The sequence below is a fragment of the Spongiimicrobium salis genome (assembly GCF_043678055.1).
Lineage (GTDB): Bacteria > Bacteroidota > Bacteroidia > Flavobacteriales > Flavobacteriaceae > Spongiimicrobium > Spongiimicrobium salis.
Genome location: NZ_JBHEQA010000002.1, coordinates 919546 through 975692 on the forward strand (window position 1 = coordinate 919546; position 56147 = coordinate 975692).

Annotated in this window: 44 protein-coding genes (1 of these 44 running past the window's edge); 26 read left to right on the forward strand and 18 right to left on the reverse strand. The window is 39.1% G+C overall.

What is annotated here, in order from left to right; all coding sequences use genetic code 11:
- Positions 1 to 3385, reverse strand: the 5' portion of a protein-coding gene (locus ACEXOE_RS13335) for a hypothetical protein (RefSeq protein ID WP_394749304.1). It extends 437 nt beyond the left edge of the window; only the first 3385 of its 3822 coding nucleotides appear in the window; it begins with the start codon at positions 3383 to 3385; the stop codon falls past the left edge of the window.
- Between the two features lie 198 nt (positions 3386 to 3583).
- Positions 3584 to 4522 carry a hypothetical protein gene (locus ACEXOE_RS13340; RefSeq protein ID WP_394749305.1) on the reverse strand — a complete coding sequence of 313 codons (939 nt, stop codon included), beginning with the start codon at positions 4520 to 4522 and terminating at the stop codon, positions 3584 to 3586.
- Between the two features lie 474 nt (positions 4523 to 4996).
- On the opposite strand from ACEXOE_RS13340, the gene ACEXOE_RS13345 reads away from it, so the two are divergent.
- Positions 4997 to 10018, forward strand: coding sequence for an Ig-like domain-containing protein (locus ACEXOE_RS13345; RefSeq protein ID WP_394749306.1), 5022 nt, complete (start codon positions 4997 to 4999; stop codon positions 10016 to 10018).
- A gap of 138 nt (positions 10019 to 10156) precedes the next feature.
- Here the strand turns inward: ACEXOE_RS13345 and ACEXOE_RS13350 are convergent, their stop codons facing one another.
- Both ACEXOE_RS13350 and ACEXOE_RS13355 read right to left on the reverse strand, forming a co-directional pair.
- The gene (locus ACEXOE_RS13350; protein ID WP_394749307.1) at positions 10157 to 11107 is read right to left on the reverse strand and encodes a phosphoribosylaminoimidazolesuccinocarboxamide synthase; all 951 of its coding nucleotides are present in this window, start codon (positions 11105 to 11107) and stop codon (positions 10157 to 10159) included.
- 10 nt (positions 11108 to 11117) lie between these two features.
- A complete protein-coding gene (locus ACEXOE_RS13355) occupies positions 11118 to 12071 on the reverse strand; it encodes a PhoH family protein (protein ID WP_394749308.1) in 954 nt (317 codons plus the stop codon).
- Positions 12072 to 12280: 209 nt separating this feature from the next.
- Between ACEXOE_RS13355 and ACEXOE_RS13360 the strand changes: the two genes are divergently transcribed.
- From ACEXOE_RS13360 to ACEXOE_RS13385, 6 genes are all read left to right on the forward strand, one after another.
- The gene (locus tag ACEXOE_RS13360; RefSeq protein WP_394749309.1) at positions 12281 to 13111 is read left to right on the forward strand and encodes an SAM hydrolase/SAM-dependent halogenase family protein; all 831 of its coding nucleotides are present in this window, start codon (positions 12281 to 12283) and stop codon (positions 13109 to 13111) included.
- Complete coding sequence (locus ACEXOE_RS13365) at positions 13112 to 13408, forward strand: putative quinol monooxygenase (protein WP_394749310.1); 297 nt, start codon at positions 13112 to 13114, stop codon at positions 13406 to 13408.
- A gap of 7 nt (positions 13409 to 13415) precedes the next feature.
- Positions 13416 to 14147 carry a gliding motility-associated ABC transporter permease subunit GldF gene (gldF, locus tag ACEXOE_RS13370; protein WP_394749311.1) on the forward strand — a complete coding sequence of 244 codons (732 nt, stop codon included), beginning with the start codon at positions 13416 to 13418 and terminating at the stop codon, positions 14145 to 14147.
- Positions 14147 to 15811, forward strand: a complete 1665-nt coding sequence (gldG, locus tag ACEXOE_RS13375) for a gliding motility-associated ABC transporter substrate-binding protein GldG (protein ID WP_394749312.1) — start codon at positions 14147 to 14149, stop codon at positions 15809 to 15811. The genes gldF and gldG overlap by 1 nt, the downstream gene beginning before the upstream one ends.
- Before the next feature lie 146 nt (positions 15812 to 15957).
- Complete coding sequence (dnaN, locus tag ACEXOE_RS13380) at positions 15958 to 17076, forward strand: DNA polymerase III subunit beta (RefSeq protein WP_394749313.1); 1119 nt, start codon at positions 15958 to 15960, stop codon at positions 17074 to 17076.
- A 234-nt stretch (positions 17077 to 17310) separates the two neighbouring features.
- Positions 17311 to 17958: a hypothetical protein gene (locus tag ACEXOE_RS13385; RefSeq protein WP_394749314.1), complete on the forward strand. Its 648-nt coding sequence runs from the start codon at positions 17311 to 17313 to the stop codon at positions 17956 to 17958.
- Positions 17959 to 18112: 154 nt separating this feature from the next.
- Here ACEXOE_RS13385 and ACEXOE_RS13390 read toward each other — a convergent pair whose 3' ends face one another.
- Positions 18113 to 18472, reverse strand: coding sequence for a DUF4870 domain-containing protein (locus ACEXOE_RS13390; RefSeq protein WP_394749315.1), 360 nt, complete (start codon positions 18470 to 18472; stop codon positions 18113 to 18115).
- Positions 18473 to 18554: 82 nt separating this feature from the next.
- Positions 18555 to 18950, reverse strand: a complete 396-nt coding sequence (locus tag ACEXOE_RS13395; protein ID WP_394749316.1) for a hypothetical protein — start codon at positions 18948 to 18950, stop codon at positions 18555 to 18557.
- A 114-nt stretch (positions 18951 to 19064) separates the two neighbouring features.
- Between ACEXOE_RS13395 and mnmE the strand changes: the two genes are divergently transcribed.
- The 14 genes from mnmE (at position 19065) to ACEXOE_RS13465 (ending at position 36158) form a co-directional block, all read left to right on the forward strand.
- Positions 19065 to 20459: a tRNA uridine-5-carboxymethylaminomethyl(34) synthesis GTPase MnmE gene (gene mnmE, locus ACEXOE_RS13400; protein WP_394749318.1), complete on the forward strand. Its 1395-nt coding sequence runs from the start codon at positions 19065 to 19067 to the stop codon at positions 20457 to 20459.
- A 233-nt stretch (positions 20460 to 20692) separates the two neighbouring features.
- On the forward strand, positions 20693 to 21232 hold the full coding sequence (locus ACEXOE_RS13405; protein ID WP_394749319.1) for a helix-turn-helix transcriptional regulator: 540 nt from the start codon (positions 20693 to 20695) through the stop codon (positions 21230 to 21232).
- A gap of 24 nt (positions 21233 to 21256) precedes the next feature.
- The gene (locus ACEXOE_RS13410; RefSeq protein ID WP_394749320.1) at positions 21257 to 22399 is read left to right on the forward strand and encodes a tyrosine-type recombinase/integrase; all 1143 of its coding nucleotides are present in this window, start codon (positions 21257 to 21259) and stop codon (positions 22397 to 22399) included.
- A gap of 3 nt (positions 22400 to 22402) precedes the next feature.
- On the forward strand, positions 22403 to 23221 hold the full coding sequence (locus tag ACEXOE_RS13415; RefSeq protein ID WP_394749321.1) for a hypothetical protein: 819 nt from the start codon (positions 22403 to 22405) through the stop codon (positions 23219 to 23221).
- A gap of 100 nt (positions 23222 to 23321) precedes the next feature.
- Positions 23322 to 23660: a helix-turn-helix domain-containing protein gene (locus ACEXOE_RS13420; RefSeq protein ID WP_394749322.1), complete on the forward strand. Its 339-nt coding sequence runs from the start codon at positions 23322 to 23324 to the stop codon at positions 23658 to 23660.
- 136 nt (positions 23661 to 23796) lie between these two features.
- On the forward strand, positions 23797 to 24339 hold the full coding sequence (locus ACEXOE_RS13425) for a hypothetical protein (RefSeq protein ID WP_394749323.1): 543 nt from the start codon (positions 23797 to 23799) through the stop codon (positions 24337 to 24339).
- A 2-nt stretch (positions 24340 to 24341) separates the two neighbouring features.
- A complete protein-coding gene (locus ACEXOE_RS13430) occupies positions 24342 to 25274 on the forward strand; it encodes a hypothetical protein (RefSeq protein WP_394749324.1) in 933 nt (310 codons plus the stop codon).
- A gap of 82 nt (positions 25275 to 25356) precedes the next feature.
- A complete protein-coding gene (locus tag ACEXOE_RS13435) occupies positions 25357 to 26931 on the forward strand; it encodes a type I restriction-modification system subunit M (protein ID WP_394749325.1) in 1575 nt (524 codons plus the stop codon).
- Between the two features lies 1 nt (position 26932).
- Entirely contained in the window at positions 26933 to 28141 is a 1209-nt protein-coding gene (locus ACEXOE_RS13440; protein WP_394749326.1) for a restriction endonuclease subunit S, read from the forward strand.
- A 1-nt stretch (position 28142) separates the two neighbouring features.
- Positions 28143 to 29459, forward strand: a complete 1317-nt coding sequence (locus ACEXOE_RS13445) for a phospholipase D-like domain-containing protein (RefSeq protein ID WP_394749327.1) — start codon at positions 28143 to 28145, stop codon at positions 29457 to 29459.
- Complete coding sequence (locus ACEXOE_RS13450; protein WP_394749328.1) at positions 29459 to 29974, forward strand: hypothetical protein; 516 nt, start codon at positions 29459 to 29461, stop codon at positions 29972 to 29974. The genes ACEXOE_RS13445 and ACEXOE_RS13450 overlap by 1 nt, the downstream gene beginning before the upstream one ends.
- The gene (locus ACEXOE_RS13455; RefSeq protein ID WP_394749329.1) at positions 29975 to 32878 is read left to right on the forward strand and encodes a type I restriction endonuclease subunit R; all 2904 of its coding nucleotides are present in this window, start codon (positions 29975 to 29977) and stop codon (positions 32876 to 32878) included.
- An 11-nt stretch (positions 32879 to 32889) separates the two neighbouring features.
- A complete protein-coding gene (locus ACEXOE_RS13460; RefSeq protein ID WP_394749330.1) occupies positions 32890 to 35199 on the forward strand; it encodes an OLD family protein in 2310 nt (769 codons plus the stop codon).
- Positions 35196 to 36158 (forward strand): hypothetical protein, encoded by a 963-nt coding sequence (locus ACEXOE_RS13465; protein ID WP_394749331.1) that lies wholly within the window; start codon positions 35196 to 35198, stop codon positions 36156 to 36158. The genes ACEXOE_RS13460 and ACEXOE_RS13465 overlap by 4 nt, the downstream gene beginning before the upstream one ends.
- Here ACEXOE_RS13465 and ACEXOE_RS13470 read toward each other — a convergent pair.
- A complete protein-coding gene (locus ACEXOE_RS13470; RefSeq protein ID WP_394749332.1) occupies positions 36147 to 36380 on the reverse strand; it encodes a helix-turn-helix domain-containing protein in 234 nt (77 codons plus the stop codon). The two genes, ACEXOE_RS13465 and ACEXOE_RS13470, sit on opposite strands and share 12 nt — an antisense overlap.
- 96 nt (positions 36381 to 36476) lie before the next feature.
- On the opposite strand from ACEXOE_RS13470, the gene ACEXOE_RS13475 reads away from it, so the two are divergent.
- On the forward strand, positions 36477 to 36809 hold the full coding sequence (locus tag ACEXOE_RS13475; protein ID WP_394749333.1) for a hypothetical protein: 333 nt from the start codon (positions 36477 to 36479) through the stop codon (positions 36807 to 36809).
- 21 nt (positions 36810 to 36830) lie between these two features.
- Complete coding sequence (locus ACEXOE_RS13480) at positions 36831 to 37133, forward strand: hypothetical protein (protein WP_394749334.1); 303 nt, start codon at positions 36831 to 36833, stop codon at positions 37131 to 37133.
- Positions 37134 to 37288: 155 nt separating this feature from the next.
- On the opposite strand, the gene ACEXOE_RS13485 is transcribed toward ACEXOE_RS13480, so the two are convergent.
- The 6 genes from ACEXOE_RS13485 to folE form a co-directional block, all read right to left on the reverse strand.
- On the reverse strand, positions 37289 to 37813 hold the full coding sequence (locus ACEXOE_RS13485; RefSeq protein ID WP_394749335.1) for a hypothetical protein: 525 nt from the start codon (positions 37811 to 37813) through the stop codon (positions 37289 to 37291).
- A gap of 406 nt (positions 37814 to 38219) precedes the next feature.
- Positions 38220 to 40640 (reverse strand): ABC transporter permease, encoded by a 2421-nt coding sequence (locus ACEXOE_RS13490; protein WP_394749336.1) that lies wholly within the window; start codon positions 40638 to 40640, stop codon positions 38220 to 38222.
- A gap of 418 nt (positions 40641 to 41058) precedes the next feature.
- Entirely contained in the window at positions 41059 to 42690 is a 1632-nt protein-coding gene (locus tag ACEXOE_RS13495) for a PhoX family protein (protein ID WP_394749337.1), read from the reverse strand.
- 33 nt (positions 42691 to 42723) lie between these two features.
- Positions 42724 to 43221: a hypothetical protein gene (locus ACEXOE_RS13500; RefSeq protein ID WP_394749338.1), complete on the reverse strand. Its 498-nt coding sequence runs from the start codon at positions 43219 to 43221 to the stop codon at positions 42724 to 42726.
- Positions 43221 to 43697, reverse strand: a complete 477-nt coding sequence (locus ACEXOE_RS13505) for a hypothetical protein (RefSeq protein ID WP_394749339.1) — start codon at positions 43695 to 43697, stop codon at positions 43221 to 43223. Before ACEXOE_RS13505 ends, ACEXOE_RS13500 begins: the two co-directional genes overlap by 1 nt.
- Positions 43698 to 43699: 2 nt before the next feature.
- Complete coding sequence (gene folE / locus ACEXOE_RS13510; RefSeq protein WP_394749340.1) at positions 43700 to 44362, reverse strand: GTP cyclohydrolase I FolE; 663 nt, start codon at positions 44360 to 44362, stop codon at positions 43700 to 43702.
- A 138-nt stretch (positions 44363 to 44500) separates the two neighbouring features.
- Between folE and ACEXOE_RS13515 the strand changes: the two genes are divergently transcribed.
- From ACEXOE_RS13515 to ACEXOE_RS13525, 3 genes are all read left to right on the forward strand, one after another.
- Positions 44501 to 44881: a Fur family transcriptional regulator gene (locus ACEXOE_RS13515; protein ID WP_394749341.1), complete on the forward strand. Its 381-nt coding sequence runs from the start codon at positions 44501 to 44503 to the stop codon at positions 44879 to 44881.
- Between the two features lie 277 nt (positions 44882 to 45158).
- A complete protein-coding gene (locus tag ACEXOE_RS13520) occupies positions 45159 to 45551 on the forward strand; it encodes a hypothetical protein (protein ID WP_394749342.1) in 393 nt (130 codons plus the stop codon).
- A gap of 3 nt (positions 45552 to 45554) precedes the next feature.
- The gene (locus ACEXOE_RS13525; protein ID WP_394749343.1) at positions 45555 to 48164 is read left to right on the forward strand and encodes a DUF4132 domain-containing protein; all 2610 of its coding nucleotides are present in this window, start codon (positions 45555 to 45557) and stop codon (positions 48162 to 48164) included.
- 61 nt (positions 48165 to 48225) lie between these two features.
- On the opposite strand, the gene ACEXOE_RS13530 is transcribed toward ACEXOE_RS13525, so the two are convergent.
- The 5 genes from ACEXOE_RS13530 to ACEXOE_RS13550 all read right to left on the reverse strand — a co-directional run bounded on the left by ACEXOE_RS13530 (position 48226) and on the right by ACEXOE_RS13550 (position 55344).
- Positions 48226 to 49269, reverse strand: coding sequence for a succinylglutamate desuccinylase/aspartoacylase family protein (locus tag ACEXOE_RS13530; RefSeq protein WP_394749344.1), 1044 nt, complete (start codon positions 49267 to 49269; stop codon positions 48226 to 48228).
- Between the two features lie 95 nt (positions 49270 to 49364).
- A complete protein-coding gene (locus ACEXOE_RS13535; protein ID WP_394749345.1) occupies positions 49365 to 50708 on the reverse strand; it encodes a DUF3526 domain-containing protein in 1344 nt (447 codons plus the stop codon).
- Positions 50705 to 52156 carry an ABC transporter permease gene (locus ACEXOE_RS13540; protein ID WP_394749346.1) on the reverse strand — a complete coding sequence of 484 codons (1452 nt, stop codon included), beginning with the start codon at positions 52154 to 52156 and terminating at the stop codon, positions 50705 to 50707. Before ACEXOE_RS13540 ends, ACEXOE_RS13535 begins: the two co-directional genes overlap by 4 nt.
- Positions 52157 to 52159: 3 nt before the next feature.
- Positions 52160 to 54646, reverse strand: a complete 2487-nt coding sequence (locus tag ACEXOE_RS13545) for a TonB-dependent siderophore receptor (RefSeq protein ID WP_394749347.1) — start codon at positions 54644 to 54646, stop codon at positions 52160 to 52162.
- A 2-nt stretch (positions 54647 to 54648) separates the two neighbouring features.
- Positions 54649 to 55344, reverse strand: a complete 696-nt coding sequence (locus ACEXOE_RS13550; RefSeq protein WP_394749348.1) for an ABC transporter ATP-binding protein — start codon at positions 55342 to 55344, stop codon at positions 54649 to 54651.
- Between the last annotated feature and the right edge of the window lie 803 nt (positions 55345 to 56147).

The following is a 56147-nucleotide window of genomic DNA, read 5'->3' on the forward strand; positions in this document are numbered from 1 at the left end:
GCATCCCTAAAGTGGTATAGTGAAAGGAAAATGACCCTGGTAGTGCTCCGGTACCTTGATCTAAAGTTGTTCCATCACCCGCCTCAAGACGCCAATGGGTTATGGGAGGAATTCCAGATGGTAGGCGACGAGTAATTGTGATACTTTCCGTGTTGTAAAATTTATATTTGATTCCCTTTAAAACAATATGGGAACAATTGGTGCAGGGTACGCCCTCATTCAATACATTATAAGCATTTTCAGAAATAAGTGCAGCGCTGTTATCCCTAACTGCTGTCAATCGCTCCATTAGGTCATAACTGAAACTGTGGGTATAATCCCTTCTAGAACTATTCCAAACCATCCCCACACCTGGTTCATATGCATAGGTCTCTATTTGACTTTGTTCATATTCCGAATGATTCTTTATACGTTGTATCTCCGTATTGACCTCTGAAAATTGAGTTTCAGGATTTTGAAGTATATGGGTGTCAATAATCTCATTAATAGGAGTTGCTCCATCCTGTGTGGCCGGAGCATTATGGATTTGGGCAATAGGATAATCCCCTTCATAGCCATAGACATACTTTGTGGAATAGCTATTGTCAACCGTCATTTCAGTTAAATTACCAAAAGAATCATAAGCATCATAGCGCATGCGTTCTTCAATATCTTCCAGAGGGGCGTCCCCTTTCTGATAATGTACAAAGGCGGGCAAGAGGAGTGATGGCGAACTACTGAAGAAATTAAAAGACTGAAATTCATGGCCTACAAATCGGTTATCCCGATATCGTCGCACATATACAGGAGCTTCTATTCTGTTTCTCAATCGTAAATCATTCATTCTAAGATATCTAGAAACATTATACTCGGTATCATACGGATAATAGAATTCTACTTTGTCTGTGTTAGTTCCAACTCCATGAGATAAGCTCTGGGAGGTGGAGCGCAGTCGGTTTCTGAGATTATAGGTGTTTCGTGTGGTGGATGTAAAGCTATCCCCATTTAAAAATTCTGTAGTCTTTGTTTCGGTCAATTGGGGGACAAACTTTCTAATGGGATAGGGGTATATTCCAACAGGCGGGTTGAATTGGGTTGGAATCGCCAGTAAAAAATCCGTGATGCTACCGTACATGATTTTATAACCGTTGCCTACAGGGTTTTGGAAGAGTTCATAGGAGTTTTCTATTTTTCTTACGAGCAGATTCTGCTTATCCAATAGCATCTCTTTTAAGACGCGTCCATTGGCATTTGCATAGTGATAAGGGGGAATTTCAAATTGAAAGCCATTAAATACATCCGTGAGGTCAGGACTTGGGGTATTGATATATTCCGTAATCCGTTTTCCGTTGGTGGCATTGTCCAAATTGCTCTCGATTATCTCTTCCACACGATCATAACCTACATGAGACCCATTGGCAGAATTCAAGATTCCCAGCTTATTACTACTTGAGGTTTCTAGACGAGACCATTGGACATTTCCTCCTTCCGTAAATTCATAATAAGTATCAAAATGATAGAGCTTACTCATTAAACGCCCCTTAGATACAGGAAGAGAGGAGTTTTCTGTAGATTCATAGCGGTACGTTTTTTCAAGCAATAACGAACCCGTATGGTCAAAATTTTTAACCTTGCTGATACGCAAACCGCCTATCTTAAAAGTTTTTAAGTTAGGGTCTCGCGAAGATACTAAGGGATAACCTGCTTCCAGATTATTTTCATTGAGGTAGTAATAACTAAAGGGATCATAACGTTCTGAGGTATCATCTAGCGAAACAGAAGCAGTATTGCTCTCATAGGTATAGGTAGTATATCCTCCCGTGGGATAGGTAACTCTCTTAAGGCTTCCTTTTTTTGCTGTGCCGAACTTACTCCCTAATTTGCCCCCATTTATTGATGGATTCGGATTAACAAAATCTGGAGTGTCTATTTGACAAAAATCTCCATTCAATGCTATTCTCGGATATCGAACCGAATTTCCTGCATTATTGTAAAATCCCCAAAAATCTACATCTATAGAATTTTTCTTGGGCAATTGATTGGGGCTATCATATTCAAAGGCGTATTCCAAACCGTCTACAGACACCCCATCCAATTTTAATCGTAGATTCTTTTGTGGGAATGCATCATTGGCATGTTGTGCATTAAAATAGGAATCGTTGTCAAACACAATATGCTTCACTACTTCCCCGGTACTGGAAAAAACATCCAACCGACTGAGCTTTAACAATTCTTCATTACCCGAATAACTTCCAGTCACCAAGCTTAGCGGATGATGATCTTGGGTACTCAGTGGCACCAAATCAAATCTACTTGAAGTATTGAAAACAACACGCTTTCCCGTACTTAAGTTAATAATCTCTTTAGGAATTACCGATCCTACCCGAGAGATTACAGCACTATACGTGCCAAAAGGGTCGGGATAATTGCTTCCATCAAAAGTACCATTGTTCATTTGTTTCGCGCAGCTAACAACGGATCTGCTTTGGGAAAAAGTAGGCATGCTTACATGATAGTAGCCGTCGCGGCCTTCATCTTTCCCATAGTAAGTAAACTTCAATTCCTTAGCATTAGGGGATATGATTTTATCAGGATACCAAGCCTTTGGGATATTGGCATCGATCGTAGTATTAAAAGCATCTCCATTTTGAAAAAAAATATCCTCGGGTTCTGGTTCCCCTTCTCCCATCAACGAATCGCCCAGAGCAATTTGAGAAGTTAGTTCCATATGCGAAAAATGATATACAAAACCACTTTCATCCGTAATGACAAATGTTCTTGTATCTTCTTGAAAATCAATTTGCGCATTGCTATCATTCAAAATACGGGCTTTTATAATACCATCAGTTACTGCTTTTTGGGTCAATTGAAAAATAACGGTGGAGCTATAAAGGGTCGCAATAAATACATCGGGCTGGGTATCATATAAACTGGTTAAGGTATAAGGAGGGCCTTGACTTAATTCTTGCAAATCAAATCCGCTGTGATGGAATGGAAGGGCAGGTTCAAAACAGTAACCCGTTGATAATCCACCTTCTCCGCCATAACCTGGTCTTCCCTGGCCAATATCGCTTGCCTGATTGATAATATGGGTAATGGTAGGAATGCCACTTAAATTCCAACCCAGACCTACCCATGATGCTTCTTGAGCTACGCGTATTCCTCCAGTATCATAGGACAGTGTAAATGGAATTTGCTTCCCATCAAAATCCATAGTATACAAGGGTATGGAAACATCTGCTTTTCCCACATATTTATTGACCGGGGTTAAATCAAACCGGGTCATTTCAAATGTGGTTGGGTTATGTGCAGAGAATTCGGCTGTTCTAATATATTTTTGTGAAAAGCTCTTGTTTATTCCCAAAAACAATAGTGAATAGAATACTATTAAAAAAAAGTTTTTCATATTGGTTATAACTTTCAGTGATTATCAAAATAGGGTTCGTGGTTTTGCTCTGATGGTCTACATAATCTTGTGTTGACTATTTATCGACCTTGAACATTTTTCTTTACTACTTACTTCTTTTCTGAAGAAATACTGGCGATCCTCTTTTTAATAAGAGCTAATGCTTCAATTGTTTAAAGGGGTCGCAGGAAATCGGAATTATTTCTTTTCGAGAAGTAACAATCGTTCTTGTAAGGCTTTATTGTTACTCTCTAATTTTTCTAGCTTTTTGTTTTGCCCTATGAGATAAAGCGTAAGCTCCTCTATTTTTTGCAGTAATCTAGCGTCCATCTCTCCTAGCAAGATGCCGTTTTCTTCTACTTCTTTTGCACTCGGGATGTCCTTTAAATGCCCTTTTTGTTTGATGTGGTCTTCCACTTCTTTAAGCGTAGGTAATTCATAGGTATCCTCAAATACAAAATCGGACCACCCTGTTAGGTCAACCTTTACTTCTTTTGTATGGATATCTCCATTGACCGCAAGAGTAGCATCAGGGTTTTCTATGCCTATACCGACCCTACCTAAGCCATTTAGGGTCAGTACTGCCTGTTGATCTTCAAAGTTGGTATTATTGCCATTGTGAATTCTAAACTGAAGATTATTGGTCTCAGGATTCCCTGTGTGATTGGTATAAATGGAATGATACCTAATATTTTGATCCAATCTCCCAAAACGCAACTGTTCTGTAGCAATAGAATGAGTAGGTGCATTCCTTAGGTAAGTAAGTCCAGAAATATCCAATTTGCCCACTGGCGCTATTAGACCTATTCCTATTTTCCCACTTGCACGTAAGCTAGTATTCGAATTTTGGGCATTGGGAAAAAAAATAATATTCCCAGTCCCACTATAAAAAGAGAGATCTCTATTACCACCTGTATATAAGGAGATACTATTGGTATTACCGAAAATGGTTCCATTTACTTTGGTCAGGGCCAGACCTCCATAGGTCGTATTTCCCGTTTTAAAACCAAAACTATCCAAAGAGTTCGATGTGCTTTGGGGTATTATACTCGTAACGGGCACATCCTGTGCGAAAGAGGTTAGATAAACGGACATTACTAAAATGGTACATAGGATACTAGATTTTCTTGTTCTCATAAGGAATAGTTATTTTATAAATAATTGATCAAATGAATTTCTGGGGAGATGGTCCCACTTAGGTCAATTCAAAATTAGAAGTACTTCTTGCAAAAGATTTGATATCCCTATCGATTGTGATTTTTAAGCTTGAAATGAGGATAAACCCCATATTGGAAATAGAATGTCCCTAGGCATTTGGGACCAATTCCATGAAATCTGGGACATTTTATTTTGTCTATCCAATGAATCGCCTACCCTTTGGCCTGTAGAAGATGTAAGCATATTCTGAATTATCTCAAAAAAAATTGATAAAAATCATAGAGGCATACTCTTTTGATTTTCAAGGTGCTAACGTTAAAATCTTTAACAAAATCATCGATGAAATGCAGAAAAATCCGATTTTCTGCACTTTTCGACATCCAAATCGAATTCATCAAACGTATATCCCCATGGTCAACTGTTAAACTAAAACTAAATTACCCTACAACAACAATGAAAACCCTACAAACCTCGATTTTTGCATGCTTATTATTTTTTTCTTTTTCCACCCTTTTCTCCCAAGTCACCATTTCCGGTGAACTCCGGAAATGGCATACCGTAACCCTTCGCTTTAATGGTCCTAACAGCTCGGAAGCGAGTTCCAACAATCCCTTTCTCAATTATAGATTGAATGTCACTTTTACCAGTCCTAGTGGAAACACTTTTGTGGTTCCCGGTTTCTTTGCTGCGGATGGAAATGCTGCGGAGACCAGTGCCATTTCGGGAAATCAATGGGCTGTTCGCTTTACGCCCAACGAAACGGGAAGATGGACCTATAATACCTCCTTTCGGCAAGGGACCAACGTAGCCATCAGCTTAAGTCCAACAGCAGGTTCTGCGACCTCCTTTAATGGTACTACCGGGGACTTTACTATTGGAAATAGCAATAAAACTTTCCCTGATAGCCGAGCAAGAGGGCGACTGAATTATGTTGGAGAACGTTATCTAAAGTTTGAGGAAACCGGAAACTACTTTTTAAAAGCGGGTTCCGATTCTCCTGAAAACATGCTTGCTTACGAAGATTTCGATAATACCAGAGCCATTAAAAGTTGGGCTCCACATCGAGGGGATTGGAATTCCGGAGACCCTTCCTGGAAAGGTGGAGATGGTACCGAAATTATAGGTGCTATTAATTATTTGGCCGAAAATGGGATGAATGCCTTTTCTTTTATCACCATGAATGTCATTGGAGATGGAAATGATGTATGGCCATGGAGAGCCACTACTAGTTCTGCCTTAGACGGAAATTCTGGCTCAGATGCAGAAAATAGAACACGCTATGACGTATCTAAATTAGAGCAATGGGAAATATTGTTTGCCCATGCCGAAACTAAGGGTATGTTCCTACATTTTAAGACGCAAGAGACGGAAAACGATCAATTACTGGATCGTGGGGAATTGGGTACCCAAAGAAGATTGTATTACAGAGAACTCATTGCCCGTTTTGGACATCATTTGATGTTAAATTGGAATTTGGGAGAGGAACATGATTTGTACGACTTTCAAGAATTGGGTGATCGGGATAATTCACGCGTAAAGGCATATGCCCAATACATTCGGGATTTAGATCCCTATGATCACCATATGGTTATTCACTCCTACCCCGAAAGGGCTCATCAAAACTTTTTGTTCACGCCTTTATTAGGAAATCAAAGTGAATTAACAGGTCCTTCTCTTCAAATTCAAATCAATGATATCCATGAAGATGTAAAACGTTGGATCACGGATTCTCGAAATTCCGGAAAACAGTGGGTTGTCACCAATGATGAACAAGGAGATGCCGAACGCGGTGTAACCACAGATGCCAATTTTAATGGAGCAAGGGGAACTGTCGGTGACAACAGAAATGATACAAGAAATAAAGTACTTTGGGGAACATTAATGGCCGGAGGTGCCGGAGTGGAATATTACTTTGGGTATTCTACGGGAGAAACCGACTTAACTGCGGAAGATTTTAGAAGTCGACAGACCAAATGGAACGATGCCCGAATTGCCCTGAACTTCTTCAATACCTACCTCCCCTTTTGGGAAATGGAATCCAATGATGAGCTTACTTCAAGTTCATCGGATTATGTGTTAGCAGATATCGATCAGCTATATGCCATTTATTTGCCCAATGGTGGTTCTACCAATCTCAATTTATCTGCCGCGAATGGCACCTATCGCGTACGCTGGTTCGACCCAAGAAATGGAGGAAGTCTCAGAACCGGAAGCGTTTCCGAAATTGGAGCCGGTGGTAACCGAAATATTGGTACGCCCCCTAATAACAGTGCCCAAGATTGGGTGGTGCTGATCGAAAAAACAAGTGACACCAATGAGGTTCCCGATACTGAAGATTGTGCTACCGATTACGTAGAACAAAACAGTCTGGTGGTGATTGAAGCTGAAAATTTAGAATTTCCTTCAGGCTGGGCCGTAGCGGACAACGATAGTGGATTTACAGGGAATGGTTACATTACCTGGAATGAAGAAGATCATTTTAATACCCCGGGAGAAGGTGTAATCTCTGCCACTATCCAGATCAATGACCCTGGAACCTATCGTTTTCAGTGGAGAAGTAAAGTAGGACAAGGCACTAGCAGTACCGATTTTAACGACAGCTGGCTTCGCTTTCCCGATGCTGATGATTTTTTCGGAAGACGATCGGATGGACGCATTGTATATCCACATGGCAGTGGAAGAACACCAAATCCCGAAGGTGCTGGTAGGGACGGATGGTTTAAAGTATATTTGAGCGGTACCACCAATTGGACCTGGTCTTCTTTGACCAACGATGGTTCCGGATACCCTATCTTCGTTACTTTTGATAATCCCGGACAATATACCATTGAAATCTCGGCGCGATCCAATTCCCACTTTATTGATAGAATTACTTTGAGCAAGAACGCCGGTGCAGCTACAAACTTAGCTTTGGAAGAAACGCTTTGTACGCCGGATGATGCACCTGATGATGATCCCGAAGTACCGGTCACTAGAATTCGGGTAACACCACAGAATGGCGCCGTAGATGAGGGAGATACACTTGCGTTAAGTGTCCAAATTTTCCCTAGTAATGCCAGCAACCAAAACCTAACTTGGTCTTCGGCCGATAATGCCATTGCTACGGTCGATCAAAATGGTAACGTTCGGGGGATTCGTCAGGGTACAGTGCGTATCGCGGCAAGAAGTGAAGATGGGAACTTTGTCAGTGATGCGGTCATCACGGTATTGGATGCGCCACAAAATGATATTCCTGTTAGCGGTATTGTCTTAAGCCCTTCCTCCCTATCCCTGGACGAAGGAGAGAGTGCCAATCTCACTACCCAAATTTTCCCCTCCAATGCCACCAATCAAGATATTACTTGGTCCTCTAGCAATTCCAATATTGTCACAGTAAATCAGAACGGACAACTTGTTGCCCTACAGCAAGGAACGGCAACAATAGGTGTTATTACCGCTGACGGAGGTTTTGGAGATACCACAACGGTCACTGTAAATGGAGCAGTACAAAATTTAATTCCTATCACAAGAATTCGTGTAAATCCACAAGCAATCAGTATAGATGAAGGAGATACCGTTAATTTGAGTGCTCAGATAAGTCCTAGCAATGCCACCAATAGAAATCTATTATGGTCATCGGCCAACCCAGCTATTGCCACTGTAGATCAAAATGGACGAGTTACAGCTATTCGGGAAGGTAATGTCAGGATTGCCGCAAGAACTCAGGATGGTACCAATCTATTGAGCGATGCCCAAGTAGAAGTCCTTGATGCCCCCCAAAACACGGTAGCGGTAAGTGGAATTTCGACCAGTCCAGATACGGCTTCGATCAATGAAGGAGAAGGTATCACCCTCAGTGCTCAAATTAGTCCGAGTAATGCCACAAACCAGGGTGTTGATTGGAGCAGTAGCAACAATAATATTGCCTCCGTAGATCAAAATGGTAGGGTTACGGGAATCGCAGCAGGTAACGTCATCATTACGGGTAGAACCGTGGACGGTGGTTTTGTTGACACGACTTCCCTTGAAGTTGTAAACAACAGTATTCCCGTTACAAGAATACGGGTGGAGCCGCAATCCCTTACCATGAATGCCGGTGAAAGTACGCTACTAAGTGTATCCATCAGTCCTTCCAACGCCACAAACAGAAATCTGCTTTGGTCTTCTGCAAATAGCGCCATTGCCACCGTAGATCAAAATGGAAGAGTACAAGCACGTCGGGAAGGTGTGGTACGTATTGCGGCCGTAACACAAGATGGCACCAATCTTTTAAGTGATGCCGTAGTGCAGGTCTTGGAGGCAGATTGCGAGGCAGATTATGTAGAAGAAAATAACCTTGTGGTCATAGAAGCGGAAAATTTGAATTTCCCCGCAGGATGGTCGCGAGAAACAGCTACCTCAGGTTTTTCCGGGGATAGTTATTTGGAATGGGAAGGCGGCAACAACTTTAATACTCCTGGAAATGGGGTAATTACTGTAGCTATCAGCATAAACGACCCTGGAACCTACCGTTTCCAATGGAGAAATAAAGTGGGTGAAGGTACCCGTACCACTGATTTTAATGATAGTTGGTTACGTTTTCCCGATGCGGACGATTTCTTCGCCAGAAATTCTAGCGGTTCCATTGTATATCCAAGAGGAAGTGGAAAAAATCCTGTAGCCCAAGGTTCTGGTGCTGATGGATGGTTTAAAGTCTATTCCAGTGGCACTACCAATTGGACCTGGTCTACCTTTACCAATGATGGAAGGGGACATAACATTTTTGTCACCTTTGATCAGCCTGGAGTGTATACTATGGAAATATCAGGAAGGTCGAATCGTCATTTTATCGATAGAATTGTTTTGAGCAAAGATGCTGCGACGAGTACCGCTACGAATTTATCGCTACCCGAAACTACTTGTTCCGGAAATTTAGCGGCTCTTGGTTCCCTTCCCAACCTGAGCATTTCCAATGCAACCGCTGTGGAAGGAGAACCTATGGATTTTGTATTCCAATTAAGTCAACAAAGTAATGAGCGCATTACTTTGGATATTTCATTTTCCAATAATTCTGCCCATAACAACGATTATGTATTAGATCATACTTCTGTTACTTTTGAACCGGGAGAAACCTCTAAGACCATTGCAGTACCCACGCGGGATGATAATACTATTGAAGAAAACGAAACTTTCTCACTTGCTGTTACGGAAGTAATTCAAGGTAAGGTAGCCAATTACAAGGCAACGGCCTTAGGAACCATTATCGATGAGGATAAGGCTTTTATAGTTTATCCCAATTCTGCGAAATCCGGGGAAACCATAAGCCTAGAAGGCATAGCGGAAGGCAGTTATCAATTATCGCTCTTTTCTATGACTGGAACCTTGGTACAATATGAAAAAGTGGATATGAAACAGGCCTCCTATCAGTTTTCCTTAAAGAACTTAACCCGAGGCGTATATCTTATGAGGGTCGATGGTTTGGCTGGATCCTATACCAAAAAGATTACGATCGAATAAAAAGGATATTGCAACCCTACATATGCTCTATCCAAAACAAGCCCCGTGACTTTAGTGTCACGGGGCTGATTTTTTTAGTCTTTCTCGGATGCTGTCAAAACACAGCCATACCCAAAAACTTGTATTTTACGGGATGTTTTAGGCGAGATAATCTAGAACATGTTGTTCAATACGCGCCTCAATATTGGAGATATCCGCTTTTATAAAGGGGGTTCCCGTGATATTTTCATACAATTCTATATACCTATTGGATACGGAAGTGATGTATTCATCGGTCATTTCGGGTATCGTTTGTCCTTCTAGCCCTTGAAATCCGTTGGCTATCAGCCATTGACGCACAAATTCCTTGGAAAGTTGTTTTTGGGCTTCTCCCCGCTCTTGTCGTTCTGTATAGCCTTCGGCATAAAAGTAACGTGACGAATCTGGGGTATGAATTTCGTCAATAAGGACAATCTCCCCGTTTTTGGTTTTCCCAAATTCGTATTTTGTATCCACGAGAATCAATCCCTGTTTTGCGGCAATTTCCGTTCCTCTTTGGAACAAGGCTCTAGTATATTGCTCCAAAATGACATAATCTTCCTCCGAAACAATTCCTCTTTTCAAAATATCCTCTCTGGAAATATCTTCATCATGATCTCCTTTCTCGGCTTTAGTGGCCGGGGTAATGATCGGTTCCGGAAAGGCATCGTTTTCTTTCATCCCATCGGGCATGGGCACACCACACAACATTCTTTTTCCCGCTTTGTATTCCCTTGCCGCATGTCCGGACATATAGCCTCGGATCACCATTTCTACCATAAAGGGCTCACAGGCATGGCCAATGGCCACATTGGGGTCTGGGGTAGCGATCAACCAGTTGGGAACAATATCTGACGTGGCCTCCATCATCTTGGTGGCAATCTGATTCAATATCTGTCCTTTATAAGGAATTCCTTTGGGCATTACCACATCGAATGCGGAGAGACGGTCCGTGGCAATCATCAAGAGAAGGTCATTGTCCAAATGATATACTTCCCTTACTTTTCCCTTATATATTTTTTTTTGCCCCGGAAATTTAAAATCCGTCGCTATAATCGTATGGTCACTCATCTATTCTTCCTTAGTTTTGATGTTCTATAGTCTTATATGCATCGATCACCTTTTTCACCAATCGGTGCCTAATGACATCCTTATCATCCAAATAAATAATGCGGATACCTTCGGTGTTTTTAAGAATCAATAAGGCCTCTTTTAACCCAGAAATCACTCTTCTTGGCAAATCGATCTGCCCAGGATCTCCGGTAATCAAAAACTTTGCATTTTTCCCCATTCGTGTCAAGAACATTTTCATCTGGGCATGGGTAGTATTTTGAGCTTCATCAAGAATTACAAAGGCGTTGTCCAAGGTTCTTCCCCTCATGAATGCCATAGGCGCAATCTGTATGGTTCCATTCTCAATAAAGTGTGTTAACTTTTCTGAAGGAATCATATCCCGTAAAGCATCATACAAAGGCTGCATATAGGGATCTAATTTTTCTTTAAGATCCCCAGGTAAAAATCCAAGATTCTCTCCTGCTTCTACCGCAGGTCTGGTCAGGATAATTCGTTTTACCTGTTTCTCTTTTAGTGCTTTCACGGCCAAGGCAACCCCCGTATAGGTTTTTCCCGTTCCCGCCGGTCCAATGGCAAAGACCATATCGTTGTTCTTAGCGGCATCCACCATTTTCCGTTGATTGGCAGTCTGGGCTTTGATAAGCTTTCCGTTCACGCCGTGTACCAGCACATCCCCACTACTGGCAGAAGATTCATAATCTTCTTTCCCATTACTGGTCAATACCCGTTCAATGGCGTTTTCATCCAATTTGTTGAATTTCGTAAAATGTGCAGTGAGCATATCAAAACGTTTATCGAACTCCTCTAAAAGTTCCTCATCGCCATATACTTTTACCTTACTGCCCCGGGCAACAATTTTTAATTTGGGAAAATATTTTTTTAAAATATCAATATTGGAATTCTGATGTCCAAAAAATTCTCTTGGACTAATTTCCGTAAGTTCTATTATAAGTTCGTTCAATACCTTCTTGTTTTGTGGTCATCAAATTTTTCAATAGTCGCCAATAGACTACTTTTTTATTCAATAACTTGTTCTTATTCAGACAACTATATTTAGTTTTTAAACTGAGTCATCCTAAAATTTCCGTTCGCTATTTTTTTGTGTAATTTTGTTCAACAAACTTAAGTAAAAATCGGTTTGTACAAGGAAAAACATATCAACAGTGTTGCATGCCAATCATTACTTTAACCACAGATTTTGGACATAAAGATCATTTCGTAGGTGCTATAAAAGGGACTATCTATCGCGAGCTGACCGATGTTAAAATTGTTGATATTTCGCATAATATAAGTCCGTTCAATATCCATGAGTGTGCTTACATCCTTAAAAACTCCTACAAAGCCTTTCCTGAGGGTACCATTCATATCGTTGGAGTGGATTCTGAACCTACAGTAGAAAACCAACATATTGCGGTCTTGGTAGACGGACATTACTTTATCAGCGCAAACAATGGTGTAATCTGCTTGATCACCGCCGAAATACAACCGGAAAAAGTCGTGGAAATCAATATTCCCAATCCACTTCATGGTTCTTTCCCTGTATTGGATGTATTTGTACAGGTGGCTTGCCATATTGCAAGAGGAGGCACTTTGGAGGTTGTTGGGAAGCCCTTTTCCCAACTCAAAGACCTGCGTGAATTTGCTCCTAGAATTACGGATAATGGAGCTACCATCATCGGCAGTGTCATTTACATTGACAATTACGGGAATGTGGTGACCAATATTCAAAAAAGTTTATTTGAAGCGTATAGAAATGGCCGCCCTTTTGAATTGAACGCCAGGAACAAAAAAATTAATACCATACACCATAAATATGGGGATATCATAAATTTTTCCCTGGATAAAAATCAACGTAAAGGCGCCGGAGATCTCTTGGCTTTGTTCAACTCTTCGGACTATATAGAGTTGGCCATTTATAAAAGTGACCTCAATACCGTTGGAGGAGCAGCCACCTTGCTCGGGTTGGATTTTAGGGATACCATTGTTATAAATTTTAAGTAAATGTTGGTACGAATCGTCAAATTGATCATTAAAAAAGAAAATATTACTAGTTTTGAGCAAAACTTTGAAGAAAACAAGCATCGCATTCGCAATTTTAAAGGTTGTTCCCTGTTAGAGTTATATCAGGATCGGGATGATCCATCCATTTTTTTCACCTATAGCTACTGGGATTCGGAGGATAGCCTACAAGCGTATCGAAATAGTGACTTGTTCCAGGGAATATGGAAAAAAACAAAACTGTTGTTTGCAGGCAAACCGGAAGCTTGGAGCATCAATAAAAAGGTATCACTTAATTGATTCATACATGTTAGCCATTTTTAAACGGGAGATTCAATCCTTCTTTACTTCACCCATTGGATATATGGTCATTGGCCTCTTCTTGACGCTCAATGGACTCTTTCTTTGGGTATTTAAAGGTCCCTTTAATGTCTTTGATTATGGCTTTGCCGATTTGGGGAATTTTTTCTTATTGACCCCTTGGGTCTTTCTTTTCCTGATTCCGGCCATTACCATGAAAAGTTTTTCGGAAGAGCGTAAAATGGGGACTTTGGAACTCTTGTTCATTAAACCTATAAGTATTTGGCAGACCGTCCTTGGGAAATTCCTCGGAACCTTGGCATTGGCTTTGATCGCCTTAGCGCCCACTTTACTGTACGTATATACTGTTGGTCAGTTGGGTACTACGGTCAATAATTTTGATAGTGGTATTGTCATTGGTTCCTACCTGGGTCTATTTTTTCTCTTGACCAGTTATATTGCCATTGGCCTGTTCTCCTCTACCCTATCCAAAAACCAGATCGTGGCCTTTATCATCAGTATGGTGCTAAGTTTCTTATTGTATTATGGATTTCAGGGATTGTCCACTTTAATAGATTCTGGAAGTGTTGCTTTGACCATTCAAAATTTGGGCATGCAAGCCCATTTTGAAAGTATTGCCAGGGGGGTTATGGATACACGTGATCTGCTCTATTTTATGAGCATGACCCTTTTCTTTCTCTTCTTGACAGTAACCCAACTTAAGCATCATAATCAATAATGAAAAAGAAAAGTTCGGCCATAGGGATTGCCATAATCGCATTCGTCATCATCAACCTTCTTGGAAGTCTTTTGTATACGCGTTTCGACCTTACGGAAGATAAGCGCTATACCTTATCCCCATCTGCCATAACTACCGTAGATCGATTTGAAAAACCCATTATCATAGATGTATTGTTGGATGGAAACCTGCCTCCAGAATTTGCCCGGTTAAAGGTAGAAACCCAACAAATCCTGGAAGAATTTGCCTCGCAAAACAACAATATAAAGTTTAACTTTTTCTCTCCCTTGGACGAGGAACCCAATAGAGAGCAAGTTATTGGAGAGTTGCAAAGCATAGGCCTTACTCCCGCCAATGTTACCGTAGAAGAAAATGGGAAAGTCTCCCAAGAAATTGTTTTCCCCTGGGCCATGGTGAATAGCGATAGTACTACCGTAAAAGTGTCGCTCTTAAAAAATAAGTTGGGAGCTTCCTCGGAAGAATTGGTGAACAATTCCGTACAACATTTGGAGTATGCCTTTTCGGATGCTTTCTCTAAATTGGATATCCCGGAAAAAAAGAAAGTGGCCGTCCTTAAAGGAAATGGGGAACTCGAAGACATTTTTATGGCCGATTTCCTATCTACCATAAACGAATATTACGATATTGGTGCGATTACCTTAGATTCTGTAAGCAGTAATCCGCAGCAGGTTTTTGATCAACTTCGTGATTTTGATCTGGCCTTGATCGCAAAACCTACGGAAGCGTTTTCCGATGCCGAAAAATATATATTGGATCAATATATTGTACAGGGAGGGAAATCCATGTGGCTTATTGATCAAGTGAGCGCCGAATTGGATAGTCTCTATAATGAAACCGGCAGCACTTTTGCGGTTCCACGGGATTTAAATTTAACGGATTTCTTTTTTAAATATGGGGTGCGCTTTAATCCGGTTTTGGTGAATGACCTCTATTTTACCGAAATTATCCTGGCCAAAGGCGAAGGAAATGGATCGCAATACAGTCCCGTTCCTTGGTACTATCACCCCAAAGTGTTTTCTAGGAACGATCACCCCATCAATACCAATTTAGAGGCATTGCAATTTCAATTTGCCAATACCCTGGACACCTTGCGCAATGCCAACACAAAAACCATTCTCTATAGGAGCTCTCCCTTGTCCAAGGTCGATGCAGCCCCAAGACGAATCAGTTTTGATATTCTCAATGCACCACCAGATCGCACTACATACAACAATGGCAATCAACCTATGGCTGTTTTGATTGAAGGGGAATTCAATTCCGCTTTCACCAACAGAAGCAAACCGGTTTCCCTTGAGGGGAGTCTGAATCAAGGAGCTGCCAATAAAATGTTGGTGGTAGCCGATGGGGATATCATCAAAAATCAAGTGAGCAAAGGAAGGCCTTTGGAATTGGGTTATGATAAATGGACCAATAAATTCTATGGAAACAAAGAATTTATGATAAATAGCATGAATTATCTTTTAGAGGATAACGGACTTATAAACATTCGCAGCAAAAAAGTAGCGATACCTTTTCTTGATCAGGAAAAAGTAGTAGCGCAAAAAACAAAATGGCAGTTCCTAAATATTGGGCTTCCGGTAGTATTGACCTGCGTGGTTGGCCTTCTTTTTAGCCTGTATCGCAGGAAAAAGTACAGCAAATAAGTGTTAATAAGTTTGTTTCCTTAAAAAGGACATTTAAAATATCTTTGTTTTAAAGTATGTCTTACTTTTAAAACAGAACATCATGGAAAATTCACAGTTTTCCAGAGATCATATCGGAAGAGATTAGGGCACAAAATATATAACGAATGAAATTTATAGTATCGAGTACGTATTTACTGAAACAATTACAGGTTTTAGGGGGAGTGATCAACAATAGTAACACCCTTCCCATTCTGGATAACTTTTTATTTGATCTGGACAAGACCAAACTCACCGTTTCGGCATCTGATTTGGAAACGACGATGAGTTCTGTTTTAGAAGTGGATTCCGAACATGAAGGTACTATTGCTGTTCCGGCACGTTTGTTATTGGACACCTTGAAGACCTTTCCGGAACAACCTTTGACTTTTGTAGTAGAGGATAATAATACGGTAGAAATAAGCTCTAATCATGGAAAATATGCCCTGGCCTATGCAGATGGTGCTGAATTCCCAAAGGCTATTGAGCTTTCCAATCCAAGTTCTACCACCTTGCTCGGAGATATTTTGGCCACGGCGATCAGCAAAACCATATTCGCTGCTGGAAATGATGATTTAAGACCGGTAATGAGCGGTGTCTTCTTTCAGTTCTCTACCGAGAATCTTACTTTCGTAGCTACCGATGCCCATAAATTGGTAAAATACCAGCGCACCGATGTGGTCGCCTCACAAGTTGCAGAGTTCATTATGCCTAAAAAACCTTTGAACTTATTGAAAGGCATCTTGGCGGGCAGTGAGACCGATGTTACTATTGAATATAACGATAGTAATGCCAAGTTTAGCTTTGACAGTACCGAATTGATCTGTAGGTTGATTGATGGAAAATACCCCAATTATGAAGCGGTTATTCCAAAAGAAAACCCGAATCAATTGGCTATTGCCCGAAATCAGTTTTTGAGTTCCGTAAAGCGTGTTTCCATATTTTCCAATAAGACTACCCATCAAATTCGACTCAAAATCGCTGGGGCCGAATTGAATATTTCTGCAGAGGATATTGATTATAGTAACAAAGCGGAAGAGCGTTTGACCTGTGCGTATCAAGGCGACGATATGCAAATTGGGTTCAACTCCAGGTTTCTAACGGAAATGTTGAACAATTTGAACTCCGATGAAGTTTCTCTGGAAATGAGTTTGCCCAATAGAGCGGGAATCCTAACACCTGTAGATGGCTTGGATGAAGGGGAAAATGTAACTATGCTCGTCATGCCAGTGATGTTGAACAATTAGAAGGATTTCTAAATTTTTCTGACTTTCAAGACTTAGCTATAATGGTAGTACTTTTCCTTGAATATGGCTCTATTCATCGATGAAACGTGCTTTTGCTCGAAAAAATCCTGAATTCCATTTTTCCCATTTCGTTTTTATTCTGTTTAAGAAAACATTATCTTATCTTTAATTTTAGGTAAATATCTTAAACAAAAGGCATTTATTTTATCCGTTGCCAATATAGTATTCTTCCTTATGCTAAAAACGATATCATCCTTGGTCTTCAAAGATAGAACATGGTTCTTAGGGTTCTACCTTCTGGCCATTGTACTACTTATAGGCCTCGTGATTTTTAGTGTTAAGGCCGACGTCCATTTTGGGGATTTGACCAGAGACCCCTCCGCTATTACCGCATCTTCTCCCTACTACGGCGTGCTTTCCAATCTTGGGGCCATTGTCTGGAGTTTTTCCGTTGCTATTTGTTTACTGACCTATGTCATCTTGAAAACCTCGTCAACTTCGTCCAAGGTCGAACGTTTATTTGTACTTTATGGAGGGATGTTGGGATTATTATTGCTCTTGGACGATATGTTTTTATTGCACGAAGAGGTTGTTCCCAGAGTATTGGGCATTGATGAGAAAGTAGTATATGCAGCCTATATCCTTAATATTCTGGGGTATCTCATTTCTTTTAGAAAAATCATTTTAAAATCGACCAACTATGTCTTTTTAGGGCTGTTTTTAGGATTTTTAGGGTTATCTGTAGGTATCGATATGCTCCCCGAATTCTCTGAAAAATGGCATTATCTGTTTGAAGATGGTGCAAAGTTTATGGGTATTGTAAGCTGGTTGGGCTATCAATTCCTTGTAGCTAAACAATTGCTTACCCAAAAAAGAACATAAAAAAATCGTCGTTAAGGCTTCATGATTCATGACTGTTCTGTGCCTTAAAGACGATTTAATGTATATTTTACAAGCCTATGTTCTTTATACATCAGCTATAATGAGTTTCCTCTAACTACTCCTATTTTCACCTACATAATAGACCTGTGACTTATTAAAAGAATCGTATGGTCATAAAGTAACTCGGCGATTCTCCATTATTGGCTCGTATGGCATTTACAATAGGAAGGACAAAACTGATGATTCCTACAAAAATCAGGAATAAGATGCCCAGACCAAATAATAAAATCCCAGGGATACCAATGATAACATATAAGATAAGACTCAATTGAAAGTTTACAATAGACTTTCCATGTTCATCCATATCTTCTACTACATCCTTTTGGGTAAGCCATAGAATGAGTGGAACGATGAGTCCTCCAAAGCCTGTGACAAAGGTGATTAATTGACTCAAATGTGTGATAGTCAATAAAGGTCTATCGATTCTTTTTGTGGATTGATTGATGATTTCCATTTTTTGATTGATTTTAAGGATTGATGCCTATAGGTAGCTTTTTATCTTAAAATGTTACAGCAAAAATGGAAAAAAGGGCATGTTACAATTTGGAAAGCCGCCGTTGATGCCGGGCAATACTTTCGCTCAACTTGTCGATTTTTGCATTGATTTTTGTAATCTCCACTGGGGATAAGCTGCCATTTTCCTGACCTTTTTCCAATTTTCGTTTCAAGGAGGCCATTTTCCTTTTATCTTTTTGAATGGCTTTTTTTTGGCTTTTTATCGCCTTTTCCCTTTTGGCCGCCGCTTTGGCCTTTTTTGCTTTGCGTTTTTCCCGCTTTGCTTCTCTTTTTGCCTTTTTAGTTTCTTTTTTAATTTCTTTTTCGACTAATTTAACAGCTTTCTTCAGTTCTCTTTTGTCGGCAGCATCCATCTGTGCCTGTAATGGTAGCGTCCCTAGGAAGCATACCAATAGTAAGGTTAAAATGTACTTCATGTTATAATGGTTTATGTGTTTGGGGCCAAGATAAAAAACTTTAGGATTTCAGCCGATATTTTTAACGTATCCGTTCTTTAAGGCCAAAATAAAGGTTTTGCCTATTTTTGTCCCATGCTTGCACAAGAACCCATTATTGCCCTAGCTACTCCGGCCGGTGCCGGTGCCATAGCCGTCATCCGTATCTCCGGTACCGATGTGATTCCTTTGGTGGCTCCCTTTTTTGAGTCGGTCCGAAAAAAAGATTTAAAAAAGCAAAAGAGCCATACCCTGCATTTAGGGCATATTGTGGATGGTACACGTAAGCTAGACGAAGTATTGCTCTCTATTTTTAAAGGCCCCAATTCCTACACGGGTGAGGATGTGGTGGAAATATCCTGTCATGGGTCTCCCTATATTCAGCAAGAAATCATCCAATTGTTTTTACGGAATGGTTGTCGCACCGCAGATGCCGGGGAGTTTACCTTAAGGGCATTTTTGAATGGAAAACTGGATCTGAGTCAGGCAGAAGCCGTGGCCGATCTCATTGCCAGTGATAATGCGGCCAGCCATCAGATTGCCATGCAACAGATGCGGGGCGGTTTTAGTTCAGAGATCAAAAAATTGCGAGACGAATTGCTCAATTTTGCCTCGCTAATCGAATTGGAGCTCGATTTTGCAGAAGAAGATGTGGAATTTGCCGATCGAAGCCAGTTTAAAGACCTCTTGGGCCGGATCGTTGAAGTCCTCAAACGTTTGATCGATTCCTTTGCGGTAGGGAATGTCATTAAAAATGGAATTCCCGTGGCCATCGTAGGAGAACCCAATGTGGGAAAATCTACCCTGCTCAATGCCCTGCTCAATGAAGAGCGTGCCATTGTGAGCGATATTGCAGGAACCACCCGGGATACCATTGAAGACGAGATCGCTATCGGCGGGATTGGTTTCCGATTTATTGATACGGCAGGCATTCGGGAGACTAAGGATGTGATCGAAGGTCTGGGCATTCAAAAGACCTTTGAGAAAATGAAGCAGGCCCAAGTGGTGGTCTTTCTTTTGGACAGTGCCCAGGTGATGGCACAGGATACGCTGGGAGAAGTACAGCTGGAACTGGAAAAGATCAAGAATCAATTCCCGCAAAAACCGCTTTTGGTGGTCGCCAATAAAGTAGATCAGATCAATGCACAGCAACAAAAATCCTTGGAAACCACCATTCCCAATATACATTTACTCTCCGCCAAACAGCAAATCGGTGTAGATACTCTCAAAGAAGCCTTATTGAATTTGGTGAATACCGGTGCCTTGCGCAATAATGAGACCATTGTCACCAATACCCGCCACTATGATGCCCTCTTAAAAGCTTTGGAAGAGGTAGAACGGGTACAATTTGGGATGGATGAAGGTACTCCGGCCGATCTGTTGGCCATTGATATCCGCCAGGCCCTATACCACTTTGGGGAAATCACCGGAGAAATCACTTCGGATGATCTGTTGGGGAATATTTTTGCCAATTTTTGTATTGGGAAATAATAGCTGAAAAACAAACGCACTACTTTCATAATACTTTCACTAATACTTTCATATTACTTGTATTTAAAGGCTTTTAAGAGGTCTTATTGTTTTTTCAGTATTATAGTTTCTTTTTCTTAAGAATTGTATCTAAATTGTATCTCAACTTTTGAGGTACAATTTTTTTTGTTTTAGAGTGAAATTATGTCTCTTATTTACCCTTAAGTTGATTTAAATAAATCTAAGGTCACAAAATGAGTAGTAACATACGTATTAAACGCATCTGCCAGCATTGTAGTCAAGAGTTCACTGCAAAGACTACTGTAACTAAATACTGCGGTGATAACTGCGCTAAAAGAGCCTATAAAGCCCGTAAAAGAAATGAAAAACTTAACAATAGTGACACAGAAGTAAAAGCGGTCAAGACGACTAAAATTGATAATGTCCAAACTAAACAGTTTCTTACAGTAAAAGAAGTTGCTTTATTATTAGGGTGTTCTTCTAAAACTGTTTATCGCTTAATAGACCGAGGCACAATTAAAGCAGTCAATCTATCAGAGCGTATGACGCGTATAAGTCGTGCTAGTATTGAAAACGTATTTACTCACAGTGATATGATACAGACCGAAATACCTGATTTAGAAGACTGCTACACTATACAGGACATCACTAACATCTACGGTATATCCAGTAGTGCATTATACGCTATACTCAAACGCAATGATGTGCCAAAATTCAGAAAAGGAAAGTATTCGTACGTAGAAAAAAAACGTATTAACCAACTTTTTAAATAAACAATAACGAATATAATTTTATAGATGGCGACTAAAGTTACAGTACGAAGTAAATCAATTACCAAAGGCAGAGAAACACTTTATTTAGATTTTTATCCCCCAATAATTAACTCAAAGACAGGTAAGAAATCAAGGCGTGAGCATCTTGGGTTGTATGTAATTACAAAACCAAAAAATGCCCTTGAGAAACAAGACAATAAGCAAACTCGCCAATTCGCAGAGCAAATAAGGCAAAAAAGAGAAAACGAACTTAATAAGCCTGAAATTTATACAGCTTTTGAAAAAGAGCAATTACGTTTAAAGGAACTCGGTAATAAGTGCTTTGTAAATTACTGCAAGACTTTGGCAGAGAAAAGAGATGGTGCAAATTATAAGGCTTGGCTCTCTGCATTAAACTACTTAGAAGATTTTACAGGTGGAACTTTAAAATTTGTCGACCTAAATGAGCAGTTTTTAGAAAATTACAAAGAGTACCTTCTAACGGCAAAGAGTAAGCGGAGCTCAAAAACAAAGCTATCTAAAAGTTCTGCGCATTCTTACTACAACAAAATTAAGGCATCGTTAAAGTCTGCTTACAAAGAAGGTATTTTACAGACCGATTTAAATGCTAAAGTAGACCCTATTAAAGAGCCTGAAGTGCGTCGTGAGTTTTTAACCCTAGAAGAACTCAATAGCTTAATTAAGACCGATTGCAATAATCCATTAATGAAAAAGGCAGCTCTTTTTTCTGCTTTAACTGGTTTGCGTTTCTCAGATATTAAAGCTCTCACTTGGAAGAAGATAGGTCATATTGACCAACAAGGCTGGGTTGTTTACTTTAATCAAGAAAAAACGAATGGCGTAGAGTATCATCCCATTTCGCAACAAGCACGTGACTTGATAGGAGAAGCTCAAGATGAAAACGAAAAAGTATTTTTAGGGCTTAAATATTCGGCGTACCATAATAAACACTTGTATCAATGGATAGGCGCAGCAGGTATTACCAAAGACATCACATTCCACTGCTTCCGTCATACGTATGCAACCTTACAGCTATTCAATGGCACAGACCTTTACACTGTTTCTAAGCTCCTAGGGCACAAGAATATCAAAACGACTCAGGTATATGCTAAAATCACAAATCAACGCAAGTTTGAAGCTGCTGAGCGTATTAAACTAGATTTTTAATAAATGAACCAAGAAAAGAAAATAGAGCTTCTTGCTAAAGCTATTGAGGAAAGAATTTTAAATGATTTTAAGCAACATAAGCCAGAAGTTGACCACTTGTATTCTTTACAATTTTTACCACAAGAGGAAGCCCTTATTAATGTTAATGAAACCATTAAAAACCTAAATGACTTTGTTACTGTTCATTATAACTACATCTCATTATGTATATCTCCTGATGGGGTATTTTGTGAACAAGAGTTTTTTAAATTCATTCGTTATGCACTAGAGTTAGAGATATTTGACGAAAAGCTAAATGAGGAAGTGCTTATCGCTTTATCTATGGGTGATGTGGTTGACGTCTATAATAATGCGCTAATACAAAAATTTTATGGTCGTAAGTATTCAGCCTTTATAATGCTAAAGAATCTTGAGCGACACTTAAAATTTAAAAATAGTTTGGTCGGTAATAATGACTTGAGCATTAGTATCAAGAGTGTCTTGTATGAACCTGAAATCACTTTCAAAAACAACTTTGATAGTTTACCCGAAAGTAAAGTACGAGATTACTTCTTTAATAAGCTCGTAAGTAGTGGATACCTAAACGAAGCTGAGCTTAATGAATATTTATTCTGTGTATTTGAGCAAGGTATAATCACTTCTAAGTTTACCTTAAGAAAGCGCACAACTAAAGGTGATGTTATAAGTATTTTTAGCAAGTACTATGAGGACTCTTATAACCCAAGGGGGCGTAAGCGAGAATACGTGAGGTTATTAAGTGACTACTTTATCGGTTTTGATGAGCAAAAAGTGTTCAATAATTTCCGTACTAAGCTAAAGTAGAATACAGATAAGATACTCAAAATACAAACTTTACAGACTACAATAAAAACATAAAACATACCACTACCATTGCGGCATCAAACAATAAAATGATACCAAAATGGAAGCAACAATTACATTCGAGCAACTGCCGTCAGCAATAGTGTTTTTAACACAACAGGTAAAGGAGCTCAAAGAGTTATTACTACAAAAAGAACCTCAACAATATGTTGAGAACAAACCAATCTCAATTAAAGAAGCTTCGGCACTTACTGGGTTGAGCGTACAAACGCTATACGGTTATTGTCACCGCAGTGAGATACCGTATCACAAAAAGGGTAATAGGCTTTACTTCTTTAAGACAGAACTTATTGATTGGATTAAGGAAGGAAGAAGTAAAACACTTAAAGAGCTTAATAATGAAGCGGATGTCTACCTTTCACAAAAGCGTAGTGCATAAATCTTCTCGCCTCCCGACATTCAAGCTCAAGAAAACTTCAGGGAGAGTCATTAAGAGCCTAAAAACGAAACAACTTATCAACCCTAACAAAAGACGGTCTTACACCACTTAAGACCGTTTTTTTATCTCCTATTTTATGTTCATCTACATTCCTACTAGTGTTGATGTCGATACTCTTATTAAGTTGCATAAGCCATCTTTTAAAGGCTTTAAGAAAGATTTTCTACTATACGTTATTCATACCATTGTGTGTCGCTCTCAGCTTGTAAAAGACAATGTTTACTTTGACTATGTATCACTTAACTCAAGCGTATTACAAAGTATCAAACACAATTACAAAGCACACCTTCTATACCTTGAACAGCACGATATAATTAAGTCAGATAAGCAGTATATAGCAGGTAAGAAATCAATCGGATACCGATTATGTTCAGAGCATCAAAAAAGTAAAATTCAATGCTCAAGAATAACTGACTTCAAAATAAAACAAAAGCTGTCTTTCTTTCAAAAAGAAGCAGATAAGACAGTCAGAGGACTTGAGCATCTTACCAAGTGGTTCAACGACAAACTTACAGTTGATGCAAACATAGCAACATCATTCGCATCTCAAGAACTAATGATAAAGAAGAAATTTAAAGCACTTAGAGACACCAAGCGTGCTCGGAACAAAAAAATATGATTGTGACCGTAAGCAAACACCCGTACAAACAATATCAACATACTTTAGTGAACATATTGAAGATAAGTAATGGCGATTTTTATATTAATAGAGACGCTAACGTTAAGCGATTACATCACAGCATTGTTAACATCCCTAGTGTGATGCGAAACGTTATTAAATACGATGGTAAGTCTTTAGTTTCAATAGACATCAAAAACTCACAACCTTATCTAAGTTTACTGTTGCTGAATCCTGATTTTTGGAACAAAAAAAGTTCAAAATTAAAGTGCGAAGCCAAAAATTCATCAAAAATTATTGATTTAGTAAATTTTTCAATTATTACTAAATATCTATCAAATAATAAACATCATTCTACTTACACTATGCTAGTAAAAACTGTGAAACCCCTTATCAATAGTGGTTTTGAAGAATATATAGACTCTGTGACTTCAGGTCAATTTTACGAAATCCTCAATGAGCATATTGCAGCAAAAACAGGGACAAAAATATCTTCAAGAAAACAACTTAAAGCAGTTATGTTTTTAGTTTTGTTTAGTGCTTATGGATACAGAGGTTTGAACAAAAATGACACAACTTTTAAACGATTATTCGAGCATAAGTATCGACAGGTATCTAGGGTCTTTAATGCTATTAAAAAAGAAGGAAAAGAGCTATTACCGTGCCTACTTCAGTCTATAGAAAGTTACTTGATATTAGAAGTAATAACCAAACGCATAAGCAAAGAGCATCCCGAAGCGCCGCTATTTACCATACACGATAGTATAGCCACAACTATAGATTATGTTGAGGTTGTAAAAAATATAATGCTTGAAGAGCTCACAAAAGCAGTAGGTTACGCGCCTCAACTTCACATTGAAGAATGGCAGTTAGAAAATATGCATAAACACTTAAACGAATTAAGGGACAAAGCAAATTCCTTGCGTAGTGCCTAGTATGATATATAAACAGAAATAAGGGACAAATTCTCTTGTCGCAATCTTCATTTTTTTTAACTTGACGAGTTTAAAGAATTTTATGACTGCTGACCACAAAAGAAAACTTAACCAACAACTCTGGAACATAGCTGATACCCTTCGTGGTAAGATGGATGCTGACGAGTTCAGAGACTATATACTAGGCTTTATTTTTTACAAATATCTCAGTGAGCGTATGGAGATGCACGCTGATAAGATTTTAAAAGAAGACGGAGTACGCTTTCGCGAAATAGAAACCGATACCGAACACGGTAAAGCCATCCTTGAAGCTGTTGAAGAAGATGCTATCCAAGAGCTAGGCTATTTTTTACACCCTAACGATTTGTTTAGCGAGATTGCCCGTCGTGGCAACGCCGAAGAAAGCGATACTGAAGATAACTTTATCCTTGGTGACCTCGCCCGTATCCTTAGAGATATTGAGAATAGTACGATGGGTACAGATTCTCAAGACGATTTTGACAACCTTTTTGAAGACCTTGACCTGACCTCAACCAAACTAGGGCGCACCGAAAAAGCCAAAAATGACCTCATTGCAAGAGTGTTACAACATTTGGACGAGATAGACTTTGAACTGGAGAACAGCGATATAGACGTGTTAGGCGATGCTTATGAATACCTCATAGGGCAGTTTGCCAGTGGTGCAGGTAAAAAGGCTGGGGAATTTTATACCCCGCAAGAAGTAAGTATAGTACTTGCTAAGCTTGTTACAACAGGGAAAAGTAAGCTTAAATCTGTATATGACCCTACGTGCGGAAGTGGCTCGCTATTATTACGTGTAGCCAAAGAAGTAGACGACGTAGGCGAGTTTTACGGGCAGGAACTCAACCGTACTACCTACAATCTTGCACGTATGAATATGATACTGCATAACGTACATTATCGTGACTTTGACATTAAGCAAGAGGATACGCTGGAAGAACCGCAACACCTAGACAAACGCTTTGAAGCCATTGTGGCAAATCCTCCATTTTCTGCCAAGTGGAAAGCAGACCAGTTGAAGATAAACGACGACCGTTTTAGCCAGTACGGTAAGCTCGCACCTAAAACCAAGGCAGATTTTGCTTTTGTGCAACATATGATACACCATCTAGACGATAATGGGCAGATGGCAGTGGTGTTACCACACGGAGTTCTCTTTCGCGGAAGCGCAGAAGCACACATACGGCAGTACCTTATAGAAGAGCGTAACTATCTAGATGCGGTAATAGGCTTGCCAGCTAACATCTTTTACGGTACAAGTATCCCTACCTGTGTTCTCGTGTTTAAAAAATGTCGTGAGGCAGATGATGATATCCTATTTATAGATGCCAGCCAACATTTTGATAAGGTAAGCAGTCAGAACTACCTACGTGATGACGATATCGAAAAGATTATTACTACATATAAAGAACGTAAGGCAGTAGACAAATATAGTTTTATAGCTAGTCTAGACGATATACGCGAGAACGACTACAACCTTAATATACCGCGTTACGTAGATACTTTTGAAGAAGAAGCCCTAGTAGACTTGACAGCTGTTGCGAAAGAACTCACCGACTTAGAGCAAGTCATTACTGAAAATGACCAGACCATTGAAGGCTTTTGTAAGGAGCTGGGCATTAATACCCCGTTTTAGTATGAAGGAGGAGCGATTAGTGCCAGAGTTGAGGTTTAAAGGTTTTAAGAAAAATTGGCGAAATTCATCTTTAAATAAAGAATGCGTGGTAAATCCCAAATCACCAGAACTGCCTATTGAATTTATTTATATTGACCTAGAAAGTGTCAGTAAAGGAATTTTAGTTAGCGAAAATAAGGTAAAAAGAGAGGGTGCCCCTAGCAGAGCACAGAGGCTATTGAAGACAAATGATATTATCTTTCAGACTGTCAGACCGTATCAAAAGAATAATTATCATTTTAAATTTAATAAGTCAAATTACGTTTCTTCAACGGGATATGCACAACTAAGAACGGAGAATGAATCTGCATTCATTTACCAGATGTTACATACAGAACTTTTTGTAAATAAAGTATTGTTGAGAAGTACAGGTTCTAGTTACCCAGCGATAAATTCTAGTGACTTGGGTAAGATTAAAGTCAATTTACCCAATCTAGAAGAACAACAAAAAATAGCCACCTTCCTCACCTCTGTAGATACACGTATAGAACAGCTTACACAAAAGAAGGAATTGCTTGAGCAATATAAAAAAGGCGTGATGCAACAGCTCCTCTCGCAACAGTTACGTTTTAAAGATGATGATGGTAAGGGGTTTCCTGAGTGGGAGGAGAAATCAATAAAGGTTATTTCAAGTTTAATCAAAGATGGTACTCACTCAACTCATAAGGATTACCCAAAGTCTGGTTATTTGCTTCTCAGTGCGAAAAACTTAGTTAATGGTAAATTGTCTTATGATGAAAATGATAGGGAGATTTCAGAAAGTGACTACAATCAAATTTATAAAAACTATAAACTTAAAAGAGATGATATTTTATTATCTATAGTAGGTACAATTGGCAGAGTAGTAAGATTTGATGGTACACAAAATATTGCATTTCAACGAAGTGTAGCTTTTTTCCGCTTTGAAACTGAAAACCCATCTTATGTTGAGCAGTATATGAAAGCTGAAGGTTTCCAAAGGGAATTGCTTAAGAGGAAAACAATTGGTGCTCAACCGGGCATATATCTTGGAGACCTTTCTAAAATAACAGTTAAACTTCCTAGCCTTGTCGAACAACAAAAAATCGCCGATTTCCTGTCGAGTATTGATACCAAGATTACACAGGTAGCATCACAAATTGAGAAGTCAAAGGAATTTAAAAAAGGGCTGTTACAGCAAATGTTTGTTTAAGATGAGTAACAGGGAACAAATACTTATAAATCCTATAACCGAAGAGGTAAGAAAGAGTACAGTTAAAAGCGTTAAGCACTTACTATTTGCTGTTCCATTTATAAGTGGTTTTGCCAAGAAAATTATTGATGGCGACACTATTAATCAGGTTAAAGACAAAAGAATAATAACACGCTTTAACGATAGTAACATTAATACATTTAATATCCCTGCACTATCTTACTTGTTAGACTGTGGCTTTAAAATACTCATCAATAACAACGTTCACTTAAAATTATATATAACAGACAATGATACTTATGTTACTTCATCAAACCTTACGCAAGGTGGCTTTGTGAAAAATGATGAGTTAACGATACGAGTTGCCCAAGAGAATGAAAGCAGATGCAAATCTATCTTTAATGACTTATGGGCAAATCAAGATGAAGGCTTTGTAAATAAACAAACAATTAAGGATAGTTGGGATAAGTACAACAGCCTAAAAAAACAAGATGATTTCTCAAGGCTCAAGAAGCCAAAAACAACCACAAAGTCACTTGAAGAATTAAGCCTAAACAAACTGGATACTATTGCCTTGTTTAAAACTATAGCCACCACGAGAGAAGTATATGAATGGACTTTAGAACGAGAAATTGAAGCTAATAGAAAAAGAAACATAGTAAAGAAACAGCTAAAGGAAAATGGATTTGACCTTGAGTTGTTTTATGTTCCAAAAGAACATCATAAAAGAAATGAAACGTTATTTTATGATTTTGTGTACGGTATAGAGTCGAAGCTCGCTGGAACAGGTTTATGGGAGAAAGCATTTAAAACAAGTTTTGAGCACCCTAACTTTAAAGAAGTAGTAGGATTTGTTTATCCTGAATCTGTAGGATTGCCAGCTTGGAACTTAAAGAATGAAGAAGAATTAATGAGGTTTTGCAAGGGCTTGTTTAGTTTTAATATATCGCATTTCAGCTCAGCTCTCCCAATTCGGATAGCTTCGTATTTTCATCCTGAAATTTTCTTTCCAATATTTAACCTAGGTCATCTTAGAACAACCTTTGGGGCATTGCAAAATAAAACGAATGCAAAGGATAATTGGGAGCTTCTATTCGTGTATACGAATACATTTACTCGTCTTCTTAAAGACATTAGTATAAGCCTTTATGCTAAGTCTTCTATTTTATATCAACTACACTACGCTGTTGAGTTGCATAGACTAATTGACGAAGGCGTTAGATTTGAAGATGCGGTCAAGTCTTTTGGAGAAAAGTGGAAACAAAACTATGGAAGACAAGCAGTGAAATATCTAAAACAAATAAATGCTATAGACTAATGAAACATCAATTCCTTCTTAACGAAATTTGGATACTCACCTTCGGTGGTGCGTTTCAGCGTTCAGGAGTGTATAGTGCTAATGTTTCAGAAGATATGCGTAGCGAGATAAGAAACGCTCTTAGAAGCTTTGTAGATGAGGTGCTCGTACCTAAATATGTAAATACTGTGCCAAGCGATATAGAGCACGTAGATAACATAAAATCGCTTTGTGAAACCTCTACTGCATACAAGAAGTATCTAAGTAATGGTGCTATTAACTTTGGCGTTAGTCAGAAGCTTTTAAATCTGCATCTAAAATACCGCTGGTGTATAGGCGATATTAAAGAACCGCCTCACTTTCCTGTAGACAGAATCATTCAAAAGAAACTGCGCTACCCTATTGTACCGTGGACACAGATGAAAGATGAAACCGATTATATGAAGATTATTGCTTTCGCGAAAGCGGAACTAAAAAACCATAATTGTAAATCCCTTGCCACACTTGAACTAAAACTATTTGACCGCAGAAATTAAATGACCACGCAAACTGAACAAATACTTGAGAATAACCTTGTAGCACAACTAGAATCGTTGGGCTATGATAGAGCCATTATTAAAGACGAATCAGACCTGTATAGTAACCTCAAAGGGCAACTTGAAAAACACAACAAAGTTGCTTTAAGTGATAAAGAGTTTGAGCAGGTATTAAATCACCTCAACCGAGGTAACGTCTTTGAGCGAGCTAAAATACTCAGGGATAAGTTTCAGTACACTAAAGATGATGGTAGCGCGGGATACCTTGAATTTCTCGACCAAGTGCACTGGTGTAAGAATCAGTTTCAGGTCACACAGCAAGTAAGCATAGAAGGAAGCTATAAGAACAGGTATGATGTTACTATTTTAATAAACGGTTTACCGTTGGTACAAATAGAACTCAAGCGTCGTGGGCTTGAGTTAAAAGAAGCCTTCAATCAAATAAATCGTTATCAGCGTCATTCATTTTGGGCTGCTTCAGGCTTATTTCAATATGTACAGCTATTTGTGATAAGCAACGGTGTGAATACTAAGTATTATGCGAACAACCGCAAGCAGGAGTTTAAACAAACCTTCTTCTGGGCAGACAAGTTCAATAAGAAAATCACACAGCTTTCTGAGTTTACAGATACCTTTCTAGAGAAGTGTCACCTCAGCAAGATGATTACAAAGTATATAGTACTTGCGGAGACACATAAGGTATTGATGGTGTTACGCCCTTATCAGTACTATGCTACGGAAGCAATTATCAATCAAGTAAAAAATAGCGTGCATAATGGGTACATATGGCACACTACAGGCTCAGGAAAAACGCTTACTTCATTTAAAGCTAGCCAAGTACTCAAAGACCTCCCAAAGGTTGATAAAGTTGTTTTTGTAGTAGACAGAAAAGACCTAGATTATCAGACAACAAAGGAGTTCAATAGCTTCTCAAAAGGCAGTATAGACGGTACAGATAATACTAGCATACTCGTACAGCAGTTTACGAATACCTACAAAGACGACAAAGGTGAAATCAAGAATACAAAGCTCATCGTCACGACTATTCAAAAGCTTAATAACGCTATAAGTAAGAGTCGTTACAAGACAAAAATGGAAAGTGTAAAAGACAGCAATATCGTTTTTATTTTTGATGAGTGTCACCGCAGTCAGTTTGGTCGCACGCACAAAGAGATAACTGAGTTCTTTTCAAATAGTCAGATGTTTGGTTTTACTGGAACGCCTATACTTGTTGAAAATGCAGCAAGCAATTCTGAGTTCGGGAAACGTACAACCAAAGACCTTTTCGGAGAATGCCTACACAAGTACGTGATTACTGATGCTATACGTGATGAAAACGTATTAAAGTTCTCTATTGAATATATCAACACCATAAAGCAAAAAGACGGAGTAGAAGATATTGACGTAGAGGCCATAGATGAAAAGGAAGTAATGGACTCGCCTAAGCGTATAGAAGCTGTGGTAGACTATATCATCAAGCACCATCCTCGTAAAACACATCAAAAGAAATTTAGTGCTATGTTTTGTGTAAGTAGCGTAGATGCTTTGACTACCTATTACGACATCTTTAAAAAGAAGCGTGAAGCTGGCGAACACAATCTGCGCCTAGCAACTATATTTTCATATGTAGCAAACGAAAATGATTCAGATGCTAATGGTTATATCGAGGCTGACCTTCCTGTAGCTGCCGAACCTCAAGCTAGCTATGGTAACTCTCACACTAGAGATAAGCTAGAAAGCTACATAGGTGATTATAATACCCAGTACAAAACAAAGTTTACAACTAAAGATTCGCAGTCGTTTTATAATTATTACAAAGACATTGCAAAGCGTATCAAAGACCGAGAGCGTGAAGACTTTAAAGATGTAAACCGTGTAGATGTGTTACTGGTTGTAAATATGTTTTTAACGGGCTTTGATGCCAAGAAGGTTAATACTCTTTACGTAGACAAGAACCTGCGTTATCACGGCTTAATACAAGCCTTCTCGCGTACAAACAGAATATTAGGTGAAGAGAAGTCACAAGGGAATATTGTCGCCTTTAGAAACCTAAAAGCAAGAACAGACGAAGCTATTACTTTGTTTTCTAACAAAGATGCAAATGAAGACATCATCCTTGAGCCATATGAAGACTATGTTCAGAAGTTTAATCTCGCTTTCGCGAAATTATTAGGCATTGCGCCAACAGTTCAAAGCGTAGATAACCTACAAAGTGAAGATGACGAGTTAGACTTTGTAAAAGCCTTCCGTGAGCTTATCCGTATAAAAAACGTATTACAATCATTTACCGATTTTACCTTTGATGATATCGCCTTAGATGAGCAAACCTTTGAGGACTACAAAAGTAAATACTTAGACATCCACGATAAGGTACGCAACGACAATGCTGTTTATAAAGAAAGCATCTTAAATGATGTAGATTTTGAATTAGAGTTGATTCGCCGTGATGAGGTTAATGTGGCTTATATCTTAGAGCTTCTCGCTGGAATGAAGGACACTACTACAGAAGAGAAAACTAAGAAAGAAAAAGCGATTAATGACCTCTTAGAGGGTGAAGCACACCTACGTAGCAAACGTGAATTAATTGAGCGCTTCATACAAGAACAAATGCCACTCATAGCAGATGCAAAAGACATACCAGCCGTATTTGCTACTTACTGGACAGCAGAGCGGAAAAAAGCATTAGTAGCGATGTGCGCCTCTGAAAGTTTAGTGCCTGAAAAACTTGAAGAAGTTATAAGCGATTACCTTTTTACAGAGAAAGAACCACTGCGCGATGATGTACTAGGTGCATTAGAAAAGAAACCTTCTATACTACAACGTAAGACCGTTTATGAACGCATCCTAGGTAAGATTACCAAATTTGTAGAAACCTACATCACAGGGCTTCCTGAGGCGGCTTAAAAGAATTTATTATGACATTAGCAGCTATATATATTCACGAACACTTTTTATTTGACAAACCAGAGGTTATAAACTTTGGTGGTGAAAAAAAATATCACTTTGAATTTGATGAAAATAAAAATGCCATAACAATAACTACGGTATTAAATGACTATTATATTCCTGATTTTTTTGGTGAAAAAATAGCAAATATATCTGCGGTTGTTGGAGCAAATGGAACAGGTAAAACTACTCTAATGTCGATAATAAATAAATACAAAGATGATGCTAAAGCTTTGTTTATTTATGATGATGGAACTGAAATACCTATAGTGGAAAACAGAACAGGTAGAAGGGATGATAACGGACGTCCGACATCTGAAAATCAATTATTTGTTTATTACGAAAAGAATGAACTTACATCAATAGCGCGAGATGATATTTCAAAGTTATACTATACTTCAATACCTGACATTGAACTTGATAATTTTTCTTCGGCGCTAAATATAAACCCTCAAAGAAACCAAACACTAGATGATTATCATTTTGAAAAGATTGAAAAAAATGTAATGTTTCTTAGTAGTGAATTGAGTATAGATTTAAAAAAGAAAAATAATGAAATACCTTTATACGATAAGCTTTTTATATCTGCTAAGCCGTTATCAAAAAGAGACTTAAGGAATACCTATGGCGGCTTTGAAGTTGAAGGGGATATCGAATCTACACAAAAGTTAAACCTTGATGACTTATGGAAAACCTATACTGTAAGAGATGAAAATAAAACTCATCTAACAAACGATGGATTGGATTTTTTTAGCAACCTTGAGGTTAACATTCTGTCTTATGTGCTAATCGACGCTACTTCAATGCAAACAGAGTACAACGGAAGACCAGATACGACTTTTGAAGAGTTTATAAAAAAGAAAGATTTTGAGGACAAGCTAATTGATTTTTTAAATCACAAAATTGCCTTTATTGACAGATATATTTACCTGCGTATTAAAAATGAAATCGATGCCTTGAATTTTACGGTGTGCCTTACCTTAATAGATGACATTGATATCAATGCGGAGTTAGATGAAAAAGAAGACCGAGTAGTAAGAAGACTAGATAAAATACTTAAGACTAGTACATCTTTAGCTAAGCCAAAAGATAATGTAGGAGTACTTTTCAAACAACTCGAATCACTTGTTAATGATGAGCTTAACAGCAATGAGTTCAAGCATTTCAGGGATGGTATACAAGAAGTACTTAAAAGATTAAACACTCCTACTTCAGTCACAATAGAGTCTATTAATAGAGAGATATTAAGCTCAATTAAAGAAATTAAAAAAGGAATTGAACTAACATTTAAGGCGCTAAGAGAGAATAGAAAAGAAATAAAAACCCAAATCACAGGTAAAGCTAAACAAGCTATCAAGCTGTTTACTAAAATCAATAGCTTTTATAAAGCTATGACAATAGTAATAACAAGAGATGGTTTTAACTTAGATAAGGGAGTTTTAAGTTTAGACCTACAAACGCTTAAGTTTACTGAGTTTAAAGAACTGATGCAAGCTTATAGATTAATGATATCAGCCTTTAATGAGAACTCAGTAATCAATGCTCAGGTACTTCAATTCACCCCTTCAAAGAGGCTCTCTTTTGGCGAGAAATCTTTATTAAACCTATTCAGTAGTTTTTACGGTTTTACACTTAATAAGTATAATCATCTTCGTCGTAAAAAAAATCACATTTTATTGTTGGATGAAGCTGACTTAGGCTTTCATCCGTTATGGAAACGCCGATACGTTAGTTACCTTATTAATGTTTTACCTGATATTTTCGCCAATCTATTCGTTATGCTCGAAACACACTCAACTATGGAGGAAGCCGAAGCAGAAAATATATCACCAACAATTCAAATAATCTTTGCTACCCACGACCCTCTAGCTCTCTCTGACATCCCTAATGATAATGTAACCTATCTGAGGAAGGGTGACAATAATAAATCAAAAATACTTTCGGATATAGCAGATGATGAGCGACCGAGCAATTCTTTCGGAGCTAATATTTCTGACTTGTTATCTCATTCTTTTTTTGTGGATAATGGACTAGTAGGTGACTTTGCAAGTAAAAAAATTAATGAAACTATAGCCTGGATTAATTATAAGAATGGTCACGAATACGATGAATCTGTAAAGTTTGAAGATGAGCCTGACTATCATAAGAAACTAATCGAGTTAGTAGATGAACCTATTGTCAAGCATAAATTGCGTCAAATGTATATTGAAGCTACCAATGACAAAGAAGCTATCGAAAACGAGATAAATCGTTTAAGGAAAAAAATTAAGCAAAAATGATTAATATTAATACTAGTCATACCAAACGAGCTTTAAAAATTCATCAACAAGGATTAAAAGGTAAAATTGTTGTAAGAGCTAAAAGACGTTATAAGGATAGAAAGAATTCAATCGGACGAATTCCTTTTAAGCTTTTGATTGTTTTTTTAATAGAAAATGAAGAAAAAATAATAGGTAGTGAGTTGACTATTGTTAAAGATATACAACAACAATTGTTTGAGCAATTTGGGGACACCTCTGAGCTCCGTATGGATTTAAATAACATTATTAATTACAAGTGGTTTCGCAAGTATAAGAAGAAAATGCACGATGGTTTTAAATTAGCTAAGGCGCTATCGGTTGATGTCTGTCCATATTGTAATAGAAATTATACTACATCGCATAAAGTAGAGGGGAAAACAAAAAATGTATTCCCTGAATTTGACCATTATTACCCTCAATCCGATTATCCTTTATTAGCACTTTCATTCTATAATTTAATTCCAAGTTGCAATATTTGCAACACTCATTATAAAGGGGATGACGACCCAAGTGATGCTGAACATAATATTCTTTACCCTTACTCCAAACTTAATGCTGTTAAGCACTTTAATTTTGCTTTCACACCATTAGATTACACTAGTCTTATTGGTAAAACCACTAATTTTAATACTTCAGTTAACACTGCTAAGTACACTTCGCCTCAGCATATAAAAGACTTAGTTGAAGGTTCGCTAAATTATTTTGATATAGTTGGTACATATAACGCAAACCACAAGGGGCTTATTAAAGGGCTAATTAATAAGAGAATTAACCACTCGGACGCATACATTGAAAGTCTATTCAGGAACTATAGCATAACAAAGGAAGATGCCTATCACATATTATTTGAGTCTTACTACGAAGATGAGAAGCTTATCAAGCTACCTTTTAGCAAATTAAAGAAGGACATTTTTGATGAGATTGAATCACTTAGTTAAGAGCTGAGTAATATTTACTTCTAAGGCCTCTGCGACTTCTTGAAGTGTAAACACGCTCGTGTTAATCTCACCACGTTCAATACGACCAACCTGATTTTTTGGAATTTGAGCAATAGAAGCTAATTCGTGCTGAGAGTAGCCTTTATTTTCTCTAGCTTCACGTACTTTTTTACCTAAATCTTTTAGGTATTTATCACGTCTATTTTTCTTCTCTTTATCCACACCGAAAGATGTGAATAGCTCAAAATAAAATCGGACACATATTTGGGGTATTCGTTGAATTGTATTATTATTGGTTCACAAAACGTAAATAACTTTATGGAGATAGCATATCGAGTGAAAAATAATAAAGAATATAACGATGTTAGAATTAGTGTCGTTACTGATGGAGGAAAAACAGTGAGTGTTTCTACAGGTCTTTCAATTAAAGAGGAACACTGGGACTATAAAAGAAGCATACCTAAATCTGTAAAATCTTTTACTAACTATACTATTATCCGAATTGCTCTAGCTAAAGTTAAATCAGCTGTTTACAGTAGGTATTGTGATGAGTTGGGAATGAACATCGAAATTAATAAGGACTGGCTTCACAGAACTGTGATGACTGTATTTAAGCGCCCAGTGGATGAGTTAGAAAAGTACAGTCAATAAGTATTTATCTCACTAAATTATATGAAAAACAAACTTTTGCTTCCTATCATAGGAGGCATCATCTTTATTGCCTCAATAATAGCTTTTATTTCATTCGCTCATTCATTCATCTATGAGCTTAAAGAAGGGAACCTTGATGAGAAGGGCTTGATAGTTTTCCCACTTGTACTACTATTGTTCATCTCGTCAGCTTACTATGTTTATGCAACTAAATTTGGTCGCCAACTCAAGTCTTCAGTAGACCAAATGAAGGAAGAAAAAGAGAAGCTAAAAGAGCTTATTGAAATAGAAGAGTTAAAGAAAAAATTAGAAACCGTTAAATAGTTATCCTATTTTTTCTTTTTCATCTATGCGCTCACGTGTACGCCAATAGATATATACAAACACTGCTAACGTGTAAACAAAAGTGTTCTAATAATAACTAACTCGTCTACCAGTATTAGTAGAGTTATAAAACCTAAAAGAATAGTATAGCGTTATTACATACTGTTTTTACTTTGTAATGAAACTGCAAGTAAATCATCAGCTGTAAATATATCTTTATCAAGCTCAGGCTTGTAATCATCTATGAATACTTTCTCTAAGCCTTCAATAGTACCATTTATAGCTATGCTATTGCATTTAATTTTTCTTGAGTTATCTAGATGCAGTGAACGCCATAGAGCTTTATTTGTCCCAATATTTTCAAAATAAAATGTAGCACCTGTATTAGGTAATCGATAATCCTTGATATATAGTATAAGTTCATCCCACTCCTCAGGTTCATCGATAAGGTTATCAGTTAAGCCATTCTCTAACTCTTTAAGCAAAGCATCATAAGCATAGGTGATTGTTAGTTTACCATTGATATACTTACCAGTATCATAAGGCAATCGCTCAGTGTATGTTCTTAATTCTAGCTCAGGTTTATTTGGGGTGTCAGATTTCTTTAATAGTATCCAGTGACTTTTAGTAAGGTCTACTTTATCCGTTCTGACGAATTGTAATTTGTTAGTCGTATTCATTTAAAAAAATAGTATCTGAGCTTGTATGTCATTCTATAGTCCTAAAAAAAGATGCGACCCTTAAAAAGAAAACGAAATACTTTTTGGGGGTGGGGTCTTTTTAAGGAAGACTTTGATTCAGTTTTTTAATTTTTTACTTGTCGAGACTAAATCACTTTATAAGCTTTTTTCTTATAGAGTATAAAAATAAGCTGAATGATGATTACCTTGTGCTTGGCTAAAAAATCTTGTTCACAGGATTATGAACTTTTCACCTCTATTAGTTAGTTTTATTGTTGCATCTGTATCTCATTTGTATCACTTTATCGTAACTCACTCAAGATGAGAGGTTGTTATTTTCTGTATCGGGAAGTAGGCCGTATTTACATTATTCAAGCTATGATTATTAATTTACCCTATCTATCCCCTATTCCGTGCGTAAACTTTTTACAGGATTAATAGTTGCCGCTTGGATGGCCTGATAACTTACCGTACAAAGCGCTACCAACAATACGCCCAAAATCGCCACCCCAAAGACCCACCACGGGATTCCGATACGGTAGGCGTAGTTTTCCAACCAGGATTGCATAAAATAATAGGCCAATGGAATGGCAATGAGACCAGAAACCAATACTAACAAGGCAAAATCCTTTGAAAGCATTTGAAATAGACTCCCAATAGAGGCGCCCAATACTTTGCGGATCCCAATTTCCTTGGTACGCTGTTCGGCCATAAAAGTAGCCAAGCCAAAGAGCCCCAAACAGCTAATAAAGATAGCCAACAAGGAGAAGATTTCCGATAAGCTTCGCATCCGCTCCTCTGTTTTGAATTTGCTTCCAAAAGCCTCGTCCACAAATTGGTATTCAAAAGGAACATCAGTGGCAAACCCTTGAAAAACCCCTTCGACAGTGGAGAGGGATGCCGCTAGGTTCTTCCCTGGCGCCAGTTTAAGGGTAATCCAGTTGGTTTCATTATAATTTATGGAATAGATGGCCTGTTTTACGGCTTCAAAAGGGGATTCCGTCAACAGATTTTTCACCACCCCTAGGATTTTATGCTCTCCATCATACCATTGGATCGTTTTCCCCACCGGGTCCTGCAGCCCCATATACTGTACAGCTGCCTCATTGAGGATATAACCGGTGGAATCCGAAGCAAAATCCCTGGAAAAATCTCTTCCTTCTTTTATTTGCCAGTCCACTGTCTTTCCATAGTCGTGGGATACATAAAAAGAAACGATATTGGTGACAAAATCAGGATCTTTACCCTCCCACTCATAGCCGCCGTTGCTGTTCCAAACCGCTGTCAACGGACTGGAAGATTCCGCCATTTCCACCACTGCCCCACTTTTTTTCAGGGCCTCTTGCAAGGCATTGTATTTTCCTTCATAGTCTTCGGTGCTTTTTTCAACCATGATCAGATTACTTTTGTCATAGCCTATGGGCCTATCTTTGGAATGTTGAATTTGCCGATTGACCACCAAGGTACCGACCACTAAAATGATGGAAACCGTAAATTGGACCACCACCAAAGCTTTACGGAAAGATAGCACGGTTTTCCCGCTGCGAATGGTTACTTTCAATACTTTTGCCGGGCGGAAGGAAGAGAGATATAGTGCCGGATAACTTCCCGCCAAAAGACTGGTAAGCAGCACTAATCCCAGACCCGCGGACCAAAACAAGGGGTTGGCCAAAGGAAAGACGATCTGTTTATCCGCCAACTGATTGAACAGGGGCAAAAGCAGCCCAAGAAGCATGCAGGCCAGGGCAAAGGCACACAAGGTGACCAGCAATGATTCTAGCATGAATTGCCCCACCAATTGATTTTTATTGGATCCAACCGTTTTTCGAATGCCTACTTCTTTCGCTCGTTTCATGGCCCGGGCCGTAGCCAAATTCATAAAATTGATACAGGCCAACAGCAACACAAAAATTCCAATAATACCGAACATGCGCACATATTGAATCGCTCCTCCAGTAGGTACCCCATTCTTAAAATTAGATTTTAAATGCCAATTCTTCATCGGATGGAGAAAGATTTGGGGGTTGCTCCGTTGGGTTAGATCGGGAACATGGTCGTATAAGGTATTCTTAATCTTATCACTCACGCCCAACATATTGGACCCATCGGCTATTTGTACATATAATTGATAGGAATTATTGTCCCATAGTTTTCGGTCACGTGCCACTTTTACCCAGTCGTACATAGCTACATAAAGGTCCCAAGGAGCAATAAATTGGAGTTCTTCTAAGCCCGAAAAGGCTGAGAGGGCATCAAAAACGTTTGCATTTTGGGGCAGGTCTTCAAAAACTCCTTTAACGGTAACATAGCTATGATTGTTTAACTTCATGCTTTTTCCCATGGGATCTTCGGAACCGAAAAATGCCTTGGCCATAGCGGCTGAAATTACAATGGAAGTGGGATCATCAAGCGCATTTTGATCCCCTTTCAACATGGGAAACGAAAACATACGCAGCACATCTTTTTCCATAAAAGCCCCATAGGTATTCAAGCTTTTTTCTTCCACCGATAGTACATTATCCCCTGGGAAAGAACTCATGACCACATGTTTGAAATCGTCCGCATAGACGCTCCGCAATTCATCGGCTAAAGGATAGGGATGATTGTACCGGGTGCGAGTCTCCCCATTGTTGGTCTTGTTCATCAGCACCTGTGCAATATTTTCGTAGTTTTTGAAATTGGTATTAAAACTAAGCTCGTCATGAATCCACAGTCCTATAAGCATGGTAACCACTAGTCCAAGGGCCAGACCGCCCACATTAATAAAAGTGTATCCTTTGTTTTTGAAAAGGTGGCGCCAAGCGATTTTTAAATAATTACGTACCATGATTCTCCTTTTTTATGTGTTATGGTTGCTGATAAATAGACGAATACGTTCAGGGGTTTGAATTTCTTGTTTCCATTTTCATACCATAACATTAATGTACTGATAATCAATATAATAAATAATACAATTTTTTATTTGGTGTAAAAAAATTAGACAATTTTTGTCAAAAGTATTTACACTAAAAGGATAGTGGATTTCAGCTAAAGGATTAAATCCGTTAGTTTAGCAGGGTCAATATCGTGTTTGTATGGAGCAATTTATTGTTGACGATCGTCCGGATAGTATTGTAATAGATTCTTCTATTTGGAAAGTGAAGGCGCTCCCTAATTTCTTTGGATGTATCACGAACGTACCAACGTTCTATGCACCGCCTGCCCTAGCCTTCAATCCGACTTAAATTATTCATCTTTTCAATCAACTAGCCTTGTATGGCCACTACGGCAGGTTTAGGGATCTTATCCCCATCAAAAGGCCATTGGCTGGTGGGGTTTTCCAAATCCCTGGTTTGTTCTCCAGGGTGCTGCACACTTAAAAATAAGGTCTTTCCATCTGGGGAAAACCAAGGGCCGGTCAGTTCGGCATCCCGCGGGGCCGATACCACACGAATAACCTTTCCGGCATCTTTTCCATGCCGGGGAATAAGAAATAAGCTGTTGTTTTTAAAGGGTAGATAAGCGCCTTTATTCATGGAACGTCCAGACATATCTGAAGTAAACCACAGGTTTCCGGACAAGTCAAAGGCCAGATTATCCGGGCAAGAAAAGCCATTTTCTTCCCCTCCGGCCATATAGGTAGATGCTGTAAAGGTGAGCGCATCGAACTTGCCTTCCGTCTCCTCAATTTTTAAGATGGACCCATGCAAATCGTTTTTCCCCTTATTGTTGGTCAAGGAAACCAATATATTTCCGGTAATCGGGTCAATTTCTATATCTTCTGGACGATTCAAAGGAGTCGCCCCTAATAATTTCGCAGCTTCCCTAGCCCGCACCAATACCTCGGTCTGGTCTTTGAACGTACTTTTCAGCACTTCCTGACTTTTCCAATCCAAGGGCAGCCATTTTCCATTGACCGTATCCGCTACATAGAGGATCCCTTCTTTTAAAGAGCCTGGTTCTGAAGAAATAAATTTGTAGAGATGTTCATCACTTTTATCATCACCGGTATAGGCTACTACACGTTTGTCCTCCAATTCATATAGGGTACAACATTCATGGGCAAATCTTCCCAAAGCAATATGTTTTTGGGCGCTTCCATCTTTAGGATTCACCTCTACTACCCAACCATAATGCTCTGGTGGATATTCATAAAAACCCTCCCATCCCCACCTACTCGGTTTGTGGGTGGCGACATTATTTTCATCATAGGTGGTTTCTCCAAAAAGGGCATCATAATTTTCCTCACAAGTCAAAAAGGTCCTCCAGGGCGTAATGCCTCCCGAGCAATTACTGTGGGTCCCTATGACCGTGCTAACTCCTTGTACAGGGCTATCCCAGTTCAAAGGAATAGGGGTTTTCGCCGTGATACGCCGGTTATGCGGGTCATTTTCCACAACCTTCCATGTTCCATTTTCTTCCTTGATCCGTACAATACTCCCTCCTACATCGTACATTTCCCGATCTACTTGTTCCCGAGTCCTGTGTTCTTCGGGATTTTTGAATTGGTGCCGATTAAAACCAGAAACAAAAAGCGGATTTACATATTCATGATTTACCCATAAAAGGCCATCCTTTGGATCATTTTCATCGAAAGGAAGAAAACAAGTAAAGTCATTATTGAATCCAAAGGTATCTTGATCGCTGATCTTATCTCCCCATTTAATGATGGTTTCATAGGTCAACCCTTTCGTAAGCACCAAGTCGTCCTTATCGGTGGGCGCTAAAGCTTCAATAATCACCTGCCCCAAACGTTCCAAATCTTCGGAGCTTGCGTCCTTGGCAGTAGCAGGTGTCGTGGTATTTCCACAGCTTATTAAAAACGGGGTAGGTATCGCGGCACCTAAACTTGCTTTCCCTAAAAATGAAATAAATGTTCTTCTATCGTACTCCACCATACTATGATTTCCTGGTTTGCTGATTATAAAACTCTAATTTAAGGAATACTTTTCAACACAAGTCAAATCAGCATGGATAGGATGAAATGTGTTTTTTTGTTTGTTGTAGATTTTCCCTCTCACCTTAATGGACTCCCTGAAAAAAAGATTAAATTCCCGTTGCAATTCCTCAACTTTCTTTTTTAAGCAATAGGACATCATGGAGAATTCCGGGTTCGCGCTCTGTTTCAATAAAACGGTATATTTTATTTGTTGGGTGATTCCGCTATACAAGTTGTTCAAACTTCGAATCTCATGAAAATTTTGATTCCCAAGGGCATCCAAAACAATTCGGTTCTCATTGGACCATACTAAGAAAACCTCCTTGATGTGATGCTTTTGGATCATTTCTTTGATCTCGAGCATCACATCAGCATCAAATATCGCAGCATTACCTAGAGAACTATAGAAATAGTTTTTACTCCCGAACCTATGATCTATGATTGTCTCTAGGTGGTCTGTTGGACATAAGAGGTAGAGGGATTTCTGCATTAGACGGCTTCTTCTGTTATGGTATATGGAAAAGAAGAATGGTGAAGGTCTATTTTGAGTTCCCCTTCAATAAGCCGATAGCCAAAAGTATATTCTACTTTGACCTCATTTCCGTCCAAATCGGTAAAAAAATAATCTCCCATGGCAATCGCACGATCAGTGTCCAAGATCATTCCCGCATTTTCAAATCGCACCTTTGTCCAAGGTTGTATCGCAAAGCCCTTGTCTTCCTGACAAGCACGATCGTCACCAGCGATAAAATACGATAATGCTTGTGCTTTTGAAGGTCTAAATTGTTCTATGGCACATTTGGTAGGTTTAAATAAAACCGTCCCTGCTTCAAAGGCATATAATACATCTAAAAATCCACTGGCATACACTTCGCACTCTGTTCTATTATCTTTTAAAGCTCCAATGCTAACTACGCCTTGCCCCCATGCGGTCTGGGCATCCAATACTTGTTTTTCTGAGATCATGTCTATGCTTTTTGATGAGTAATTACACTTAAAAATTCTTTTCTGTTTTCCTTATGTTCAAACACTCCCCCATATTCTATGGTGGTGGTTGTACTATCCTTATCTTTTATTCCCCTGGAGGATACGCATAAATGCCTTGCGCAAATCATGACAATGACATCTTCGGTATCCAGAATACGCTGCAAGTCCTTTAAAATTTGCAGCGATAGTCTTTCCTGTACCTGCGGTCGATGCGCATAGTAGTCCACTAATCTGTTGATCTTTGATAGCCCAATGACTTTATCTTTGGGAATGTAAGCGATGTTGGCATGTCCTGTGATCGGTAAAAAATGATGTTCGCAAGAAGAATCTATAGTAATATTCTGTTCGACAAGCATTTTATTGTAGCCGTACTTATTTTCAAATACGGATAATTTGGGCCTATTTTTCGGGTCTAGCCCATAAAATAATTCCTTCACGTACATTTTGGCGAAGCGATAAGGCGTTCCAGATAAGCTATCATCAGAGAGATCAAGCCCCAATTCCTCCATTATTTTACTGAAGTGATGCTGGATCGCCTCAATTTTTTCATTATCTGATTTTTGGAAGGCCGTTTTTATCATTGGTGTTTCTACACTGGTAGAAATATGATTGTCTCCTATTAGTTCTATCTGTTTTTTATTCATAGGTTATCTAACATTTACTAAATTTATGCCGATGATAATGCAGTAACTGCTTTACATCCAATTTTAAATTAATGCAACTCAGTTGCAAATATAAGCACACTATTTGTTATTGCAACTTAGTTGTAATAAATTTACACTATGGGAATTATTAGAAAAACACAGTCCGCCGGAATCATCTTAGCCGAATTCGCCAAAGAAAAAGGGGCCATTTCTGTGGTGGAATTGGTAAAACGTCTTGGTACGATTATGAACAAAACCACCATTTATAGGGTATTGGACAAATTGGAAGATGATGGTGTTCTACATTCTTTCCTTTCCAATAATGGTATAAAATGGTATGCAAAATGTAATGGTTGTTCCACTTCGGGTCATATTGATGCACATCCGCATTTTGAATGTTTGGATTGTGGGAAAGTAGATTGTCTGGAAGTGCAGATAACTATCCCAAAAGTACCCAATCGTAAGGTGGTCGCTTCCAATATCTTGATTAAGGGGAGGTGTGAGCAATGTTCCGCCTAGAAGTTAAAAGTCCCCTATACTCATTTCCAAAACTTTGTGGAAAAACTTTTTACGCATTTTTAGCGTAGAAAACCCTTCTTATTCCGGTTGATTCTATTGCTAACGCGTTCTACGAAGCACAGACTCAGGAAGTTTTCACAAATTAGTTGCCTTTGTCATAGAAAATGAGGAACTTCATAACATAAAATATAGTTTATATTCAATATCCGATGCTATACTAATTTTGCCTCGAATTTTAGGGGGTATGGGATTAAAGTATCGTTTAAAATTAAACACCATGGAAATTACATTAAGGGACACCACATTTACCGGAGACATTCTTCATGAAATCACTATTGCCGTACAGCACGAAAGAACCACGGTCAAGGAATTGATTGCCGCAAGGGTAGAAACTGAAGTTAAAGCCTATAATGACAAGTTGCCCGAGTATTTTAAGGGGTTGATTCAGCCTACTCAGGCCGAAAAGACCTTAAATGGGTATAAACTTAAGGATCGGAAAAGAAAGATTGATGTGGAGAAACAAGTGTTGATTGCTTGGGAGGCGTTTCAGCAGAATGGCTACTTTGTATTGATCGATGAACAACAGGTAGAGAACTTGGAGCAAGAAGTACTGATCCGTAAAAGTACCGAAGTAAACTTTGTTAAATTAACGCCATTGGTAGGAGGATAAATTATGAGCTTTATAGACCGATTCACCGCTCTTTTTCGCGGAGAAAAAAACCAAACCGACCCAAAAGCAGCCAAAGCATTCGACAGCCTATTGAACGCTGTACTCTTAGAAGTGGACAAAGATAAAAACGGCCAAAATTGGTGGTACAATGTTTCTTTAGGGAAGCTGCTATCCTATCAAGCCATTAAAGCAAAGGACAATGCCACCAAAAGGGCTTTAGTGTTCTATTTGATCGAACAAGTAGCTGCACTTCATAAAATAAATTATAAGAAAAAAATATGGTCCAGCAATGATAGGCACAGATACAAGGAAGCGGCATATACGGAAATCCTAAGTGGATTATTACGCAGCAATCTTGAGTTTTCTATTGATGAGATCATCTTCATTTTAAATCAATTTAAGGAAGCTGATGAATATCATACGAAAAGATTTGTGGATTGGCCCATAGGATTCACCATCCAGCAAATAGAACGTTTGGTGAAGAAGCAAGGACTAGAAGATTCCCTGAAATTATTTCTGGAGAAGTTTCTAAAATGGCCCCAAATGTCGCAAAAACGCAATTACTGGGGGTCGGATTTAGAAAAGGTACGCGTTAAAATTGAAAAACTGCTGTTCGAAACCAACAATACGGAAGGTAGAACAGCGCCCTATCATCTGCCCGATGACAGGCTTGGAAAATTGATTAATGGGGCAATAGAAACCTTGCCAGAACGTCAAAAAGATGCCTGGTACGCCCTATTTCATTTATGCATCAAGGCCAATGCTTCCAGGCCTTCGCAAAAATACCTTAAAAGTACCAGTGCTGCCATTGACGCCATAGGCATAGCCAAATATAAGGCCATGGTTCATCCTTGGTTGGACTATGTCATTGGATTAAAAGAGATTGAAACTGTGGTGGAGCAAGTTTACAATAATCATACCTACACCTATAGCACGTATGAATTCATGCATGAAAAGACTTCGGTATTTTTAAAGGGCCTGGTATGGAGTCTTTGCAAGTTTCACGATAGCAAAACATTGAACCTTGTGGGGCAACTTGCCGAGCGGGCGTTTAGAAAAATTCCAGGAGTAGGACCTGCAGCTGCGGCCGTAGGCAATGCCTGTCTGTATGTACTGGGACATACTAGGGGATTGGAAGGCGTTAGTCATTTATCCCGATTAAAACTGAAGATCAAACAGAACGGTACCAAAAACCTTATCATAAAATATTTAGAGGAGGCTTCCAACAAACTAGGTGTTTCCGCTGCAGAAGTGGAAGAATTATCCATTCCCGACTTTGGATTGCAATTGGGTAGAAAGGAATATGAATTCAAGACGTATACCCTAAAGCTCGAAATCCAAGAATTGGGTAAAGTTGCTTTAAACTGGGAAAAACCAGACGGATCTTCACAAAAGACAGCACCGGCATTCCTCAAAGATTCTACTACTTTAAAGGAGAAATTAAAAAAAGTGAAAGCGGAGGTGGCCCAGATAAAAAAATATTTAACGGCCCAAAGAGATCGGATAGACCGATCTTATCTGGAAAATAGGGTATGGACCTATGAAAACTTTCAAAAGCATTACTTAGATCATGGATTGGTAAGTTTTATTTGCAGACGCCTTATTTGGCAGTTCAAAAAATCAAATACTTTTGTTTCCGCTATCTTTAGCAATGAAGGATGGAAGGATGTCCACGGAGAACTTATTCCTTGGATTTCAGGGGAAACAGAAGTTCGGCTATGGCATCCCATTTATGCCGAAATTGATGGGATTATCCATTGGCGAAATAGCTTGGAAGAACTCCAATTAAAACAGCCGTTGAAGCAGGCGTACCGCGAAGTCTATTTGTTGACCGAAGCAGAAATCAATACCAAATCCTATAGCAATAGAATGGCAGCCCATATCATTAAGCAACATCAATTTAATGCCTTAACGGCTTTAAGAGGGTGGCGGTATACGTTGTTAGGAGCATTCGATAATGGTATGGATTCTGGGAAAGCCTCTATCACCATTAAGGCACACCAATTGACGGCAGAATTTTGGATCAATGAGCTGAATGATGACGATGCATTTAACGATGCGGGAATATGGAATTATGTAGCCACCGACCAGGTCCGTTTTTTAAAGGAAGACCAAACACAGGATTTGATTGATATTCCTAAAATTGTGTTGTCCGAAATTATGCGGGATGTGGATCTGTACGTAGGGGTGTGCAGTGTGGGCAATGATCCTGAATGGAGAGATAATGGTGGATTGCCACAGTACAGGGACTATTGGACCAGCTATTCTTTTGGGGATTTGACCGAAGTAGCCAAGACGAGAAAAGAAATCCTTGAAAAACTGGTACCGCGATTAAAAATCGGTAAAGTCGCCTCATTTGATGGGAAATTCTTAAAAATCAAAGGCACAAAACGCACCTATAAAATTCATATTGGAAGTACAAACATCTTGATGGAACCTAATGATCAATATCTATGCATTGTTCCGTCACGGGGAAAAGATCGAAAGACAGAAAATATCTTCCTACCCTTTGAAGGAGACCGAGGGCTTTCCCTAGTATTGAGCAAAGCGTTTTTATTGGCAGAGGACCATAAAATTGAGGATGCTACCATATTAAGTCAGATCAATCGGTAAATAATTTGCCCGAAACGGCTACAAACGTATAAACTTCACAGCGCAAGAAGTATGGCTGGCATTATTCCAAAAAACTAATGCACATCAGGGTGTCATCAATATTTACCGGAGGTGTGGAAACCTTATACAGAATGGTTCCCGAAACAGGCGCTTTAAAGGTTGATATTTTGGTTCCAAATTCATCGGTAATATAGCCCACAACAGCTCCTCTCTCTACCTTATCCCCCGCCTTATACCTACTGTAGAAAATACCATTTCTATCTGCTCTAAGATATTTTTGATTATTCAATGGAATCAATTTTTGATTTGAAGTTTGGGTGACTTTAGGATACATGTTCATCGTATGAAGCATATTGTACACGCCATTTTTGATCAAGCGGACCGCTTCCTCCTGAACATTGCCCAATTTACCGCTCTCTATACTCAGGGCAACTTTTCCATCTTTACAGGCTTGTTTGAACACATATTTTGCAGGATCGTGGGCTTTTAGGGTATACGCATAGGAAACCACATATTCAAATCCACTGTTTTCCGAAAGCGCTTTAGCCATTTTAGTCTGTTCCGGATAGTTTTCATTGTTGTAGTAGCAGATAAAAGGAAGTAAGTCCTCGGAAGCATCCCCACCATGAATATCTAAAAAAACATCGCTCATGGGAATCACCTTGGTATGGATATAATGGGCAATTTTTTGTGTTACGGATCCATTTGATTTTCCTGGAAAGGCATTATTTAAATTTACCTTGTCCTGTGGATTCATAAATGGGGTCCGGGAATAGAAGGAGGCGGTATTAGCAATAGGAAGTATAACCAAAGTCCCTGCCAAGTCGTCCAATCGGATTTCCTTCAACAATTCCTGGGTAGCCACTATGGGAGGGTACTCAAAACCATGAACTCCAGCAACCATGGTAAAAACCGGACCTTTCTTCTTTCCCTTTAACAACACTACGGGCAAAAAAGTCCGGTTGTTTTGTGCATCCTTAAATTCAATTCGTATATCTTTCCGCAATGGCCTTGTTTCACTCTCATAAGCGCCTTGCAAATCGTCCTGAGCGGTCACCCAAGAAGGGATCAGAAGAAATATAATACCGAAGATGATCTTATTCATAGTATTGCCTTATAATTTCTCACAAAAATACATAAAATCAATGCCTCCCCGGCACATCAAAATAGTAATGCACCAGCTATAATCTGGGCGGTTCTTTATAATTTCCTCGATTTTGGCACCGCTGCCACAAGGATAAGGCCTATAGCTAAAAGCAAAGGCAATAGGGACTGCATGGGCAAGACCTCCTGATCGGGCTTGTAATATTCCGGTGTCATTTGTTCCCAATCAATAGATTCTGCCTTCTGGGATTCAAAGATGCTCGGATAGAAAAATAAACGTAGTTTTTCATGAAAAGCTTCGGTAGCATTCAAAAAGGCGATATGCTGCCCCGAACTGGTTCCTGCCAATCGATTCAAGGCCAATTGCATGTGCATATTGGGCACCCATGCCGCCATGCCCCTACTGGCTTGTTCCCGCAGGGCAATCTTGGTACTCAAAGACTCCCGTTCTTTTTGGGAATCGTCATCCCCCATCTGTTGCATGGCATAATACCAAAGCCAGTTGAATCCTTCCGTAGGATATCCATATTTTTCGAATTGCGGGTAGTGGGTGTAAAACTTTTTAATGGTCGGTAGCTTATCTGTATCCCATTTTGTATGATATCCATCGCGCTGTGCAATGGCCGAACTCAAGGCCTCCGGTACAGGGTATTTTGCGGCTAAGTAGGCATTGATGCCTGCAGGCAATACGATAAGCATCCCCAACCAAATGGATAAGAGCATCAGAGCATTAAACCCTGAGGACTTCTTGAAAACAATTACAAAAAACGAAAGCGAAAACCAAAATACGATATACAATAGCGTGAGCAAAAACATCACCAACAAATTCGTATTTAGGGGAATGTCCAGTACTAGGATGGCAATGGCAAACAACAAAATTATGACCCCCATTAATAAGGCAAAACGCACTAGGAGTTTGGCAATAACAAATTGTAATTTTGACTTGGCCTGAACGGCTACCAAACGCCAAGTACCCGTTTCCGTTTCCTCGGATATCACATTGAAGCTAAGTACGATGACCAATAAGGGAATCAAATAAATCAACACAAATGAAAAATCGAGATTGCCCGACTGTAAACTCATGGGGTTGATCAAATCCGTATCGTGTTTTTGCCCCTCAAAGGTTTTTATGGTAATCCGATTAATGGAAGGGTTTACATCGGACTGCCCTATGGATAGCCCCGCAAGCGAATTCGATGGTTTAATAAAAGCAAATTTCACATAATAGAGCAATAGGCCGATATCATCGTTATGCAGCGCTACATGACGTTCCAAATGTTCTTTTTGGTGGGCTTCCACCTCATTGATCGCCGCCTGTTGCTGGGTTAAATGCTGATTTCCTATAAGGATGGCCACGATTCCCAAAAGGCTTATTAATAGTAAAGCCAAACGCACCTCTCTGGAACGTATACATTGGTATAAAAACAATTTATTTTTCATAATGCTTTTGCTCTTTTAGCGGTGAACAACAAAAGTCCTATACTGAGGAATACCCATAAGACCAAGGAAACCAATGCAGGGATAGCCTCATTCATCACCTGTTTAAAAGGCATGGGTTCATGCTTAAAATCTGGGAATTCTTCCCAATGTTCATGACCTACGACATGTGTTTTTCCTTCAGAACCACTTTCTCTTTTGGGACTGATGTACTGCATCTGCAAGTTGTTCATTTTTTGGGATAAGGCATAACGATAGGTATCGGCCTGCTCCTGAAAATCTACATAATTGAGAAAGTCGGTTCCCGAAAAGGTCATTGAAAGTTGCTTGATAGCCATATAAGGGTTGATCAAGGCTATTAATCTTGTGCTTTTATTTTGGTTCTCATAATTCTCCAATAAGCCTGCATAATGTTTTTTATAGAGATCCGCACTAATTTTCTCCCCTTCACGCATCACAAAACCTGCATAATTAAAGGGCAAATCGGTTACTTTACTCACCTTGTGCACCGCTAAAACGGAATCTCGAAGATCGTTGTAATACGGATCATTGGGGTTATGACTATCTCCTTTCCGTATCACTTCCTTTTCAATAGCCGATTGAAACGCTAATTTTGTAGGCGTAGGATACTGATAACTTCCCAAAGCCTGAGTGGATTTGGGCAATAATACAACCATCAGAAGCCAAATCCCCAATAAACGCAGCAGGGCATCCTTTGGCGCAGTGGCACTTGCAGAAATCAAGATTACAACATTGGCCACAATACCCAAAAAACCAATATACCCCATAACAACGAACAAGAAACGTGACCAAAGATAGCTTTCGGTCACAGCTCCCCCATATAGTAGCAATGCAATGGCAACCACTACTAATACAGGTACAACAAACAAAAGTGCTATCCCAAAAAGTCCAAGGGATTTGCCCAATAGAATGTCCAACCAACTCGCATTCTGTGCAATCAGTATTTTAAGGGTACCATTCCTTCGATCGGCAGCAATGCTCGAAAATCCTACAAAAATTAGAATCAAGGGCAGCACCAATTGCAATAACAAGGCCATACTCAAGGCTCCGAAGCGCAAGGTTCCTGTAGAAAAGGAGGCCTCAGAAAAATTAACGCTGTTCTGTCTATGGGCTTCCAGAAAAACAGCATTTCCAGTAAAACTCTCCAACCCATAATCAAACAGGCTCAAAGGTGAACTTATTCGAAAGGCAAAAGTTCCAAAATGCGCCATGCGATGCGGATGTTTATCGGGGTTGGCCTCCCAACTTTGTCTGGCTTTCAATTGATGTTGCTGATGGATGTCATGCTGAGACACATAGTTTTGAATACCGCTAACAGCCGCATAGACCGTTAGCAGTATGAATAAAATACCAATCCCATAAAATACTTTTGACCGTGTTGCATTTCGAAAAAAATGCGAGGCAAAAAGCTTTACGTTTGAGAATTTCATGGTTTAAAATTTATAGGTAGTGGTCAACAGCACATTTCTTGGAGCCCCAGGAAACAATCTAGAACTGAAAAGCGCACCGGTCCAATACCTTTCATTGAACATATTGTTGATTTTTAGTGCAATCTGAATGTCACTCCCCGTAGGACGATAGTACACTCCTGCATCAAAAACGGTATAAGCTGGCAATAACAAACGATCACTGAACCAAGAAAAACGCTCGTCTCTATAGCTCATACCCAGTCCGACACCAAAATTTCTTAGCGCCCCGGCATTAAAATCGTAACGACTCCAGAGGTTGGCACTGTGCTTAGGGGCACCTCCTATACGCTCTCCGATCAAGCTAGGGTCATCATCTTCTACAATTTCGGCATCGATAAAGGCATAGGACGCACTCAACTGTAAGTTGGGCAGTATATAACCAGTCATATCCCACTCAAATCCACGACTCTGTTGCTCTCCTCGTTGCGTTAAAATAGTTTCGTCAATAGCATCCTGGATCAGGAGGTTTTTCTGAGTAATCTGATAGATAGCGGCATTCATAAGCAACTTACCTCCCAAAAACTCTGCTTTGGCGCCAAATTCAATATTGTTGCTCTCCAAAGGATCAAAACTCGCGGGGGATCCAGCGAAAAAGAAATCTCCTGTAAAGGGAGAAAGAGTTACGGTATTGGATTGGGGCTGAAATCCTTGAATATAAGAACCATAGACGCTAATGTCATTAGAAACTTCATAGGTCAATCCAATTCTTGGAATAAAGGCTTCGTTATTAAAGATTTGTTCATCATTGGATTTATAATCAAAAATGTCTCGGTACCACTCATAGCGAAGATTTAACAAAGCTGAAAACTTCCCTAATTTAAATTGGTTTTGAAGATAAATACCGTTAGACGTTGTCAGGTTGGCGGGGATAGCAAATTCTGAAATGATATATCCCGATGTTTCCCGAGCTGTATTATTGGGGTCGGCAAGATTAAAATGATCAACATTAGGCCTTGGCGCAAGAACGCCATTAATTTCTATAGTTTCAAATTGATCTGCCTCTGCAGGATTGAAACTGGTTGCCGTTCCATCGAGTCTTCTATAACGACGTGCTCCATTGGAAGCTCCACCCACAGTTCGTTCCCAACGCGTACCATCATAGCCTACCAACAATTTGTTGGTCGCCGCACCGGTATCAAAATCAAAAGTAAGAAAGGCATTGTAATTGTCCGTTATCCAAAATTGCTGGCGTTCGCCATAGCGTAATTCGGCCAAAGTTGGTATGGGGTTGCCATCAATATCAACGGCGGCAGCACCGGCTACCCTATGTTCGGCTAAATCTTCTTCCCAGGTCTGTTTCATATAAGAAGCATTGAACCCTATATTGTCCGTGATTTCTTTGGAAAAATTACTGATGACCATGAAATCGGTAGAAGAATAAAAATCATTGGCAGCGCCCACATTTAAGGAAATTGGAGTACTGTTCAAATCAAATTCTCCATTGATCGCTCCGAAAAGTGGCTGGCCCCGATCTAAATTCCCCACACCACTACTGTAGATCATTTCTACATTTAAAGCAGTAGTCTCATTAGGAAGAAAGGTTATCGAAGGTGCGAGAAGAAATTGGTTGTTTTGTACCAAGTCCCGAAAAGATCGCGCTTCTTGAACAGCAGCATTAAAACGATACAATAATGTTTCGGATTCGTTCAAAGGCCCTGTAAAATCTACTGTGGTTCTTAAGGTGCCAAAACTTCCGGCCGTAGCACTTATTTCATTTCTCTTTTCCTTTAGTGGTTTTTTGGTCACTAAATTGACAGAACCTCCTGGATCCACACTGGAAAAAGTCACCGAAGATGGGCCTTTAATGACTTCAATGCGTTCAATATGTGACGTAATGGGCTGTAAGAAATAAAATTGTCGTGTTCTAAGGCCATTGATCAATTGCCCTTCCTCCGCTTGCAGAAGACCTCGGATATTAAAATGATTATAAAAGCCCGTATGGCTCACACTACTGGCAGTTCGTACCGCATCGGCAATTTGGAAAGCCTGCTGGTCATTGATCAGCTCCTTGGTAATGGCTGATACCGCTTGTGGCAATTCCCTATTCTTTATGGCCACTTTGGTGGAGGAAAAGGAATAGTCACTGTTGTAGTCGGTTCTGGCCCTACCAACGACTTCAACGCTTTGCAATTGTTCGGTACCTTCATTTAAGGTAATTGTTCCAATTTCTATCGGAGTAGCTTCATTGATCTCCAGTTTATCCTTAAAGGGTTGGAATCCTAAATAGCGTATTTCCAAATCATATTTTCCCTGGGAAACACTAAGCTCGAATTTTCCATTGTTATCCGTAAGTTTTCCATAATTGCCTTCGCTGCCTCTGAGGGTTATGGTCGCCCCAGCAATGGGGTCATTTTGTTGGTCCACCACGGTACCCGTGATGTTTACTTGGGACCAACCTATGGCGGAGGTCATTACCAAAAGTAGTACTAGTATTGTTTTAGGTGTTCTCATTTTTAGATTGTTTTTAGGTATAAGTCTTGTAATTCGTTTGCATTAATGGTATTTGTATTTGCGGTATAGCCCAGTTGCCCCTCTTTCATGATCCCTATCTTGGTCCCTACATTCACGGCATTGAATATATCGTGTGTGGCCATAAAGATGGTTTTTCCGGCAGCACTGAGCTCTTTGCAAACTGCAGTGAACTCTAATGTTGCCTTAGGATCGAGGCCAGAAATGGGTTCATCCATAAAAATGTAGTCTGCATTTTTAGAAAGGGCAATGGCAATACCTACTTTTTGTCGCATTCCCTTGGAATAGGAAGCCAGTTTTAGATGGTGCGCAGCTTCCTGAAGTCCGGCTTTCCCCAAAAAAGCGGCCAATTCGGCATTGGTGTATCTGAACCCTGCCAAACGACTAAAAAAGTTAAGATTTTCTATCCCGGAAAGATTCCCGTACAACTGCACCACTTCAGGGATATAAGCAATCATTTTGGTAGTGGCCCCGTTATTGCGTTTTACGGGAACCCCGTTGACCAAAGCTTCTCCGCTTGTAGGCTCAATGAGCCCAAGAAAGAGGTTAATGGTAGTTGTTTTACCTGCTCCATTTTGTCCTAACAGACAAAAAATCTCTCCCTTATCTACAGATAAGTTTAGCCGACTCAACGCTTCGTGCTTTCCATAATTTTTTGTAAGATTAATAGCTTCTAGCATATTGTTTTTTTCTATTTGTGTGCTGTGATCTATCCACCTTTTAAAGAGGTATGGATTTAAAAAGGGGAGGTACATGAGATTTTTAAACTTGGAAAAAAATTAAAAATCCGATATTCATCTAAAGAAGTTGTTACATGTATTATTCTAAAAAAACAATAGCATAGTACAGTATAAATAAATACAATACTTCTTCCCTTATCACAACGCGGTTACTTCATTTCATTTTCTTTCTTGTTTATCTGTATCAAAGGAGTGGTGCCTTACATGAATCAGCGTTAACAAGGGACATCCCCTTAAATAACAGCCCATGACAAAGGCAGTTATTTGATGCTTTTCATTCTTCTAGTGCACAGAATTAGGCCCACTCCTTTTTCTACAGACAGTAAGTGGTTGGTCAATTGGCAACATTTCACATTTAATTGCACTATTTTTCAATTATTTAGTTACTACGATTACGTTCAAATTAAAGGAGCGGCGCCACAAATGAAATAGCGTTAACAAGGGACATCCCCTAAAATAACGACCAATGATTATTACAGTTATTTTGTACTTTTTCATTCTTCTTGTGCACAGAATTAGGGTCCACTCCTTCTTTCACAGATTGTTTATGGTTAGTGAATAGTTCATATTTGACTTTATTATTTTTTACACATATGCCTCTATGGTATTGGCAATCTTTGCTATTCTACCGTTACAACAATTTCTTTTAAATTAAAGGAGTGGCTCCACAAATGAAATAGCGTTAACAAGGGACATCCCCTAAAATAACGACCAATGATTATTACAGTTATTTTGTACTTTTT

Coding starts and splice junctions, on each gene's coding strand:
- ACEXOE_RS13540 (WP_394749346.1), bottom strand. CDS start 52,156: ATGAAATTCTCAAACGTAAAGCTTTTTGCCTCGCATTTTTTTCGAAAT.
- dnaN (WP_394749313.1), top strand. CDS start 15,958: ATGAAATTTATAGTATCGAGTACGTATTTACTGAAACAATTACAGGTT.
- ACEXOE_RS13410 (WP_394749320.1), top strand. CDS start 21,257: ATGGCGACTAAAGTTACAGTACGAAGTAAATCAATTACCAAAGGCAGA.
- ACEXOE_RS13460 (WP_394749330.1), top strand. CDS start 32,890: ATGACATTAGCAGCTATATATATTCACGAACACTTTTTATTTGACAAA.
- ACEXOE_RS13425 (WP_394749323.1), top strand. CDS start 23,797: ATGTTCATCTACATTCCTACTAGTGTTGATGTCGATACTCTTATTAAG.
- ACEXOE_RS13390 (WP_394749315.1), bottom strand. CDS start 18,472: ATGGAAATCATCAATCAATCCACAAAAAGAATCGATAGACCTTTATTG.
- ACEXOE_RS13520 (WP_394749342.1), top strand. CDS start 45,159: ATGGAAATTACATTAAGGGACACCACATTTACCGGAGACATTCTTCAT.
- ACEXOE_RS13550 (WP_394749348.1), bottom strand. CDS start 55,344: ATGCTAGAAGCTATTAATCTTACAAAAAATTATGGAAAGCACGAAGCG.
- gldF (WP_394749311.1), top strand. CDS start 13,416: ATGTTAGCCATTTTTAAACGGGAGATTCAATCCTTCTTTACTTCACCC.
- ACEXOE_RS13515 (WP_394749341.1), top strand. CDS start 44,501: ATGGGAATTATTAGAAAAACACAGTCCGCCGGAATCATCTTAGCCGAA.
- ACEXOE_RS13545 (WP_394749347.1), bottom strand. CDS start 54,646: ATGAGAACACCTAAAACAATACTAGTACTACTTTTGGTAATGACCTCC.
- gldG (WP_394749312.1), top strand. CDS start 14,147: ATGAAAAAGAAAAGTTCGGCCATAGGGATTGCCATAATCGCATTCGTC.
- ACEXOE_RS13450 (WP_394749328.1), top strand. CDS start 29,459: ATGAAACATCAATTCCTTCTTAACGAAATTTGGATACTCACCTTCGGT.
- ACEXOE_RS13440 (WP_394749326.1), top strand. CDS start 26,933: ATGAAGGAGGAGCGATTAGTGCCAGAGTTGAGGTTTAAAGGTTTTAAG.
- folE (WP_394749340.1), bottom strand. CDS start 44,362: ATGAATAAAAAACAGATAGAACTAATAGGAGACAATCATATTTCTACC.
- ACEXOE_RS13455 (WP_394749329.1), top strand. CDS start 29,975: ATGACCACGCAAACTGAACAAATACTTGAGAATAACCTTGTAGCACAA.
- ACEXOE_RS13365 (WP_394749310.1), top strand. CDS start 13,112: ATGTTGGTACGAATCGTCAAATTGATCATTAAAAAAGAAAATATTACT.
- ACEXOE_RS13395 (WP_394749316.1), bottom strand. CDS start 18,950: ATGAAGTACATTTTAACCTTACTATTGGTATGCTTCCTAGGGACGCTA.
- ACEXOE_RS13485 (WP_394749335.1), bottom strand. CDS start 37,813: ATGAATACGACTAACAAATTACAATTCGTCAGAACGGATAAAGTAGAC.
- ACEXOE_RS13530 (WP_394749344.1), bottom strand. CDS start 49,269: ATGAATAAGATCATCTTCGGTATTATATTTCTTCTGATCCCTTCTTGG.
- ACEXOE_RS13475 (WP_394749333.1), top strand. CDS start 36,477: ATGGAGATAGCATATCGAGTGAAAAATAATAAAGAATATAACGATGTT.
- ACEXOE_RS13360 (WP_394749309.1), top strand. CDS start 12,281: ATGCCAATCATTACTTTAACCACAGATTTTGGACATAAAGATCATTTC.
- ACEXOE_RS13525 (WP_394749343.1), top strand. CDS start 45,555: ATGAGCTTTATAGACCGATTCACCGCTCTTTTTCGCGGAGAAAAAAAC.
- ACEXOE_RS13345 (WP_394749306.1), top strand. CDS start 4,997: ATGAAAACCCTACAAACCTCGATTTTTGCATGCTTATTATTTTTTTCT.
- ACEXOE_RS13435 (WP_394749325.1), top strand. CDS start 25,357: ATGACTGCTGACCACAAAAGAAAACTTAACCAACAACTCTGGAACATA.
- ACEXOE_RS13385 (WP_394749314.1), top strand. CDS start 17,311: ATGCTAAAAACGATATCATCCTTGGTCTTCAAAGATAGAACATGGTTC.
- ACEXOE_RS13405 (WP_394749319.1), top strand. CDS start 20,693: ATGAGTAGTAACATACGTATTAAACGCATCTGCCAGCATTGTAGTCAA.
- mnmE (WP_394749318.1), top strand. CDS start 19,065: ATGCTTGCACAAGAACCCATTATTGCCCTAGCTACTCCGGCCGGTGCC.
- ACEXOE_RS13420 (WP_394749322.1), top strand. CDS start 23,322: ATGGAAGCAACAATTACATTCGAGCAACTGCCGTCAGCAATAGTGTTT.
- ACEXOE_RS13480 (WP_394749334.1), top strand. CDS start 36,831: ATGAAAAACAAACTTTTGCTTCCTATCATAGGAGGCATCATCTTTATT.
- ACEXOE_RS13535 (WP_394749345.1), bottom strand. CDS start 50,708: ATGAAAAATAAATTGTTTTTATACCAATGTATACGTTCCAGAGAGGTG.
- ACEXOE_RS13490 (WP_394749336.1), bottom strand. CDS start 40,640: ATGGTACGTAATTATTTAAAAATCGCTTGGCGCCACCTTTTCAAAAAC.
- ACEXOE_RS13465 (WP_394749331.1), top strand. CDS start 35,196: ATGATTAATATTAATACTAGTCATACCAAACGAGCTTTAAAAATTCAT.
- ACEXOE_RS13415 (WP_394749321.1), top strand. CDS start 22,403: ATGAACCAAGAAAAGAAAATAGAGCTTCTTGCTAAAGCTATTGAGGAA.
- ACEXOE_RS13350 (WP_394749307.1), bottom strand. CDS start 11,107: ATGAGTGACCATACGATTATAGCGACGGATTTTAAATTTCCGGGGCAA.
- ACEXOE_RS13445 (WP_394749327.1), top strand. CDS start 28,143: ATGAGTAACAGGGAACAAATACTTATAAATCCTATAACCGAAGAGGTA.
- ACEXOE_RS13340 (WP_394749305.1), bottom strand. CDS start 4,522: ATGAGAACAAGAAAATCTAGTATCCTATGTACCATTTTAGTAATGTCC.
- ACEXOE_RS13500 (WP_394749338.1), bottom strand. CDS start 43,221: ATGCAGAAATCCCTCTACCTCTTATGTCCAACAGACCACCTAGAGACA.
- ACEXOE_RS13495 (WP_394749337.1), bottom strand. CDS start 42,690: ATGGTGGAGTACGATAGAAGAACATTTATTTCATTTTTAGGGAAAGCA.
- ACEXOE_RS13505 (WP_394749339.1), bottom strand. CDS start 43,697: ATGATCTCAGAAAAACAAGTATTGGATGCCCAGACCGCATGGGGGCAA.